This window comes from Micromonospora sp. NPDC049101 (genome assembly GCF_040648675.1).
Taxonomy (GTDB): Bacteria; Actinomycetota; Actinomycetes; order Mycobacteriales; family Micromonosporaceae; genus Micromonospora.
Genome location: NZ_JBEZED010000005.1, coordinates 314,534 through 370,423, shown reverse-complemented (window position 1 = coordinate 370,423; position 55,890 = coordinate 314,534). Strand labels below are relative to the sequence as shown.

General features: G+C 71.3%; 52 protein-coding genes, 1 tRNA gene and 2 pseudogenes (2 of these 55 only partly in view). 24 read left to right on the top strand and 31 right to left on the bottom strand.

Annotation, left to right across the window (positions count from 1 at the left end):
• A protein-coding gene (locus AB0B57_RS09615; protein WP_357067151.1) for a hypothetical protein crosses the window boundary here: on the bottom strand, positions 1–202 show its 5' portion. The gene continues 56 nt to the left of window position 1, outside the view; only the first 202 of its 258 coding nucleotides appear in the window; its start codon is at positions 200–202; its stop codon lies off the left edge, out of view.
• A complete protein-coding gene (locus AB0B57_RS09610) occupies positions 202–579 on the bottom strand; it encodes a DUF2089 domain-containing protein (RefSeq protein WP_357067149.1) in 378 nt (125 codons plus the stop codon). The genes AB0B57_RS09615 and AB0B57_RS09610 overlap by 1 nt, the downstream gene beginning before the upstream one ends.
• A gap of 479 nt (positions 580–1,058) precedes the next feature.
• Between AB0B57_RS09610 and AB0B57_RS09605 the strand changes: the two genes are divergently transcribed.
• From AB0B57_RS09605 to AB0B57_RS09595, 3 genes are all read left to right on the top strand, one after another.
• Positions 1,059–2,069 carry a mechanosensitive ion channel family protein gene (locus AB0B57_RS09605; RefSeq protein ID WP_357067244.1) on the top strand — a complete coding sequence of 337 codons (1,011 nt, stop codon included), beginning with the start codon at positions 1,059–1,061 and terminating at the stop codon, positions 2,067–2,069.
• Positions 2,070–2,303: 234 nt separating this feature from the next.
• On the top strand, positions 2,304–3,683 hold the full coding sequence (locus AB0B57_RS09600; protein WP_357067147.1) for an MFS transporter: 1,380 nt from the start codon (positions 2,304–2,306) through the stop codon (positions 3,681–3,683).
• Between the two features lie 164 nt (positions 3,684–3,847).
• A complete protein-coding gene (locus AB0B57_RS09595; protein WP_357067144.1) occupies positions 3,848–4,276 on the top strand; it encodes a globin in 429 nt (142 codons plus the stop codon).
• Between the two features lie 22 nt (positions 4,277–4,298).
• Here AB0B57_RS09595 and AB0B57_RS09590 read toward each other — a convergent pair whose 3' ends face one another.
• The 4 genes from AB0B57_RS09590 to ettA all read right to left on the bottom strand — a co-directional run bounded on the left by AB0B57_RS09590 (position 4,299) and on the right by ettA (position 7,879).
• Positions 4,299–4,883 carry a YbjN domain-containing protein gene (locus AB0B57_RS09590; RefSeq protein WP_357067143.1) on the bottom strand — a complete coding sequence of 195 codons (585 nt, stop codon included), beginning with the start codon at positions 4,881–4,883 and terminating at the stop codon, positions 4,299–4,301.
• 132 nt (positions 4,884–5,015) lie between these two features.
• On the bottom strand, positions 5,016–5,747 hold the full coding sequence (locus AB0B57_RS09585; protein WP_357067141.1) for a hypothetical protein: 732 nt from the start codon (positions 5,745–5,747) through the stop codon (positions 5,016–5,018).
• Complete coding sequence (locus AB0B57_RS09580) at positions 5,744–6,190, bottom strand: thioesterase family protein (protein WP_357067139.1); 447 nt, start codon at positions 6,188–6,190, stop codon at positions 5,744–5,746. Before AB0B57_RS09580 ends, AB0B57_RS09585 begins: the two co-directional genes overlap by 4 nt.
• A 12-nt stretch (positions 6,191–6,202) precedes the next feature.
• Positions 6,203–7,879 (bottom strand): energy-dependent translational throttle protein EttA, encoded by a 1,677-nt coding sequence (gene ettA / locus AB0B57_RS09575; RefSeq protein WP_357067136.1) that lies wholly within the window; start codon positions 7,877–7,879, stop codon positions 6,203–6,205.
• A gap of 431 nt (positions 7,880–8,310) precedes the next feature.
• Here ettA and AB0B57_RS09570 point away from each other — a divergent pair, with 431 nt between their 5' ends.
• Together AB0B57_RS09570 and otsB are read left to right on the top strand one after the other, a co-directional pair.
• On the top strand, positions 8,311–9,711 hold the full coding sequence (locus AB0B57_RS09570; protein WP_030488230.1) for a trehalose-6-phosphate synthase: 1,401 nt from the start codon (positions 8,311–8,313) through the stop codon (positions 9,709–9,711).
• Between the two features lie 41 nt (positions 9,712–9,752).
• Positions 9,753–12,317: a trehalose-phosphatase gene (otsB, locus tag AB0B57_RS09565; RefSeq protein WP_357067241.1), complete on the top strand. Its 2,565-nt coding sequence runs from the start codon at positions 9,753–9,755 to the stop codon at positions 12,315–12,317.
• Between the two features lie 51 nt (positions 12,318–12,368).
• Here otsB and AB0B57_RS09560 read toward each other — a convergent pair whose 3' ends face one another.
• The 4 genes from AB0B57_RS09560 to cobC all read right to left on the bottom strand — a co-directional run bounded on the left by AB0B57_RS09560 (position 12,369) and on the right by cobC (position 17,515).
• The gene (locus AB0B57_RS09560; protein WP_357067134.1) at positions 12,369–13,655 is read right to left on the bottom strand and encodes a hypothetical protein; all 1,287 of its coding nucleotides are present in this window, start codon (positions 13,653–13,655) and stop codon (positions 12,369–12,371) included.
• 260 nt (positions 13,656–13,915) lie between these two features.
• Positions 13,916–15,271: a uroporphyrinogen-III C-methyltransferase gene (cobA, locus tag AB0B57_RS09555; protein ID WP_357067132.1), complete on the bottom strand. Its 1,356-nt coding sequence runs from the start codon at positions 15,269–15,271 to the stop codon at positions 13,916–13,918.
• Between the two features lie 40 nt (positions 15,272–15,311).
• Positions 15,312–16,448, bottom strand: a complete 1,137-nt coding sequence (locus tag AB0B57_RS09550; protein ID WP_357067239.1) for a nicotinate-nucleotide--dimethylbenzimidazole phosphoribosyltransferase — start codon at positions 16,446–16,448, stop codon at positions 15,312–15,314.
• Positions 16,448–17,515, bottom strand: coding sequence for an Rv2231c family pyridoxal phosphate-dependent protein CobC (gene cobC / locus AB0B57_RS09545; protein ID WP_357067129.1), 1,068 nt, complete (start codon positions 17,513–17,515; stop codon positions 16,448–16,450). Before cobC ends, AB0B57_RS09550 begins: the two co-directional genes overlap by 1 nt.
• Positions 17,516–17,636: 121 nt before the next feature.
• On the opposite strand from cobC, the gene AB0B57_RS09540 reads away from it, so the two are divergent.
• On the top strand, positions 17,637–19,766 hold the full coding sequence (locus AB0B57_RS09540; protein WP_357067127.1) for a transglycosylase domain-containing protein: 2,130 nt from the start codon (positions 17,637–17,639) through the stop codon (positions 19,764–19,766).
• 33 nt (positions 19,767–19,799) lie between these two features.
• On the opposite strand, the gene AB0B57_RS09535 is transcribed toward AB0B57_RS09540, so the two are convergent.
• Entirely contained in the window at positions 19,800–21,203 is a 1,404-nt protein-coding gene (locus AB0B57_RS09535) for a cobyrinate a,c-diamide synthase (RefSeq protein ID WP_357067125.1), read from the bottom strand.
• A 182-nt stretch (positions 21,204–21,385) separates the two neighbouring features.
• Between AB0B57_RS09535 and AB0B57_RS09530 the strand changes: the two genes are divergently transcribed.
• Complete coding sequence (locus tag AB0B57_RS09530) at positions 21,386–22,207, top strand: SURF1 family protein (RefSeq protein WP_357067123.1); 822 nt, start codon at positions 21,386–21,388, stop codon at positions 22,205–22,207.
• A gap of 102 nt (positions 22,208–22,309) precedes the next feature.
• Positions 22,310–23,197, top strand: coding sequence for a hypothetical protein (locus AB0B57_RS09525; RefSeq protein ID WP_357067121.1), 888 nt, complete (start codon positions 22,310–22,312; stop codon positions 23,195–23,197).
• A gap of 74 nt (positions 23,198–23,271) precedes the next feature.
• Here the strand turns inward: AB0B57_RS09525 and AB0B57_RS09520 are convergent, their stop codons facing one another.
• The 5 genes from AB0B57_RS09520 to AB0B57_RS09500 all read right to left on the bottom strand — a co-directional run bounded on the left by AB0B57_RS09520 (position 23,272) and on the right by AB0B57_RS09500 (position 28,624).
• Positions 23,272–24,864: an ATP-dependent DNA ligase gene (locus tag AB0B57_RS09520; protein ID WP_357067119.1), complete on the bottom strand. Its 1,593-nt coding sequence runs from the start codon at positions 24,862–24,864 to the stop codon at positions 23,272–23,274.
• 92 nt (positions 24,865–24,956) lie between these two features.
• On the bottom strand, positions 24,957–25,163 hold the full coding sequence (locus tag AB0B57_RS09515; RefSeq protein WP_357067117.1) for a hypothetical protein: 207 nt from the start codon (positions 25,161–25,163) through the stop codon (positions 24,957–24,959).
• A gap of 78 nt (positions 25,164–25,241) precedes the next feature.
• The gene (locus tag AB0B57_RS09510; RefSeq protein WP_357067237.1) at positions 25,242–26,585 is read right to left on the bottom strand and encodes a dipeptidase; all 1,344 of its coding nucleotides are present in this window, start codon (positions 26,583–26,585) and stop codon (positions 25,242–25,244) included.
• A 36-nt stretch (positions 26,586–26,621) separates the two neighbouring features.
• Complete coding sequence (locus AB0B57_RS09505; protein WP_357067115.1) at positions 26,622–27,767, bottom strand: M48 family metallopeptidase; 1,146 nt, start codon at positions 27,765–27,767, stop codon at positions 26,622–26,624.
• 233 nt (positions 27,768–28,000) lie between these two features.
• On the bottom strand, positions 28,001–28,624 hold the full coding sequence (locus AB0B57_RS09500) for a hypothetical protein (protein WP_357067113.1): 624 nt from the start codon (positions 28,622–28,624) through the stop codon (positions 28,001–28,003).
• Positions 28,625–28,899: 275 nt separating this feature from the next.
• Between AB0B57_RS09500 and AB0B57_RS09495 the strand changes: the two genes are divergently transcribed.
• On the top strand, positions 28,900–29,301 hold the full coding sequence (locus AB0B57_RS09495) for a rhodanese-like domain-containing protein (RefSeq protein ID WP_357067235.1): 402 nt from the start codon (positions 28,900–28,902) through the stop codon (positions 29,299–29,301).
• Between the two features lie 597 nt (positions 29,302–29,898).
• On the opposite strand, the gene AB0B57_RS09490 is transcribed toward AB0B57_RS09495, so the two are convergent.
• From AB0B57_RS09490 to AB0B57_RS09480, 3 genes and pseudogenes are all read right to left on the bottom strand, one after another.
• Positions 29,899–31,440, bottom strand: a complete 1,542-nt coding sequence (locus tag AB0B57_RS09490; RefSeq protein ID WP_357067111.1) for a cobyric acid synthase — start codon at positions 31,438–31,440, stop codon at positions 29,899–29,901.
• Between the two features lie 161 nt (positions 31,441–31,601).
• Positions 31,602–32,567 (bottom strand): annotated as a pseudogene (locus AB0B57_RS09485) (cobalamin biosynthesis protein); the annotation flags it as partial.
• A gap of 289 nt (positions 32,568–32,856) precedes the next feature.
• The gene (locus AB0B57_RS09480; protein WP_357067233.1) at positions 32,857–33,690 is read right to left on the bottom strand and encodes a single-stranded DNA-binding protein; all 834 of its coding nucleotides are present in this window, start codon (positions 33,688–33,690) and stop codon (positions 32,857–32,859) included.
• A gap of 523 nt (positions 33,691–34,213) precedes the next feature.
• Here AB0B57_RS09480 and AB0B57_RS09475 point away from each other — a divergent pair.
• Together AB0B57_RS09475 and AB0B57_RS09470 are read left to right on the top strand one after the other, a co-directional pair.
• Positions 34,214–34,636, top strand: coding sequence for an HPF/RaiA family ribosome-associated protein (locus AB0B57_RS09475; protein ID WP_357067109.1), 423 nt, complete (start codon positions 34,214–34,216; stop codon positions 34,634–34,636).
• A gap of 383 nt (positions 34,637–35,019) precedes the next feature.
• Positions 35,020–35,958: pseudogene (locus AB0B57_RS09470) on the top strand (alpha/beta hydrolase); the annotation flags it as partial.
• A 286-nt stretch (positions 35,959–36,244) separates the two neighbouring features.
• On the opposite strand, the gene AB0B57_RS09465 reads toward AB0B57_RS09470, so the two are convergent.
• Positions 36,245–36,940: a hypothetical protein gene (locus AB0B57_RS09465; RefSeq protein WP_357067107.1), complete on the bottom strand. Its 696-nt coding sequence runs from the start codon at positions 36,938–36,940 to the stop codon at positions 36,245–36,247.
• A gap of 160 nt (positions 36,941–37,100) precedes the next feature.
• On the opposite strand from AB0B57_RS09465, the gene AB0B57_RS09460 reads away from it, so the two are divergent.
• The 4 genes from AB0B57_RS09460 (at position 37,101) to AB0B57_RS09445 (ending at position 39,086) form a co-directional block, all read left to right on the top strand.
• Positions 37,101–37,173 (top strand) — tRNA-Arg (locus tag AB0B57_RS09460).
• Positions 37,174–37,217: 44 nt separating this feature from the next.
• Positions 37,218–37,424 carry a hypothetical protein gene (locus AB0B57_RS09455; protein WP_357067105.1) on the top strand — a complete coding sequence of 69 codons (207 nt, stop codon included), beginning with the start codon at positions 37,218–37,220 and terminating at the stop codon, positions 37,422–37,424.
• 578 nt (positions 37,425–38,002) lie between these two features.
• The gene (locus tag AB0B57_RS09450; protein ID WP_357067103.1) at positions 38,003–38,269 is read left to right on the top strand and encodes a hypothetical protein; all 267 of its coding nucleotides are present in this window, start codon (positions 38,003–38,005) and stop codon (positions 38,267–38,269) included.
• 46 nt (positions 38,270–38,315) lie between these two features.
• On the top strand, positions 38,316–39,086 hold the full coding sequence (locus AB0B57_RS09445) for a hypothetical protein (protein WP_357067101.1): 771 nt from the start codon (positions 38,316–38,318) through the stop codon (positions 39,084–39,086).
• Between the two features lie 274 nt (positions 39,087–39,360).
• On the opposite strand, the gene AB0B57_RS09440 is transcribed toward AB0B57_RS09445, so the two are convergent.
• Positions 39,361–39,723: a hypothetical protein gene (locus tag AB0B57_RS09440; RefSeq protein ID WP_357067099.1), complete on the bottom strand. Its 363-nt coding sequence runs from the start codon at positions 39,721–39,723 to the stop codon at positions 39,361–39,363.
• Positions 39,724–40,124: 401 nt separating this feature from the next.
• Here AB0B57_RS09440 and AB0B57_RS09435 point away from each other — a divergent pair, with 401 nt between their 5' ends.
• Positions 40,125–40,349: a winged helix-turn-helix domain-containing protein gene (locus AB0B57_RS09435; RefSeq protein ID WP_053653030.1), complete on the top strand. Its 225-nt coding sequence runs from the start codon at positions 40,125–40,127 to the stop codon at positions 40,347–40,349.
• Positions 40,350–40,359: 10 nt separating this feature from the next.
• Here the strand turns inward: AB0B57_RS09435 and AB0B57_RS09430 are convergent, their stop codons facing one another.
• Together AB0B57_RS09430 and AB0B57_RS09425 are read right to left on the bottom strand one after the other, a co-directional pair.
• Positions 40,360–40,938 carry a hypothetical protein gene (locus tag AB0B57_RS09430; protein WP_357067097.1) on the bottom strand — a complete coding sequence of 193 codons (579 nt, stop codon included), beginning with the start codon at positions 40,936–40,938 and terminating at the stop codon, positions 40,360–40,362.
• Positions 40,939–40,942: 4 nt separating this feature from the next.
• A complete protein-coding gene (locus AB0B57_RS09425; RefSeq protein WP_357067231.1) occupies positions 40,943–41,401 on the bottom strand; it encodes a DUF4304 domain-containing protein in 459 nt (152 codons plus the stop codon).
• A 204-nt stretch (positions 41,402–41,605) separates the two neighbouring features.
• Between AB0B57_RS09425 and AB0B57_RS09420 the strand changes: the two genes are divergently transcribed.
• The 3 genes from AB0B57_RS09420 to AB0B57_RS09410 all read left to right on the top strand — a co-directional run bounded on the left by AB0B57_RS09420 (position 41,606) and on the right by AB0B57_RS09410 (position 43,560).
• Positions 41,606–42,691: a GTPase gene (locus tag AB0B57_RS09420; protein WP_357067095.1), complete on the top strand. Its 1,086-nt coding sequence runs from the start codon at positions 41,606–41,608 to the stop codon at positions 42,689–42,691.
• Positions 42,692–42,780: 89 nt separating this feature from the next.
• On the top strand, positions 42,781–43,161 hold the full coding sequence (locus AB0B57_RS09415) for a VOC family protein (RefSeq protein ID WP_357067228.1): 381 nt from the start codon (positions 42,781–42,783) through the stop codon (positions 43,159–43,161).
• A gap of 57 nt (positions 43,162–43,218) precedes the next feature.
• Positions 43,219–43,560 carry a hypothetical protein gene (locus AB0B57_RS09410; protein ID WP_357067093.1) on the top strand — a complete coding sequence of 114 codons (342 nt, stop codon included), beginning with the start codon at positions 43,219–43,221 and terminating at the stop codon, positions 43,558–43,560.
• A 132-nt stretch (positions 43,561–43,692) separates the two neighbouring features.
• On the opposite strand, the gene AB0B57_RS09405 is transcribed toward AB0B57_RS09410, so the two are convergent.
• Complete coding sequence (locus AB0B57_RS09405; protein ID WP_357067091.1) at positions 43,693–43,995, bottom strand: MerR family transcriptional regulator; 303 nt, start codon at positions 43,993–43,995, stop codon at positions 43,693–43,695.
• Between the two features lie 684 nt (positions 43,996–44,679).
• Complete coding sequence (locus AB0B57_RS09400; protein WP_357067089.1) at positions 44,680–45,249, bottom strand: helix-turn-helix domain-containing protein; 570 nt, start codon at positions 45,247–45,249, stop codon at positions 44,680–44,682.
• A gap of 96 nt (positions 45,250–45,345) precedes the next feature.
• On the opposite strand from AB0B57_RS09400, the gene AB0B57_RS09395 reads away from it, so the two are divergent.
• A complete protein-coding gene (locus tag AB0B57_RS09395) occupies positions 45,346–46,284 on the top strand; it encodes an oxidoreductase (RefSeq protein ID WP_357067087.1) in 939 nt (312 codons plus the stop codon).
• Between the two features lie 61 nt (positions 46,285–46,345).
• Here the strand turns inward: AB0B57_RS09395 and AB0B57_RS09390 are convergent, their stop codons facing one another.
• Positions 46,346–46,753 (bottom strand): four-helix bundle copper-binding protein, encoded by a 408-nt coding sequence (locus AB0B57_RS09390; protein WP_357067085.1) that lies wholly within the window; start codon positions 46,751–46,753, stop codon positions 46,346–46,348.
• 89 nt (positions 46,754–46,842) lie between these two features.
• The gene (locus AB0B57_RS09385) at positions 46,843–47,844 is read right to left on the bottom strand and encodes a hypothetical protein (protein ID WP_357067083.1); all 1,002 of its coding nucleotides are present in this window, start codon (positions 47,842–47,844) and stop codon (positions 46,843–46,845) included.
• Positions 47,845–48,168: 324 nt separating this feature from the next.
• Between AB0B57_RS09385 and AB0B57_RS09380 the strand changes: the two genes are divergently transcribed.
• The 4 genes from AB0B57_RS09380 to AB0B57_RS09365 all read left to right on the top strand — a co-directional run bounded on the left by AB0B57_RS09380 (position 48,169) and on the right by AB0B57_RS09365 (position 52,026).
• Positions 48,169–49,347: an ATP-binding protein gene (locus tag AB0B57_RS09380; protein WP_357067081.1), complete on the top strand. Its 1,179-nt coding sequence runs from the start codon at positions 48,169–48,171 to the stop codon at positions 49,345–49,347.
• Positions 49,348–49,402: 55 nt separating this feature from the next.
• Positions 49,403–50,545, top strand: coding sequence for a hypothetical protein (locus tag AB0B57_RS09375; RefSeq protein ID WP_357067079.1), 1,143 nt, complete (start codon positions 49,403–49,405; stop codon positions 50,543–50,545).
• Positions 50,518–51,231, top strand: coding sequence for a response regulator transcription factor (locus AB0B57_RS09370; protein ID WP_357067077.1), 714 nt, complete (start codon positions 50,518–50,520; stop codon positions 51,229–51,231). Before AB0B57_RS09375 ends, AB0B57_RS09370 begins: the two co-directional genes overlap by 28 nt.
• A 72-nt stretch (positions 51,232–51,303) precedes the next feature.
• Positions 51,304–52,026, top strand: coding sequence for a hypothetical protein (locus AB0B57_RS09365; RefSeq protein ID WP_357067075.1), 723 nt, complete (start codon positions 51,304–51,306; stop codon positions 52,024–52,026).
• 63 nt (positions 52,027–52,089) lie between these two features.
• Here AB0B57_RS09365 and AB0B57_RS09360 read toward each other — a convergent pair whose 3' ends face one another.
• The 4 genes from AB0B57_RS09360 to AB0B57_RS09345 form a co-directional block, all read right to left on the bottom strand.
• Positions 52,090–52,842, bottom strand: a complete 753-nt coding sequence (locus AB0B57_RS09360; protein ID WP_357067073.1) for a lysophospholipid acyltransferase family protein — start codon at positions 52,840–52,842, stop codon at positions 52,090–52,092.
• A 78-nt stretch (positions 52,843–52,920) separates the two neighbouring features.
• On the bottom strand, positions 52,921–54,981 hold the full coding sequence (locus AB0B57_RS09355; RefSeq protein WP_357067071.1) for a glycogen debranching N-terminal domain-containing protein: 2,061 nt from the start codon (positions 54,979–54,981) through the stop codon (positions 52,921–52,923).
• On the bottom strand, positions 54,981–55,352 hold the full coding sequence (locus AB0B57_RS09350; protein ID WP_357067069.1) for an SCP2 sterol-binding domain-containing protein: 372 nt from the start codon (positions 55,350–55,352) through the stop codon (positions 54,981–54,983). The genes AB0B57_RS09355 and AB0B57_RS09350 overlap by 1 nt, the downstream gene beginning before the upstream one ends.
• Before the next feature lie 204 nt (positions 55,353–55,556).
• Positions 55,557–55,890 carry the 3' portion of a CBS domain-containing protein gene (locus AB0B57_RS09345; RefSeq protein WP_357067067.1) on the bottom strand. The gene runs 83 nt beyond the window's last position, so 334 of the gene's 417 nt are visible here — the last part of the coding sequence; the start codon falls outside the window, past its right edge; the stop codon is at positions 55,557–55,559.

Below are 55,890 nucleotides of genomic sequence, written 5' to 3'. Positions count from 1 at the left end.
CGGGCAACGCGGAGACGACACGCCAGGCGGCGCCGAGTGCCCGCAGCACGCCGATGCGGAACACGACGCAGGCCACGATCGCCGCCAGCACGACCAGGACCACGACCGGGAAGAGCACGAGCACCACGGGGAGCACCGGAACCCAGAAGCGGATGGGCCGGCGGTCCGGGCGGTCGACCCGGACGGTCACCAACTGCGGCATCACGGCCGGCCGTCCAGCTCGGCCAGTGCCTGCTGGGCGGTGATCTCACCGCGGCGCAACCGGTCGATGATGTCGGCTCGCGAGGGCGCCGGATCGGTCTCGACGAAGTCGAGCATCTGCGTGATCCGGTTGAGTCGTGACTTGATCGTCGGGTAGCTCACCCCGAAGATGCGTTCCATCTCCTTGATCGAACCGTGGCAGCGCACGAACGCCGTGACGAAGACCTGATCCTCGACGTTGAGCTGAGCCAGTTGCGGTGGCTCGAACTCGCCCTCGATCGCGACGCCGTTGCTCGCCAGGCGCACCCGCTCGACGACGAACGGCTGCCCTCGCGTCAGGCTGGTGAGGTCCTGCCAGTCCATCGCCTGATCTGTCATACCTGAATTTGTAGCTCAGAAATCCTTAAGTTCCAAGAGGTTGATCTTAACTTTCTTAAGATTCTGCCCGTGGTCGGTGGCGGAGTGGGGCGGAGCACGCGGGCGGTCCCATCCGGAGATGGGCAGGTTTGGGCCTGTTTCACAAGGACTGGCCGGCCTGCGGCGGGCCCGGACGACTACCGGCGGCGTTGCGGTTTCGTCCGGATACGACACCGGTATCCGGACGAAACCGCGCCTTGCCGGATCGCCGCCCGGACTCCGCCTCGGCTCGACCGCCCTGGTGAAACAGGCCCTAGCCGCCGGTCAGGGGCATCGTCGTGCCCGGAGGCGGAGACACCCCCCGGGTTTACAAGGAAGCGATCGTCACTGCTCGCCAGCGTCCGGTCGGGCGGTCACCCGGCCGGTGGGTCGGCGGCGGGCGCGCGGGGTCCTTGCGGTACGAAGACAGGGTGAGTGCCGCCAGCGTGACGCCCCTTGCCCTGTCCACCGTCGGGTCGGTGAACTGCCAGGGCAGTTCCTCCTGCGAATTCCTGTACCGAATGACCAGGTCGGCCTGGTTCGCCGAGGGCAGTTACTGGATCCTGCTCAAGCCGCTGCGGGTGCTGCTGATCGTGGCGCTGGCGATGGTGGCCCGCTGGGCGGTGCACCGCACCCTCAACCGGTTGGTCCGTACGACGACCGACGGTGCGGTGCCGACCATGCTGCGGCCGCTGCGTGAGCGGGTGCCCAGCGCCGCGGTCGACCCGACCGAGTTCGTGCCCGAGCGACGACGGCAGCGGGCCGAGGCGATCGGCTCGGTGTTGCGCAGCCTGACCACCGCGTTCGTCTTCGGCATCGCCCTGCTGATGATCCTGCGCGAGTTCAGTTTCGACCTGGCGCCGCTGCTGGCCAGCGCGGGGATCGCCGGTGTCGCGCTGGGCTTCGGCGCGCAGAGCCTGGTCAAGGACCTGATCGCCGGCCTGTTCATGCTGATCGAGGATCAGTACGGCGTGGGCGACAACGTCGACCTGGGCGAGGCGATGGGCGTGGTCGAGTCGGTCGGGCTCCGGGTCACCACCGTGCGCGACGGTCGCGGGGTGCTCTGGTACATCCGCAACGGCGAGATCATCCGGGTGGGCAACAAGAGCCAGGGCTGGGCCCTCGTGGTGGTGGACCTGCCGATCGGGTTCAACAGCACCGAGGAGGCGACCGCCGTCCTGCGCACCGCCGCCGCCTCGATCGCGGTGGACCCGGAGCTGTCGCCGGAGATCGTGGAGGCGCCGGAGGTGCTGGGTGTCGAGCAGGTGACGGTGGACGGTGCGGTCATCCGGACGGTGGTGAAGACGACCGCGGACGGGCAGTTCGCGGTGGGCCGGGAGTTGCGCAGGCGGCTGGCGGAGGCACTGGAAAACTCGGGGATCACCGCGCAGATCGCGGCAGCCCGCATCTATCCCGGGCTGCCGCCCCGGCCGCTGCCCGACGGTGAGACGGGTCAGGGCGGTGCCACCTGACCCACCCGGCACTGTCCTCGGATTCGGGGGTCGCGAGCCCGCCGGCCCCTCAGGTATCGTCCGTTCGTTCAGTCGGGGAAGCGACGAATGACCCGTTCGGCCTAGATAGTTGTCAGACGATCGGGCAGAATCCGGAGCACGCGTTCCCGCCAAAGCGTGATCACAACCTCGCTGATCCGTAGATCTGACGAGCGCCTCCGGCCGGGCTGCCACGAGCGGCCGATTCGGAGGCCGATGGAGGCGACGGTGCCCGACGAGCGACCTTCCGCGGAAGACCCCGCCACTTTTCGCGAAGTGTTCGCCCAGCAGGAGTTCCGCGCCGTTTTCACGGCGGGCGCTCTCTCCTGGGTCGGTGATTACGTCGCGAAGGCCGCCGTCACCCTGCTCGTCTACCAGAAGACCCACTCGGTAGGGCTCTCCGCGGTTGCCTTCGCGGTCAGTTTCCTGCCCTGGTTGCTCGGTGGTCCGGTGCTCGCCGCACTCGCGGAGCGGTACCCGTACCGGCGGGTGATGGTGGCGTGTGACCTCATCCGGATGGCGCTGATGCTGCTCATCGCCATCCCGCTGTTGTCGTACCAGGCGGTACTGGTGCTCATCTTCGCCGCCACGCTGGCCAACCCGCCGAGCCAGGCGGCCAAGTCGGCGTTGATGCCGCAGATGCTCGCCGGAGACCGGCTGGTGCTCGGGCTGTCGCTGAACGCCAGCGTGGGGCAGGCGGCCCAGATCGTCGGGTACGTGCTCGGTGCCGCCGTCGCCTCGATCGACCCGCGGGTCGCGCTCCTGTTCAACGCGGCCACGTTCGGCGTCTCGGCGCTGCTGGTCCGCTTCGGCGTGCGCGACCGCTCGGCGGTGCCGAACCCGGCACACCGCAGCCACCTGCTGCAGGAGACCCGCCAGGGTTTCACCATCGTGTTCGGCACACCGGTGCTGCGGGCGATCGCGGTGCTGGTGTTCAGCGCGATGCTCTTCTCGATCCTCCCCGAGGGGCTGGCCGTCGGCTGGGCCAACGAGGAGGGCAGCGGCGGCATGAGCGCGAGCACGGCCCAGGCGGTGATCATGGTGGCCGGCCCGGTCGGCTTCATCCTTGGCGGATTGCTGGTGAGCCGTCTGTTCGGCCCGGCCCGCCGGCTGAAGCTGATGCGGCCGCTCGCGGTGCTCGCCCCACTGATGCTGGTGCCGACGTTGTTCGATCCGCCACCGCTGGCGGTGGCACTGCTTGCCGCTCTCTGTGGTTTCGCGGTCGCCGGCATGCTGCCGATGGCCAACGGGCTCTTCGTCCAGGCGCTGCCCAACGGCTTCCGGGCCCGCGCCTTCGGGGTGATGGCGACCGGTGTCCAGGTCATCCAGGGTTTCGCGGTGCTGGCCACCGGGCTGATCGCCGATCGCTTCAACAACATCCCCTTCGTGGTGGGGGTGTGGAGCGCGGTCGGCGTGGTGCTGATGGCGGTGGCCGCGCTGTGGTGGCCGGATCGGCAGACGATCGACGACGCGATCGCGGCGGCCACGGCGGCCAATGCCGCGCCGCCCGACGATCCGGACGACACCGGCGGCGCGGCCGCGGGCCCTCCCGAGCCGCGTAGTGGCGAGGGCCACCGCCGGCACGCGGTCACCTGACCCGGGGCACGCCCGTCCGCCTCGCGCGGGCTGAGCGCCCGGGGCACGCCCGTCCACCCCGCGCGCGGGCTGAGCGCCCGCCAGCGGGACGCATCGGTCCGGCGTGATCCGACGCACGCCGAGCGGGTCGGGCTGGCGTACGGCGCACCTGGCAGGATGGAACGGTGAACCCCGCAGGCGAATCCGAGCGTCCCGGTGCTTCGACGACCCTCTTCGAAGCGGTCGGCGGCGAGCCCACCTTCCGCAGGCTGGTCGACGAGTTCTACGCCGGCATCGCCACCGATCCCCTGCTGCGACCGATGTACCCGGAGGACGACCTGGGGCCGGCCGCGGAGCGGATGACCCTGTTCCTGATGCAGTACTGGGGTGGCCCGAACACGTACTCCGCCCAGCGTGGCCACCCGAGGCTGCGGATGCGGCACGCGCCGTTCCGGATCGGCGCCGCCGAACGGGACGCCTGGCTCCGCAACATGCGCCGCGCCGTGGACCAGCTCGACCTCGAGCCGGAGATCGCCGCGACACTCTGGGACTACCTGGAACGGGCCGCGTACTTCATGGTCAACGTCATGGACGACCCGGCCGACGGCGTCTGACCCGGCCGCACCACCCGTGGCGTCAGAGCAGCGCGCCCTCGTCGTGCAGCCAGTCCACGAAGCTGGTGGCGACCGCCGCGCCGCAGTCGAGCATCTCGACCAACAGCGCGTCGTGGGTGCCGGCACCGAGCGGCACCTGGAGCTCGGCGTAGATCGGTAGTTGCCCGCGCTCGGTCGGGTCGCCGATGTACGCCTTGCAGAACCGGCGGGTGTGGTTCCACTCGTTGACCACCCGATAGGCCCGGTCGGCCCAGTCCGGCGGGACCGTGGCGTGCGGGCGTGCCCGCATGACCAGGATCTCGTCCTCCGGCCCTTCGAGGGTGACCAGCACGGCGTGCCGCTCCCACATGGCCAGCAGGTTGCCGTCGCCATCGGCCAGATAGCGCACGTCGAGCAGGTCGAGTGCGTCGCAGACGCGGCGCAGACTCACCGGCTCGACGGTGGCCAACATCTCGCTCAGCACTGGTCGCTCGCTGGCCGGGCAGTCGTCCCCCGGCTGGCGAGGGCTGGGCGGCCCGACCCGGACCGCGCTCTCCACTGTGATCCCGCTTCGGGTTCCCGGATCGCCGCCGTCGGCGGGACCGGGGCGCCATGACCACCACGGCATCGCTCGTCGCACCTCACTCCCCAGCGGATCCAGTCGCCTACGGTGCGTTGGATCCGAGGATGGACGGTACCCGGACAGCCGAGTTGTAGCACCCCCCCAACGACCGCCCCTGCCCAGAAGAATGAGCAGGGGTCACCCGTTCGGACGAGGAGTGAGGGGCGTCACCGCAAGATCCGTAGCCGTCTGCAACCATGCCGCTCCGTATGGTCCCGCCAGGCCGACCCAACGTCCGGCCACCCGGACCTCGACGGCGGCTTCGTCGTGGCCGACGGCCGGGCGGTCGGCGGCACCGAGGAAGCCCATCCGGACCACCCCCTGCACCAGCCGCTGCGACACCTCGACCGGCCGGGCGGGCGGCCCGTCCGGCGTGACGAGCACCGCCACGTGGTCGAGCAGCGCGTCCCGCAGCGCCCGCTGGCCCACCGCACGGCCGGCCACGCCCTGTTCGGTGGCCGTGCGCAGGGTGCCCGCCGCCGCGTCCGCGATCCGCCGCACCTCGACGACGGGCAGCGCCTCCACCGCCCGGCTGCCCGCCGGGGGCAGCGGCCACCGCCACTGCGCGTCCCGGCGTACCGGCAGGGCGGTGCCACCGCGTTCCAGCTCGGCGAGCAGCTCCGCGGCGGCCACCGTCACGTCCCCGGCGGTGCCGTCGGCCGGCCCGGCGGCCACCGTCCGGACCACCAGGACCTGCCACGGCAGACGGGCCCAGAGGGCGATCCGACCGGGCACACCGGCCGGCCGCAGCCGGACCGGTGCGGTCGGTTCCAACCGGACCAGCCGGGCCAGGAAGGCACCGGCGTCCGCCACCCCGGCCACACCGTGCGTCGCCGTCCGTCCCGGCTCGGCCGTGCCCGGCCGGGTCATGCCAGACCGCCCTGCGGTGCGTACGTGCTCAGGAAGGCCCGTTCCTCCGCGGTGATCCGCCGGGGCACCTGGCGGGTGAGGTCGAACGGCACCAGCACCGAGCGGGCCCGACTGGCCAGCACCTCGCCGTCGTACAGCTCGTAGGCGACGGTGAACCAGGCGTGCCGGATCTCCTCCACCCACAGCTCGATCCGCACCGTGGGCGCGGCCTCCGCGGTGGCCCGACCCAGCGCGTAGTCGACCGGGCGCAGGTAGTCGACCTCGTGGCGGCGGATCACCACCCCGTTGGCGAACGAGCCGACCCCCCACGCCCGACCACCGGCGAACATCAACGCCACCCGCGCCTCCTCGTACAGGGTGAGGAAGCGCGAGTTGTTGATGTGGCCGTACGCGTCCAGGTCGGACCAGCGCAGTGTGCAGTGGTAGACGAACCGGTCAGACACCTTCTCGGCCGGTCAGTCGCGGGTCAGCTTGCGGTAGGTCACCCGGTGCGGCCGGGCAGCCTCCGCGCCGAGGCGATCGATCTTGTTCTTCTCGTACGCCTCGAAGTTGCCCTCGAACCAGAACCACCGGGACGGGTCCTGGTCGTCGCCCTCCCAGGCCAGGATGTGCGTGGCGACCCGGTCCAGGAACATCCGGTCGTGCGAGATGACCACGGCGCAGCCGGGGAACTCCAGCAGCGCGTTCTCCAGGCTGGACAGCGTCTCCACGTCCAGGTCGTTCGTCGGCTCGTCGAGCAGGATGACGTTGCCGCCGATCTTCAGGGTCAGCGCCAGGTTGAGCCGGTTGCGCTCACCGCCGGAGAGGACCTTCGTCGGCTTCTGCTGGTCCGGTCCCTTGAAGCCGAACGCGGCGATGTACGCCCGCGACGGCATCTCGACCTTGCCCACCATCAGGTAGTCCAGCCCGTCGGAGACGACCTCCCAGACGGTCTTGTCGCCGTTGAGGCCCTCGCGGTTCTGGTCGACGTACGACAGCGAGACCGTCTCGCCGACCCGGACCTGGCCGCCGGTCGGCTGCTCCAGCCCGACGATGGTCTTGAACAGGGTGGTCTTGCCGACGCCGTTGGGGCCGATGATGCCGACGATGCCGTTACGCGGCAGCGAGAACGACAGGTTGTCGATCAACAGCCGGTCGCCGAAGCCCTTGCTGAGGTCGACCGCCTCGATCACCGTGCTGCCCAGCCGCGGGCCCGGCGGGATCTGGATCTCCTCGAAGTCGAGCTTGCGGGTCTTCTCCGCTTCGTTGGCCATCTCGTCGTACCGGTCCAGGCGGGCCTTGGACTTGGTCTGCCGGGCCTTGGCGTTGGAGCGGACCCACTCCAGCTCCTCGGTGAGGCGCTTCTTCATCTTGGCGTCGCGGCGACCCTCGACGGCCAGCCGGGCGGCCTTCTTCTCCAGGTAGGTGGAGTAGTTGCCCTCGTAGCCGATGGCCCGGCCACGGTCCAGCTCCAGGATCCAGCCGGCCACGTTGTCGAGGAAGTACCGGTCGTGGGTGATCGCCATGACGGTGCCGGCGTACTTGGCCAGGTGCTGCTCCAGCCAGGAGACGCTCTCCGCGTCCAGGTGGTTGGTCGGCTCGTCGAGCAGCAGCAGGTCGGGTGCCTCCAGCAGCAGCTTGCACAGCGCGACCCGGCGGCGCTCACCACCGGAGAGCTGGGTCACGTCGGCGTCCGGCGGCGGGCAGCGCAGCGCGTCCATGGCCAGCTCGAGCTTGGAGTCGACGTCCCAGGCGTCGAGGTGGTCCAGCTCCTCCTGGAGCTTGCCCATCTCCTCCATCAGCTCGTCGGAGTAGTCGGTCGCCATCTGCTCGGCGATCTTGTTGAATCGCTCCAGCTTGGCCTTGGTCTCGGCGACCGCCTCCTCGACGTTGCCGAGCACGGTCTTGGCGTCGTTGAGCGGGGGCTCCTGGGCGAGCATGCCGACGGTGTAGCCGGGCATGAGTCGGGCCTCGCCGTTGCTCGGCTTGTCCAGCCCTGCCATGATCTTGAGGAGGCTGGACTTACCGGCGCCGTTCGGACCGAGCACACCGATCTTGGCCCCCGGCAGGAAGCTCAACGTCACGTTGTCGAGCACGACCTTGTCGCCGTGCGCCTTGCGTGCCTTTTCCAGGACGTAGATGTACTGGGCCACGGTGCGGGCTACCTCCGTCGATTTGCTGTCGCCTGATCGGCGGCGCGGCGCGGGCTGTGAGATCCGCCCGCCGCCGCCGGCCGGGAGCCGGCCACGCGCACGCCATCGTCAATCCTGACAGGTACGCCGCGCTTCGCCCACATCACCCCGCCCCAGGAGTACGCGGGCGCGCCTCCGCCGGCCCATGATCCACTCGACTTTATGGAAATCGGGCCGTCCCCCGCGTCTGGATAACCCGTTTTCATGCAACCGGAGTCGATCATCCCCTGCCGATCATCGACCTCTGATCGACGGGCTGTCGACAAGATCACCCTGGGGATTTCAGCGCGTACGAGGCGGGTAGGAGACTCCGGCACGAGGCACAAGACGCCGCAGCTACGCTCAGTACGCTCATTCGCGGTGGACCCGTCAGTACCCGGAGGTGGCCGATCGTGACCGTCCGTAGCTCCTTTGTCGTAGTGGCGAACCGTCTGCCGGTCGACGAGGTGAGCACACCCGAGGGCCGGCAGTGGCGACGCAGCCCTGGCGGGCTGGTCACCGCGCTGCACCCCGTGCTCGCCGAACACCAGGGCACCTGGGTCGGCTGGGCCGGTGGCACCGGGGCCGCCCCCGAGCCGTTCGACCTGGAGGGGATCCGGCTGCACCCGGTCCCGCTCAGCGCCGAGGAGCTGGAGCGCTACTACGAGGGCCAGTCCAACGCGACGATCTGGCCGCTCTACCACGACGCGGTCGAGACGCCGGCCTACAAGCGCCGCTGGCGGGAGGCGTACCGGCTGGTCAACGCCCGCTTCGCGGAGGCCGCTGCGGACGTCGCGGCCGAGGGTGCGACGGTCTGGGTGCAGGACTACCAGCTCCAGCTGGTCCCGGCGATGCTCCGTGAGCTGCGCCCGGACCTGCGGATCGGGTTCTTCCTGCACATCCCGTTCCCGCCGATCGAGCTGTTCATGCAGATGCCGTTCCGCACCGAGATCCTGCGCGGCCTGCTCGGTGCCGACCTGGTCGGCTTCCAGCAGCGGCTGGCCGCGCAGAACTTCGTCCGGCTGGCCCGGCACCTGCTCGGGCTGCGCTACGAGGGGCAGATGATCCAGGTCGACGGTCGGCAGGTGAAGGCGGGCGCCTTCCCCATCTCGATCGACACCCAGGAGATGGAGCGGATGGCCGCCGACCCGGCGATCCAGGCCCGGGCCAAGCAGATCCGCGCCGAGTTGGGCGACCCGAAGACGATCATCCTGGGCGTGGACCGGCTGGATTACACCAAGGGCATCGAGTTGCGCCTCAAGGCCTTCCGCGAGTTGCTTGCTGACGGAAAGTTGACAGTTCCCGACGCGGTTATGGTGCAGGTGGCCACGCCCAGCCGCGAGCGCGTCGAGCACTACCAGGCACTTCGGGTCAAGGTCGAGCGCGAGGTTGGCCGGATTAATGGCGAATTCGGCAGGGTCGGCGTGCCGGCAGTGCATTACCTGCATCAGTCGTACAGTCGCAGTGAACTCGCCGCAATGTACGTTGCTGCCGACGTGATGATGGTGACACCGCTACGAGACGGCATGAACCTGGTCGCGAAGGAGTACGTGGCGTCGCGCGCCGACCAGGGCGGCGCGCTCGTGCTCAGTGAGTTCGCCGGCGCCGCAACGGAGCTGCGCCAGGCTTTCCTGTGTAACCCGCACGACCCGGACGCGGTCAAGGACGCCCTGCTCCGGGCAGTGCACGTGGAGAAAACCGAGGCACGCCGCCGGATGCGGACAATGCAACGTCACCTGCGTACCCATGACGTGGGCCACTGGGCCAAGTCTTTCCTCTCCGAGCTCGGAGTTCCCGAGGCGGAGGCCGAGTGAACACGACCGTCAACGATGGAGCCGCCACGGCCACCGGGGTGATGGACCCCGAGCTGCGCTCCGCCATCGGCCGGATCGCCCGGGTCCCCCAACTCCTGGTCGCCTGCGACTACGACGGCACACTGGCGCCGATCGTGGAGGACCCGAGCACAGCCGTCCCGCTGCCCGAGTCGGTGGCCGCGGTCCGCGCGCTCGCCGCGCTGCCGCAGACAACCGTGGCGGTCGTCTCCGGCCGGGCGCTGCGCGACCTGGCCGCGCTGTCGCGACTGCCCAGCGAGGTGCACCTCGTCGGCAGCCACGGCTCCGAGTTCGACATCGGCTTCGTCGAGCGGCTCTCCCCCGAGTTGGTCGCGGTGCGGACCGAGGTTCGCAACGCGCTACGCGAGATCGCCGCCAAGCATCCGGGCATCCGGTTGGAACGCAAGCCGGCAAGCGTCGCGGTACACACCCGCGGGGTCGACCCCCAGGTGGCCGCCGCGGCCATCGAGGCGGTCCGCACCGGCCCGGCCACCTTCGACGGCGTCACGGTGACCCAGGGCAAGGAGGTCATCGAGCTCTCCGTCGTGGCCACCCACAAGGGCACCGCGCTCGACCAACTGCGGACCCAGCTCGCCTCCAGCGCGGTGCTGTTCATCGGCGACGACATCACCGACGAGAACGCGTTCGGCCACCTGCACGGTCCCGACCTCGGCATCAAGATCGGCCCCGGGGACACCAAGGCCAGCTACCGGGTGGGCGATCCGCTGGAGGCCGCCCGGGCGTTGGCGCTGCTGCTGGAGACCCGGCGGCACTGGCTGTTCGGCGAGCGGGCCGTGCCGATCGAGCGGCACTCCATGCTGGCCAACGGTCGTACCGTCGCGCTGCTCACCCCCGAGGCCAAGGTGAGCTGGCTCTGCCACCCCAAGCCCGACTCGGCGGCGATCTTCGCCGACCTGGTGGGTGGCAGCCCGGCCGGTCACTTCAGCGTCGCCCCGGAACGCGGCGGCATCCCGCTGGGCCAGCGCTACCGCTCCGGCACGATGACCGTGGAGACCCGGTGGTCCGGGCTCACCGTCACCGACTGGCTGGACAAGCCGGCCCGGGAGACCACACCGGACGACAGCCCCGCGGTCATCACCGGCGACTCGACACTGATCCGGGTGCTCACCGGCAGTGGCAAGGCCCGGGTGGAGTTCGCGCCGAGACCCGAGTTCGGTCAGGTAGCCGTGCAGTTGCAGCCACTCGGCGACGGCCTGCTGGTGCTCGGTTCCAACGAGCCGGTCGCGCTCTACGCCCCCGGCGTGGAGTGGGAGGTCGGCAACGACGGCGGGTACGAGACCGCCAAGGCGATCGTCGACCTCTCCGCCGCCGGTGGGCAGGTCGTGCTGGAGCTGCGCTTCGGCACGCACAGCCTGGAGCACCACCGGGTGCCGATCCACGAACGGCAGGCCGCGGCCGAGCAGCCGTGGAAGGACTGGGTGGCCTCGCTGCGGCTGCCGTCCACCGCCCGTGACCTGGTCGCGCGCAGCGCCCTCACCCTGCGCGGGCTCTGCCACGAGGCAACCGGCTCGATCCTGGCCGCGGCGACCACCTCGCTCCCCGAAGAGCTGGGCGGCGTCCGCAACTGGGACTACCGCTACTGCTGGCTGCGCGACGCCGCGCTGACCGCCCGCGCACTCGTCGACCTCGGCTCCGTCGAGGAGGCCGAGGCGCTGTTGCGCTGGGTGGACGGCTGCATCGAGCGCACCGGCGGCCACCCGGAGCGACTGCACCCGCTCTACACCATCGACGGGTACGAGCTGGGCGCCGAGGCGGTCATCGACACGCTGCCCGGGTACGCCGGCTCCCGGCCGGTCCGGGTCGGCAACCTCGCCAACCACCAACTCCAACTGGACGTCTTCGGCCCGATCGCCGACCTGATCGCGGCCGTCGCCGACGCGCGCGGCTCGGTCCGCGAGGACGAGTGGCGGGTCCTGGAGAACATGGTCGAGGCGGTCCGCCGCCGTTGGCACGAGCCCGACCACGGCATCTGGGAGGCGCGGCTGCCACCACGGCACCACGTCTTCTCCAAGGTGATGTGCTGGATGACCGTCGACCGGGCGCTGCACGTCATGCGCGAGCACGGCGGCCAGGACCGGCCGGAGTGGAAGGACCTGCGCGACCGGATCGGCGCCAACGTGCTGGAGCAGGGTTGGCACTCCGACGTCGAGGCGTACAGCGTCGCGTACGGGGACGAGGACATGGACGCCTCGTCACTCTGGATCGGGCTCTCCGGCCTGCTCCCGGGCGACGACCCGCGCTTCCTGTCCACCGTCCTGCGCATCGAGGCGGACCTGCGCAGCGGCCCGGTCGTCTACCGCTACCACTGGGACGACGGCCTGCCCGGCCGTGAGGGCGGCTTCCACATCTGCACGGCGTGGCTGATCGAGGCGTACCTGCGCACCGGCCGCCGCACCGACGCCGAGGAGCTGTTCGCGCAGATGGTGCTCACCGCCGGTCCGACCGGGCTGCTCCCCGAGCAGTACGACCCGCTGGCCGAGCGTGGGCTGGGCAACCACCCGCAGGCGTACAGCCACCTCGGTCTGATCCGCTGTGCCCTGCTGCTGGACAACATGCTCAAGCAGTAGTTCGACCGCACGTGTGACGGGGCCGGAGCGCTTACGCTCCGGCCCCGTCGGTCAGTGCGGGTACGGCAGGCTCGGTTGCCACCCGTACAGGCGGGCACCGAGGTCGGTGGGCACCGTCCAGTGCGCGTACGGCAGTACCGCGCTGCTGCCGGTGTGGATCAGGCACAGCAGTGGGGCGTCGCCGGTGTGGTCGAGCGCGAGCTTCGGTTTACGGACCGCGCCGACGCCGCCGAGGCCGAACAGGACAACCGGATCCCGGACCGGCAGCCCCAGTGCCTGCCGGCCGTCCCGCCACCCCCGGTACGCCGCGTCCAGCCGCCAGGGCGCGAGGTCGGCGAGACCCCGGTGCAGGGTCGCCACCCAGGTCGGGGTGAGCTCGGCGTCGGAGAGCCGGTACGGCACACCGGTCAGCAGCGCGTCGAGCTCCGGATCCGTTTGCACCCCGGCGTTGGCCAGCGCCTCGGGCAGCGCGCCACGGTGGACGGCCGCGACCGCGGGGGCGGCCTGCTCGACCCGGTCGACCTGCCAGCGAAGCCCGGCCGGAGTGGTCGCCGCTCGACGGTCCCACAGCCAGCGGGCGCTGTCCCAGCGGTGCCGCTGGTTGGCCGGGATCAGCTCGTCGATGCCGATGACCAACTGCTCGCCCTCGGCCCGTGCGGTGAGCCACCGGCCCCGCAGGTGTGGCCGCTGCTCGCCGTAGCCGGCCAGCGCGACCACTGCGGACCGCAGGTACGCGCCGGTGTTCCCGCGCGGGAAGTGCCAGCACAACGCGGACCTGTCGATGGCGTCGAGGTCCGCGGCGGCCTCGCCGGCCACCACGTCGATCCGGACCTGCGGCGATGCCGCACTGACCTGGCGATTGTCGAACTGTCGACGAGCCCGGCGTTGCCGTGTCTCGGCCCGCTCCACCGACGGGCGGACCGAGTACGCCGCCTTCTTCCCCGCCCACCGCAGCACCTCCGCCCCGGCGGCCTGCGGGTCGCCGAAGAGCCGGAACTCCAGCAGCTCATGCTCGTCGGACCCGTCGTCCTCGGTCACCTGCAGCTCGTACACCAGGTTTCCGGGCGAGTCCAGGTCGTAGGCGGTGTGCGGATCACGGCCGAACTCGTTGCCGACGAGCGAGTCACCCGGCTGTTGCGGATAACCACGGACCACTGTCACCAGGGCGGCCCAGGAGCCGTCCGCGTCCGTGCACCGCAGTGTCCGGACCGGGGCGGCGCGCCACTGCGAGGGGAGGTCCTCGAAGGTGGTGGTCAGGTCAGGGCCCGCACACCGCAGCGCGACGGGTCTGAGCAGGTCCGTTCGCCACGTCTCGTGCGGGTCCTTCACGGTGAACATGAGCGACATTGTGTCGACAACCACCGACACCCCCGGTTCCCCGGTCCGTATCCGCCCTCACCGGTCAAGCCGGCACCCGCGAAACTGCGGTGCCTCACCCGCCGCAGCTGGCAATCTTGGACAGTTTCCGTTACGCGAAAACGGAAACTGTCCAAGATCTACCCTGCCGGTGCCCTCCCGTGCCCGATCGGCGTCGCCAGCGACCTCGATGAGGCTCGGGTCCGGCGCCGGACGGTCGCGCCGCCGCGTTCGGTCGCCGGTCAGCCGTCGAGTGCCCCCACCACGTCTCCCAGCACGACGACGGCCGGCGGCCGCACATCGGCGGCGAGCGTGTCAGCGGCCACCGCGCCGAGGGTGGATCGCAGCACCCGCTGGGCACCCGTCGTGCCCTCCTGCACCACGGCGGCCGGCGTCTGCGGTGGCCGACCGTGGGCGATCAGGGTCTCGCTGATGGCGGCGAGGTTCTTCAGCCCCATCAGGATCACCAGGGTGCCGCGCAGGCCGGCGAGGGCGTCCCAGCGCACCAGCGAGGCCGGTGAGTCGGGTGCCACGTGCCCGGAGACCACCGTGAACTCGTGCGCCACGCCCCGATGGGTGACCGGAATCCCGGCCGCGGAGGCGGCGGCGATCGAGCTGGTCACCCCGGGCACCACGGTCACCGGCACACCGGCCGCCGCGCAGGCCAGCAGCTCCTCACCGCCCCGCCCGAAGACGTACGGGTCGCCGCCCTTGAGCCGCACCACGAACGCGCCGGCCAGGGCGCGGTCGACCAGGATCTGGTTGATCTCCTCCTGGGCCCGGGACGGTCCGTAGGGGATCTTCGAGGCGTCCACCAGCTCGACGTCCGGGCGCAGCTCGTCGAGGAGCAGCCCCGGCACCAACCGGTCGGCGACCACCACGTCCGCCTCGGTGAGCAGCCGCCACCCCTTCACGGTGATCAGCTCCGGGTCCCCCGGCCCCGCCCCCACCAGCGCCACCCGCCCAACCTGCCGCCCGGCCGCGCCGGCCGTCGCGGTCGCAGCGTCGGACCCGGTCGCAGCGGCGGACCCGGTCGCAGCGGCGGACCCGGTCGCAGCGGCCGCCCCGGCCGCCCCGGCCGCCCCGGCCATCGCGGCCGCAGCGTCGGACCCGCTCTGCGTCGGGGCGAGCCGCTCCGGTGCCAGGCGGACCGCGAGGAGGTCGCGGATCGCGTCGCGGACGGTCATCGCCCGGCGGGGGTCGCCGCCGCCGAGCACCGCGACGGTGACCGGGCCGTGCCGGGTCACCGCCGGCGTCCAGGCGGTGGCGGCCGTCCGGTCGTCGGCCCGGACGCAGAAGATCCGTCGCTCGGCGGCGAGGGCGCTCACCGAGGCCGCCGCCATCGGGTCGTCGATCGCCACCTGGACCAGCCAGGCACCGTCCAGGTCCTCGACCGCGAACCGGCGCGGCACCCAGTGCAGCCGACCCGCGTCGACCTGGGCGCGCAGCGCCGGGGTCAGCTCCGGTGCCACCAGCAGGACGTCCGCGCCGGCGTCCAGCAGCGCGGGCACCCGGCGGGTGGCGACCGCGCCGCCGCCCACCACAACCACCCGCCGCCCGGCGAGCCGCAAACCGAGGGGGTACGGATTGGAGGTCACGCCACACCTCCGAGGCGGAGGGTTCGCTCGCCGTACGTGCTCACTTCTCGGCCACCCCGGCGGCGTCGAACGTGGCCACCTCGTGCAGCACCCGCACCGCGCCGATGACCACGGGCAACGCCAACAGCGCGCCGGTGCCCTCACCGAGGCGCAGCCCCAGGTCGATGAGCGGGTCGAGGCCGAGGTGCCGCAGTGCCGCCGTCGCACCCGGTTCGGCCGAACGGTGCCCGGCGACCATGGCGCAGACCGCGTCCGGGGCGAACGCCGCGGCGGCGAGCGCGGCCGACACCGCGATCACGCCGTCCAGCAGCACCGGCGTGCGGCGGGCCGCGGCACCCAGGATCAGTCCGGCCAGCGCGGCGTGCTCCAGGCCACCGACGGCGGCCAGCACACCCAGCGGGTCGGCCGGGTCGGGTGTGTGCCGGGTCAGCGCGGCGCGCACCACGGCGACCTTGTGCGCGTAGGTCGGGTCGTCGATGCCGGTGCCCCGACCGGTGGCGTCGAGCGGGTCGGCACCGGTGAACGCGGCGATCAGCGTGGCGGCCGGGGTGGTGTTGCCGATGCCCATGTCACCGGTGAGCAGGATGCCGGCCCCGGCGTCGATCAGCTCGTCGGCCATCCGGATGCCGGTCTGCACCGCCGCCAGCGCCTCGTCCCGGGTCAGCGCGGCGGTCACCGTGAAGTCGCGGGTGCCCCGACGGACCGACGCGGCAACCAGCCGGGGCACGGCCGGATCGAGCACCCCCGGGCCGAGAGCAGCCGGGTCTAGGGCGGCCGGGGAGAGGACAGCCGGGTCGACAGCGGCGGCCGGGTCGGTGGACAGCGGTGTGGCCACCCCGACGTCGACCACGGTGACCGACGCGCCGGCCTGCCGGGCGAACGCGTTGACCACCGCGCCGCCGGCCAGGAAGTTGCCGATCATCTGCGCGGTGACCTCCTGCGGCCAAGGGCTCACCCCCTGGGCGTGCACCCCGTGGTCGCCCGCGAAGATCGCCACCGCGGCCGGCTCGGGCAGCGGTGGTGGGCAGGCCCCGGCGAGGCCGGCGAGGCGTACCGACAGCTCCTCCAACGCCCCCAGCGAGCCCGCCGGCTTGGTCAGCCGGCCGTGCAGCTCACGGGCGGCGGCCATGGCCGTCTCGTCGGCCGGGCGGATCGCCGCGATCGTGGTCTCCAGCATCATGCCTCCATGATCTCGCGCAGCACGTCGATGAACGCGTCTGTGGTGTTGCGGTCGCGTACCGCCACCCGCAGCCAGTCCGGGCCGAGGCCGGGGAAGGTGTCGCCCCGGCGCACCGCCCAGCCGCGCTCGCGCAGGGCGGCCCGGATCGCTGTCGCGCCCGGCAGGTGCAGCAGGACGAACGCGCTGGCGGGGCGGCCGACGACGCGTACACCGGGCAGGTCGGCGAGGCGGGCGACCAGGTGGTCGCGGTCGGCGGCGAGGTCGGCGGCGATGGCGCGCTCGGCCTGGACCGCGACGTCGGTGGCGCAGGCGGACGCGGCGGCCAACGCGGGTGTGGAGACGGCCCAGAGCGGCTGGACGGCGGCCAGCCGGGTCAGCAGGTCCGCGGCACCGAGCAGGTAGCCGATCCGGAGGCCGGCCAGGCCCCACGTCTTGGTGAGGCTGCGCAGCACGAGCAGACCGGGCAGGTCGCGTCGCTCGGCCAGGGACTCCGGTTCGCCGGGGTGGCCGGGGGCGCTCGTGGCGTCGGCGAACGCCTCGTCGACCACCAGCACCCGGCCGGGGCGGGCCAACGCGGCCACTGTCCGCGCGGGGTGCAGCACCGAGGTCGGGTTCGTGGGGTTGCCGATCATCACCAGGTCGGCGTCGGCGGGCACCCGGGACGGGTCGAGTCGGAAGTCGTCCGCGGCGTCCAGCAGCACCCGCTCGACCGGGTGCCCGGCGGCCCGTAGCGCCGCCTCCGGCTCGGTGAACTGGGGGTGCACCACCACGGGCCGGCGGACGCCGCGCAGCGCCTGGGCGATCAGCACGAAGCCCTCGGCGGCGCCGGCGGTGAGCAGCACCTCGTTCGGGTGACGGCGGTGTCGGGCGGCGACGGCCGCCCGGGCCGGCGTCGGGTCCGGATAGCGGGCCAGGTCGGTCAGGGTGGCGGCGATCGGGCCGGCCAACCAGGCGGGAGCCGGTGCCTGCCGGACGTTCACCGCGAGGTCGATCAGCCCGTCGCCGACCTCGACGTCACCGTGGTGCGCCAGGTCGGGCTCGGAAGCGACGATCGGCACGGGCATGTCCGCGATCCTGCCGGGAAGGTGGCCGGCGGGACAGTCGATCACGGCGTAAGCCGCGTCACCACTCGCCGGTTTAAGAGTTCTTCTCAGGTACGAATCGGAAATGTCATAACTTAGCCATGTGAGCAACCGACCCCTTGCTGCCGCTGGTCGACTCGTCCCTCTCCTTCGCGCCGGACTGATCGCCGGAATCGTGATCGCCGCCGCCGCGTACCCGTTGGTCGCCCTCACCGGGCTCGGCGCGAAGGCCACCGCGCACGCCGTGGAGCAGAAGACCAGGGTGCTGACCACCGCCCTGCCCGCCGAGACCTCCTACGTCTACGGCCCGGACGGCAAGACCGTGCTGACCATGTTCTACGAGGAGTACCGGCAGTACACCAAGCTGTCGGACATGTCGCCGAACATCCAGCAGGCGATCGTCGCCGCCGAGGACTCCCGCTTCTACCAGCACCACGGCGTCGACCCGAAGGGCGTGGCCCGCGCCTTCGTGTCCAACGCCCGCTCCGGCGGCTCCCAGGGTGCGTCGACCCTGACCATGCAGTACGTCCGGATGGCCCTGCGGGACAGCGCGACCACGCCCAAGGAGGTCCAGGAAGCCACCCAGCAGACCAGCCTGCGCAAGGTCAAGGAGATGCGGATGGCGCTGGACCTGGAGAAGGAGCTGAGCAAGGAGCAGATCCTGGAGCGCTACTTGAACTCGGCGTACTTCGGGCACCGGGCGTACGGCATCTACGCGGCCAGCGAGATCTTCTTCTCCAAGACCCCGAAGGACCTCACCCCGGTGGAGGCCGCCACCCTCGCCGGGCTGGTCAAGTCCCCCTCGGAGTACGACCCGGCCGACTCCGACCAGAAGGAGGCCACCGGCCGGCGGGACTACGTGCTGGACCGGATGAGCCAGCTCGGCTACCTCTCCCCCGACTCGGCCGCCGCCGCCAAGGCCGAGCCGATCCGGCTGAAGCTCACGAACCCGCCGCACGACTGTGTCGCGGTCGCGGAGACGTACAACGGCTGGGGCTTCGCCTGCGACTACCTGAAGAACTGGTGGAGTGCGCAGCCCGCCTTCGGCGCGGACCCGCTGGAACGAATGGACAAGCTGCGCCGGGGCGGCTACCGGATCGTGCTCAGCCTCGACCCGAAGATCCAGGCCGCGGCGGAGAAGAACGTCGGCAGCAAGGAGGCCACCGGCAGCCCGTTCGCCAACGGGATCGTGGTCTCCGAGCCGGGCACCGGCCGGGTGAAGGCGATGGCGGTGAACCGGACGTACTCGCTGGACCTGAGCGAGAACCCGCAGAGTTCCAACCCCGAGGCCGGGCCGAAGGTGAAGGCCAACTACCCGAACACGGTGGCGCCGCTGCTCGGCGGCGGCAGCCTGGCGGGTTACCAGGCCGGTTCGACGTTCAAGATGTTCCCGATGCTCGCCGCGTTGGACTCGGGGATGACGCTCTCCACCTCGTTCAACGCCCCGTACCGCTACAAGTCGGCCGTCTACGACGGCTGGGCGCCGTCCAACGCCAGCGGTGCCATGACCGGGCAACAGACCATGTGGTCCGGCTTCGGCAAATCCGTCAACACGTACTTCGTGTGGCTGGAGGAGAAGGTCGGCGCGGACCGGGCGGTCCGACTGGCCGAACAGCTCGGGCTGCGGTGGCGCACCGACGTCGACCGGGAACAGGCGTCCCCGACCAAGGCGAAGAAGTGGGGCGCGTTCACGCTCGGCGTCTCCGACGCCACCCCGCTGGAGATGGCGAACGCCTACGCCGCCATCGCGGCCGACGGGCGCTACTGCGAGGCGATCCCGGTGCAGGCGATCATGAACCGGGACGGCACACCCGCCACGTACGCCACCCCGGGCGGCCTGCACCGTGAGGTGGCCAAGCCCCGCTGCCGGCAGGTGGTCAGCGCGGACGCCGCTCGGGCGGCCACCGACGCCGCCCGCTGCCCGACCGGGGACACCCCGGCGCGCGGCAGCTGCGGCGGCTGGTCCACCGCCGACAGCGTGCGAGGCACGGTCGGACGGCCGGTGGCCGGCAAGACCGGTACCACCGACAGCACCCGGTCCGCCTGGTTCGTCGGCTACACCCCGGAACTGGCCGCGGCGAGCTTCATCTCCGACCCGGACAACCCGTTCAACGCCGTCGGTGACGGGCAGTCCCAGATCCCGATCAAGGCGGTCGCGGAGACCCTCCGCGACGGCCTGAAGGGCACACCGGCCCGCCAGTTCACCCCACCGTCGGACGCGATCGTCGGCTGACCCGGCGCCGGTGGCGCACCGCCAGCCGAGCGGTCACGCCGGCACGCCGCCGGACTGCGCGGGCACCACCTCGGCCGTCGGGTCGGCCGCCGCCGCGGCGACCAGCCGGGCGGCCGTGGCCGGATGACCGGCCCAGTGCAGGGTGAGCTGCGAGGCGTGCACGTTGCGCCAGACGAACCCCTCCGGCGTGCCGCCCTCCCAGCTCCACGCCGGGCGCTGACCGGCGCGGGGGGTGAGCACCGCGCGGTGCGCCTTGTGCCCGACCAACACCGTGCCGCTGGCGGCCACGACGCTGTCGGTCTGAGCGGTCGCCTCCCGGTAACCGGCCACCAGGCCGTCCCGGCTGACACCGACCGCGTCGAGGACCCCGCACATCGGCAGGCCGTCCAGCTCGCGGGCCAGCCAGAGCAACCCGGTGCCCTCGGCGATCACCGGACGCCCGGTCCGCGCCAACTCGGCCACCGCGATGCAGAGCCGCCGGTTGGTTGACAACTGCTCGGCGTACGCCTCGGGCAACGCACCGCCGACGACAAGCGCGCGGGTGCCGACCGGCAGCGCCTCGTCGCGCAGCGGATCGACGGTGACGACCTCGGCGCCGGCGGCCCGCAGCAGCTCGGCGGTCTCCGCATGGCTGAAACTGCCGCCCGGCCCACCGGCCAACGCCACCAGCGGGCGCTCCGCCGGGGCGGTGAACCCGCCGAGGGCCTCCTCGGCAGACCAGGCCGGTGCCGGCAGCGGCGGGGCCGAGCGGGCCAGCCCGAGGAGCCGTTCCAGATCCACCGTGGCGGCGACGGCCTCGCCCAGCCGACGAACCGCTCGGACGGCGTCGGCGGACCCGTCGACCACCGGCGCCACCCCGTGCCGCCGCGACGGCAGCACCGCCGGCAGGTCCTGCCGACGCAACGCGCCGTAGACCGGCACGCCCACGTCGTCCAACGCCTCGCGCAGCATGCCCTCGTGCCGCGAGGACGCCACCCGGTTGAGGATCACCCCGCCAAGCCACAACTGCTCGTCGTACGAGCGGAAACCGTGCACCAGGGCCGCCACCGACTGACCCATCGCGGCCACGTCGACGACGAGCACCACCGGGCTGCGCAGCGCGGCGGCCGCGGCTGCCGTGGACTCCTGCTCGGGGCGGCCACCGACCGAGTCGTACAGCCCCATGCTGCCCTGCACCACGGCGAGCCCGGCACCGGCCGCGCCGTGCGCCACCAGCGGGGCGAGCCGGTCGGTGCCGACCAGCCGGGGATCGATCACCCGGCCGGGCCGACCGGACGCGAGTCCGAGGTAGGCGGCGTCGACGTGGTCCGGCCCGAGCTTGAACCCGGCGACGTCGACCCCACGCTCGGCCAGGGCGGCGAGCAGCCCGATCGCCAGCGCGTTCTTCCCGTGCCCGGAGGACGGCGCGCTGAGCACCAGGCGCGGCACGACGGTCATCATCGACTCCTCGCGAGCGGCGGCGGGTACGCGACGGGGACGACCGGGGCCGATCCGTCGGCGTGACGATACCCGCCCGGCTGGCGGCGCGAGCACCGCCAACCGGGGCCGGCGGCACACTCCGGGCCTCCTCCCGCCCCGGTCCAGGTCAGTGGCGCCGGTCATACGAGTAGCCTCGTGCTGTGTACCGGTTCCTGCTGAGCCCACGCTGGCTGGGCGCCCTCGCGCTGACCCTGGTCGCCGCCGCCGTCATGGTGTTCCTCGGCAACTGGCAGCTGGACCGCTACCGGGGTCGTACCGAGGTCAACGAACGGATCGACGCGGGTCAGCGGATGGCCCCGACGCCGCTGGCCGACGCGCTGCGCGCCCCCACCGGCGGCGCGGGCACTGTCGGCCCCGCCCCCGCCGAGGACAAGGTCTGGACCCGGATCACCGTCACCGGCCGGTACGACCCGACGAACACGGTGCTGGTCCGCGGCCGGACGGTGGACAGCCGGGTCGGCTTCGAGGTGCTCACCCCGCTGGTGCTCGCGGACGGCACGGCGCTGCTCGTGGACCGGGGCTGGATCCCGCCGGCTCCGGGTGGGGCGACCGCCCAGCCGTCGGTGCCCGCCGTGCCGACCGGCGACGTGACGGTGGTCGGTCGGGTGCACGAGACCGAGAGTGGTGCCGGCGCGGTGGCCCGCCGCGACGGGCGGCTGGAGATCCGGCGGATCGGTGTGTCGCGGCTGGCCGGCGAGCTGCCCTACCCGGTCTACGGCGCCTACCTGCTGCTCGACGAGCAGACCCCGACGGCCGACCCGGTGTTCAAGGCGGTGCCCGTCGGGCACGCCAACAACTGGCAGAACTTCGGCTACGTCGTGCAGTGGTGGCTCTTCGCGGTGATGTCCCTGTTCGGCTACGGCTGGGTGGCGCGCCGGGAGGCCCGCCGCGCCGCCGGGATCGGCGTCACCCCGGCCCCGCTGGACCGCGCGGCCGAGCCGACGCCGAGCGCGTCCGCCTGACCGAGGGCCGGATCGGCGTCTCAAACAGACTCTCGGGGGCATGCGGGACGACAGGGCAGCCGGTAGCCTGCGCCACGTGTCGATCCCGCGTTGGAGGTCTCGGTGAGTTCGGATCCCACGGCCGCGGTGCCCGAGCCGCCGACCCAGCCGCAACCGCCGATCGATCCGTGGAGCGCCACCTCCGCCACCGGGGCGCTGCCGATCACCCCGCCGACGGCACCCTTCCCGAGCGCGCCGCCGCAGGACACACCGCCTCCGGCACCGCCGTTCCCAGCGTCACCGGCATCGTCGTCACCGCCATCGCCGTTCTCGGCGTCACCGGCACCGTTCCCGGCGCAATCGGCACCGCCGTTCCCCGCGCCACCCGCACCGCCGATCCCGGCGCAGACGGCGTCGTTCTCGGCGCCACCGGCACCCCCGTTCTCGACGCCACCGGCATCCTCGTTCTCGGCACCGCCGGCACCGCCGTTCTCGGCACCGCCGGCATCCTCGTTCTCGGCACCGCCGGCATCGTTCTCGGCGCCGCCGTTCTCCGGCCCGCCCGCGCCGCACTCGACGCCGCCCGGCGGGGCGTGGCCGGTGTCCGGGCCGTACCCACCGGTGTCGGCGCACCCGGCACCGGCCGGTCCCGCCGGGCCAGAGGCGGTCGCGGTGCAGATCGCCGAGATCGCGGTGTGCCCGCCGGTCATCCGCACGCCCGCCGGGGTGCTGCCGTTGGCCGGTGCCACCTGGCACGTGGCCGACTACTGGCAACGCGAGGAGAAGGTGGCGACCTGGGCGCTGGTCTGCGCGATCGTCGGCTTCTTCTGCCTGGCCTTCTTCAGCCTGCTCTTCCTGCTGGTCAAGGAGACCCGGCACCACGGCACCGTGCAGGTCACCGTCACCAACGGCCATCAGCAGTACGTGGCCCGGATCCCGGTCAGCGACCAGGGCCAGGTGCAGCACGTCAACAACCAGGTCAACTACGCCCGGTCGTTGTCCGGCAGGTGACCGGCGCTGGCCCCGCCCCAGCCGGTGAACCAGCCGTCAGCCGGTGAACCAGCCGTCAGTCGGTGAACCAGTCGTCAGCCGGTGACCCGGCCGGCGTGGATGGCGCGGACCGCGTCGATGGTGTCCGCCTCGGCGGCGGACTTGTCGTCGCGATAGCGCACCACCCGGGCGAACCGCAGCGCCATCCCCCCGGGATAGCGCGAGCTGGTCTGCACCCCGTCGAAGGCGATCTCCACCACCTGCTCGGGGCGGACCCGCACCACCCAGTCGCCACGCTCCACGGCAAGGTCGAGGAACCGCTCGGTCTGCCAGCGCAGCAGCTCGTCGGTGAGCCCCTTGAACGTCTTGCCGAGCATGACGAAGCCACCCGTCCGCGGGTCGCGCGCACCCAGGTGCAGGTTGGACAACCAGCCCTTGCGCCGGCCACTGCCCCACTCGACGGCGAGCACCACCAGGTCGAGGGTGTGCCGGGGCTTGACCTTGACCCAGGCGGCACCGCGCCGGCCGGCGTCGTAGGGAGCGTCCGGCGCCTTGACCACCACGCCCTCCTGCCCCGCGTCGAGCGCGGCGGCGAACGCGGTGGCGGCCTGCTCCGGGCCGTCGACCTCCATGCGCCCGACCAGCAGCGACGCGTCCACCGCACCGGCCAGGGCGGCCCACCGCTCCCGACCGGGCAGATCGATCAGATCCTGACCGTCGAGGTGCAGCAGATCGAAGAAATACGGAGTGAGCACCGTCGCGCCCGCGCTGGCGGCCGCCGCGAGCACCGCCGGGGCGACAGGGGTGCGCCCGGTGCTGCTCGGGGTGGTGCGTCGGGCGGCCCGGCTCGACGTCTGCTGGAACGGCAGTGGACGCCCCGTCTCGTCGAGGCCGATCGCCTCGCCGTCGAGCACCAGCTCGCGGCCCGGCAGGGCACGGACCGCGGCGACCACCTCGGGCACCCGGCCGGTGATCTCGTCGAGGCTGCGGGTGAAGACGGCGATGTCGGCGCCGGAGCGGTGCACCTGGATGCGGATGCCGTCGAGTTTCACGTCGACCACCGCCGGTGTGCCCGTCGCGGCGAGTGCCTCGTCGACCGAGGGCGCGCTCTGCGCGAGCATCGGCGCCAGCGGCCGGCCAACCTGCAGGCCGAACCCGGCCAACTCGGCCGCTCCTCCGGCCAGCGCGGCGACCGCCACGGCGCGCAGGTCACCGGCGAGCAACAGCGCCCGGCGGACCGTCGCCACCGGCACGTCGGCGGCCCGCGCCACCGCGTCGGCGAGCAGCCCGGCCTGGGCGCCCTGCCGTAGCTCGCCGCTGAACAGACCGGTGAGCAGACGCTGCTCGTCGGTGGTCGCCGCCGCGTAGAGGGCACCGAGCAACGCCCGACGCCGAGTCTGCGAGCCCGTGCCGTGCACCGCGGCGATCTGCTCGATGGCCGCGTCGACGGCGGCCACGGTCAGCGTCGGCTCGGCGGCCGGTGGCGGCAGGTTCCGAAGGCTGGCATAGCCCACTCCGGTCTGCCGTTGGCGCAGCTCACCGGCGAGGTAGCCGGCGCCGGGCTCGACCTCGGTCGGATCGAGCCGGCGCAGCGCATCAGCGAGCAGCTCCACCTTGGCCCGCCGGCCGCTGGTGGCGCCGACGGCCGCGGACGTGGCTGCCAGGTCGAGGAACCGCACGCCGCCCATCCTGCCAGTCCCCTCCGACACCGCCCGGGCATTGCCGTGCCCGGGCGGTGTCGGCAGGGTGCCGCCCGCTTGAGCGGACGACGGATCAGGGCCTAGGCGCTGACGGGCTCCTCGATGCGCATCCCCCGGGCACGGACCTCGCCGGCGACCCGGGAGAGCACCGAGTCGAGGGCGACCAGAGCGGCGGAGAGCTCACCGAGCTGCTCGTTGAGCGTGTCGTCGGACCACGCGGAGACGTCGACATCTCCCAGTGCGCTGACAGCGGCCCCCAACCGGGCCATCACCTCGTTCGTACTCATGTTCGAAAGGCTATAACAATGAGCGATCCGACACGCCGTAAACTCGCAGATCAGGCCCGAAATCGCCGTCGAGATTCCTCAGCGCGCCGCCGTGGCCACCTTGCCCAGCAGCAGCGCCTCGGCGAGGCAGACCCTGGCGAACTCCCCCAGGTGCAGACTCTCGTTCGGGCCGTGCGCGCGGGCGTGCGGATCCTCCACGCCGGTCACCAGGATCGCCGCCTTCGGGAACATCTCCTGGAAGGTGGCGATGAACGGAATCGAGCCGCCGACGCCGATGTCCACCGGGTCGGTGCCATCCCAGGCGGCCCGGAAGGCCGAACGGGCAGCGTCGAACATCGGCCCGGACGCGTCGATCACGCACGGAAAGCCGTCGTGCTCGAAGCTGACCGCCACCTGGGCGCCCCACGGCGCGTGCTGCTCCAGGTGTGCGCGCACCGCCGCGTACGCCCGCTTGGGGTCGTCGCCCGGGGCGAGCCGGACGCTGAGCTTCGCCTTCGCGGCCGGGACCAGCGCGTTCGGCGCCTCACCGGTGGCCGGGGCGTCGATGCCGAGGACCGCCAGCGCCGGCTTGGTCCAGAGCCGGTCGGTGATCCGGCCGGTGCCGATGAACCGCACGCCGTCGGCCAGCCCGGCCTCGGCGCGGACCCGGTCCTCCGGGTAGTCGACGGTGGCGCCCTCCCGGCCGACCAGCCCGGCCACCGCCACGTCGCCGGCATCGTCGTGCAGCGTCGCCAGCAGTCGGACCAGCGCGGTGAGCGCGTCCGGCACGGCACCACCGAACATGCCGCTGTGCACCGCGTGGTCCAGCGTGCGCACCTCGACGAAGCAGTTGACGATGCCCCGCAGCGAGGTGGTCAACGCCGGTACGCCGATGTCCCAGTTGCCGGAGTCGGCGATCACGATGACGTCCGAGGTGATCTCGTCACGGTGCTCGATCAGCAGTTGCTCCAGCGAGTCGGAGCCGTACTCCTCCTCGCCCTCGATGAAGAGCACCACACCCACCGGCAGCGCGTCCCCGTACGCCCGCAGCGCCGCGACGTGCGCCATGATGCCGGCCTTGTCGTCGGCGGCACCCCGGGCGTAGAGCCGACCGTCGCGTTCCACAGGCTCGAACGGATCGGACTCCCAGAGCGACAGGTCGCCCACCGGCTGGACGTCGTGGTGGGCGTAGAGCAGCACGGTGGGCGCACCGGGCGGGGCTGCCCGACGGCCGATCACCGCCGGCTGGCCGCCGGAACGCACGATGTCGACGTCCAGGCCACACCCGCGCAGCAACTCGGCGACCGCCTCGGCGGAGCGTTCCACGTGCGAGTGGTCGAAGCCATCGAAGGCGATGCCGGGGATGCGGACGAGGCGTTCCAGGTCGGCCCGGACGCCGGGCATCTCCCGCTCGACTGCGGCCCGCACCTCGGACTCGGACATGATCGGTGAGGTCATGACCGGCATCGTATGCCGGCCTTACCGGGGCGTGCCGGCGGAGCCCGTACCGTCACCGTCGCCCGCCGGGCCGGCGCCCGCCCGCGCGCCGGGGGCGGACCGGCCGGCACGCTGTGCGCGGCCGGCGGCCTCGGTGGCGGCATCCATCCAGGAGCGGGCCCGACCGGCGGTGCCGCCGACCCACTCGCCGACGTCGTTCGCGCCGTCGCCGAGGCGGCGCAGCAACCCGACCAGCGGGTCCGTGGAGCGGCCGAACTCCTCCCGGTACGAGTCGGCAGCCGCCTTGATCTCCTCCGAGATGCTTGTCGAGCTGTCGTCGTCCCGGCGCGGATAGTCCCCGGCCAGCACCCGCCCGTACGCCCCGGAGTCGACCCACTGGCGCAGTTGCGCCGCCCGCGCCACCGGCGTGGGGTGGGTGCTCCACGCCGTCATCCGGATCTTGTGCAGGCTGTCGCGCAGGTCGCCGCCGCCGGCGTACTCGGCGGCCTGCTCCAGGAACGCGGTCGTGTCGACCTGCGACAGGTCACCCCCGCCGGCGAGCTTCATCAGCAGCCGCAACGCGGCGGCCGGGTCCTGCCCGGCGAGCAGACCGGCCCGGTCGGCGGACAGCTCCGCCTTGCGCCACCACTCCAGCATCGCCGCGATGATGGCCCGCAGCGCGATCGCGCCGACCGGCAACCAGCTCAAGTTGGCCGCCCACCGGGTCAGGATCATGAGCATGGTCTTGTAGACCGCGTGCCCGCTGCCCACGTGCCCCAACTCGTGGCCGAGCAGGCAGCGCAGCTCGTCCTCGTCGAGCTGCTGCACGCAGGCCGAGTTCAGCACGATGAACGGCCGCTCCAGCCCGACCGCCTCGGCGCCCAGCCACGGCGACTGGGTCACGTACAGCTCGGGCAGGTCGGCCACGTCGAGCGCCGCCCCGGCCTCGGTGTAGCGCTGCCACACCGCCGGATACTGCCGGTGGTCGACGCGGATGCCGGAGGCCAGCACGGACAGCCGGAACCCGCGCTCGTTCCACATCCCGAAGAACGACCGCACCACGTCGTCGAAACCGCGCAGCTCCCGCAGCGCGACCAGCGCACCCCGGTCGGCCGGATGCTCCCAGGCCCGCGAGCTGATGCCGGTGAGCGTGATCCGGCGCCGCGCGGGCGCGTCCGATGCCGACATGAAGAGTCCCCCGTTCGCCGCGCGCCCTGAGCGCTGTCGCGTCGTGCTTGCTCGCATCGTCGTGCTGCTGGCGTCGTCGTTCTCGCGTCGTGCTTGCTCGCGTCGTGCTTGCTCGCGTCGTGCTTGCTCGCGTCGTGCTTGCTCGCGTCGTGCTTGCTCGCGTCGTGCTTGCTCGCGTTGCTCCCTGCACGCATCGTGCCGGAGCCGGTGACGCTCGTCCACTGGCCGGGCGCTCAGCGAACGCGCACGTAGTACCGGTCCGCGTCGTTCGGCAGTGCGGGCGCGCCATCGACCAACAGATCCACGCGGGCGGCCGTGTCGTCGGCGGCGAAGTGCGCCCGCTCCCCGGCGTGCCAGCGACGCAGCTCGGGCAGGATCTCCGGCCCGTCCCGCGCGACCGCGCGGGCCAGCCGCAACGACGCGGGCGCGGTGACGAACACCGCCAGGGTCAACTCCGGCCGGACGACCGCGCGGGCGGCGCTGACTCCCTCCACCACCAGCACCGGCGTCACCGGCACCGGCACCGGCCGAGCCAGGAAGCGTCGCCGAACCCAGCTGTAACGCCGATAGGAGCCGGCCTTCCCCTCCCGCAGCGGGCTGAGCACCCACTCGTCGAGGCGGGTCCAGAAGCTGAGCTGGTCGTCCCAACCGTCGAGCAGGTCGTCGGTGTGCACCACCGGCGGCCGGTCACCGTCGAGCAGCGCCGCCAGGGCATCCGCGAAGTGCGCGGCGAACCAGCTCTTACCCGCGCCGCTCGGCCCGTCGACCGCGACCAGCCGGGTCCGCCCCAACCGCGCCGGGCCCGCGAGCACCCGACGAGCCAATTCGGCGTACGCCTCGACGACCGCCACGGGCATGACCAAAGTATGCCGCCGACCGCAGTCCAGGCGTGATCGACTCCAGATCATTGATGTCGCGCTATCCCTGCCAGCGGGACACGGCGACATCAGCAGAACCGAGTCGATCACCCGGCTACCGCGGTCAACGTGGGCAACGCTGACCCGTCCGGCTGACCGCCCCGGCCGGGCACCGTCACGTCCGAGGGAATTGGGGCGGTGACGGGTGACGGGCAGCCCGTTCGCCGCCCGCCGTGCTGCCAAGTCGGCATGATCGGGTGGTGCTCCGAGACGTGATGAGCCCCGGCATCGACGCCCTCCTCGAACAGGCCCGCGCCGGGCTGCACCGACTGACTCCGCAGCAGACCGTCGAGGCGGTCCGCGGCGGCGCGCTGCTTGTCGATACCCGTACCGACCTGCAGCGCCGTGAACAGGGCGACCTGCCAGGCGCGGTCGTCATCGACCGGACCGTGCTGGAATGGCGGCTCGATCCGGCCAGCGCCTGGCGGATCCCGGAAGCCACCGGGTACGACCGGGAGATCGTGCTGGTGTGCCGGCAGGGCTACAGCTCCAGCCTCGCCGCCGCCAGCCTGCAAACCCTCGGTCTGCGCCGGGCCACCGACATGATCGGCGGCGTCGACGCCTGGCTGGCCGCCGGCCTCCCCACAAGCGACCGCCCCGCCGACATCCGCCCCTGATCCCGCACCACCCCGCCCCGCCGCCACCCCGCCCGGCCGGCCGGCCGGCCGCCTCAAGATCGCGCTCGATCCAGGAGATAGGCCCCTCCTCGCGCGGACGAGGCCACCACTACAAGGACAACACCGTTGCGTTAGGGCTGTAGCCGGCGGGTCAACCCGGGACAGGAAGTGCCCGATCGGGAGCGGATTGGACCCGGCTTGGCGATCATGGAGTTGTGGTGCCGACTTTGGGGGTTTTACGGGCGTTCTGTGACCCACCACAACTCCATGATCGGCGAGGCAGTGCTGGTCGACGAACTGCCGTTCCACCTAACGCAACGGCGTTGACAACAAGGATCGAGCACGATCATGCGGGAGGTAGTGACCCCCGGCGGGTCCCCGGCACGCGGCCGGATCAAGAAGACGCCTCGCTGCCCCGCCCGCAAGCTCCGCATGGGACGGTGCCCGGCTAGGAAGGTGGGCCGGCCACGACGCAGCGCCGCCCAAGTGGGCCGGCCACGACGGTGAACAGGCCACGACGCAGCGCCGCCCAAGTGGGCCGGCCACGACGGTGAACAGGCCACGACGCAGCGCCGCCCAGCGGGCCGGCCACGAGGGTCAGGACGGTGGGGGGCCGGGTGGGATGAACGGCAGACCGGCGGGCGGGCCGGCTTCGATGAGACGCCAGAGGGCGTCGGTGTCCAGGTGTTCCTCGACCAGGTCGCCGAGCAGGTCGAGTGAACGTTCCCGAGCGGCGGCGAAGCTGGTCGTCGGCGCGACCCGGAACCCGGTGCGGCCGGCCAGACGAGCCGCCTCGGTCAGAAACCACCGGCGGAACCCGTCGGACTCGAACGCCCCGTGCCAGTGCGTGCCGTGTACCGCGCCGAGCACGGCCCCCTCGCCGGCACCGTCGTCGCCGGTCAACAGTGGGCTCAGACCGGGGTCGGTCTGCGAGACGTACCCGTGGTGGATCTCGTAGCCGCGCACCGCGACGCCGCCGTGGGCGGTGCCCACCGACTGCCGGACGGTCTTGCGGGGATCGAAGGTGATCTCGATGGGCAGCAGGCCGAGCCCCGGTACGCTGCCCCGTCGGCTCTCCACCGTGTCGTGGATGGCGCGGCCGAGCATCTGGAAACCGCCGCAGAGGCCGAGCAGTGGCTTACCGGTCGCCACATGGGTGGCCACCGCGTCGGCGAGGCCCGTCTCGCGCAGCCAGGCGAGGTCGGCGACTGTGGACTTGGAGCCGGGCAGGACGACCAGGTCGGCGGCGGCCAACTCGGCCGGTTCGATGGTGAGGCGTACGCGAACGCCCGGCTCGGTGGCCAGCGCCTCCACATCTGTGGCGTTGCTGATCCGGGGTAGGCGGACGACGGCCACGTCCAACCACTCGGTGCCGTGCGGGGCGGCGGGGCGGCCGAGCACCCGGCCGTAGGCGAGGGAGTCCTCCGCGTCGAGCCACAGGTCCAGTGCCCAGGGCAGCACCCCGTACGTGGGACGACCCGTGACGTGACGCAGCATGTCCAGCCCCGGCTGGAGCAGCCCGAGGTCACCCCGGAACTTGTTGATCACGAAGCCGGCGATCAGCGCCTGGTCGGCCGGGTCGAGCAGGGCCACGGTGCCGAACATCGAGGCGAAGACGCCACCCCGGTCGATGTCGCCGACCACGATGGTGGGCAGGTTGGCGTGCCGGGCCAGCCCCATGTTGACGTAGTCGCCGGCCCGCAGGTTGATCTCCGCGGGGCTGCCGGCACCCTCGCAGATCACCACGTCGTACGTGTCGCGCAGCTCGGCGAGCGCCGCGTACGCGGTCTCGGCGAGCCGGGGTCGCAGGTGCCGGAACGTGCCCGCGGTGATCGTGTCGACTGCTTCGCCGAGCAGGACCACCTGACTGGCCAGGTCACTGCCCGGCTTGAGGAGCACCGGGTTGAACCGTAGGTCGGGTGCGAGCCCGCAGGCAGCGGCCTGCATGGCCTGGGCCCGCCCGATCTCGCCGCCACGCCCGTCCGGCCCGACGACCACCGCCGAGTTGTTCGACATGTTCTGCGCCTTGTACGGCGCCACCTTCACGCCCTGCCGGTGCAGCCAGCGGCAGATGCCAGCGGTGAGCACGCTCTTGCCGGCGTCGGAGGTCGTGCCGGCGACCAGCAGCCCGCCGCTCACCGCCCGTTCCCCCGCCGCACCCGTTCAGCAACGCCGAGCCCACGGTGGTCCGCGCCAGCGGACCCACGGCGCCCAACAACGTCGAGCCCACGATCCACGGCTGCGGACCCACCGCGACCAACCACACCGAGCCCGAGGCGACCCACGGCACCGAGCCCATGGCGACCAAGGGCACCGACCAGGCGGCCCAGGGTCACCGGGTAGGCGGCGGCCAACCCGACCGCGGCCAACCCGACCGCGCCGGAGATCCGGGCGGCCCGCTTGAGGTGCCGTGCCTCCGGGCGGGGGCCGTCGCCGAGGAACGGCCGTACCTCGGAGCGCCCGTAGTAGACGTTACGGCCGCCGAGGCGAACGCCGAGCGCGCCGGCCATCGCCGCCTCGCACTGGCCAGCGTTGGGGCTCGGATGGTCGTTGCGGTCACGCCGCCACACCCGCCAGGCCCGGTGCCGATCCCCGTTGGCGATCGGCGCGAGGGCGATGGTGAGCAGCCCGGTCACCCTCGACGGCACGAGGTTGAGCAGGTCGTCCAACCGCGCGGCCGGCGTGCCGAACCGGGCGTACCGCGCCGACCGGTGCCCGACCATCGCGTCCAGGGTGTTCGCCGCCCGGTAGCCCAGCAGGCCGGGCAGGCCGGCTATCGCGCCCCAGACCAGCGGGGCGACGACCGCGTCGGAGGTGTTCTCGGCGACCGACTCGACGGTGGCGCGGGCCAACTCCAGCTCGCCCAACGTCGACGGGTCCCGCCCGCAGAGGTGGCCGAGGCGTCGGCGGGCGGCGGGCAGGTCACCGGCACGCAGCGTACGGCCCATCACGGTGGCTTCGTGGCGCAGCGTGCGGCCGCCCAACACGGCCCACGTGCTGGCGGCCACCAGCACCGCCCGGGTCACCGGCCGATGCCGGGTAGCCGCTGCGGCGACCGCCCCGAGCAGCACCGGCCCACCCACGGCCAGCGCGGTGAACGTCGTTCCCGCCGTCCGGTCCGGCCGGTAGAGGCGGCGCTCCAACGCACCAGCGGCCTGCCCGAAGCCAGCCACCGGATGCCACCGGCGCGGATCACCGAGCAGCCGGTCCAGCGCGTACCCGGCCAGCAAGCCCACCGCATTCGCCACCGGCGCTGTCCGTCGCACCCGCACCACCTCCGGCCGGCCAGCCTAGACGAGCATCCCGGGAACCAGCCCGACCCACGGTGCTCTGGCAGTCAGGGCCTCGTGGAAGGCCGCAGCCACCACTGTCCCCCAATTCCGCCGCTGCTGGCACGCGGGGTGACGACGCTTGTCGCGACGCCACCCCACCCCCGTCGTGCCAGGCCACGTGTGCCGTGCCGCCGCAGCACTGGCGACCAGCACAGGACCTCGTACCGCTCGACCGCCGCCCGATCCGCGATCGCCGAACCGACACGATCGCCGAGCCGATCGGTCAGGCTGGCTGCGGGATCCGGCCCCGACCGCGCCGTCCCCGACCGGACTGCGTCGGCTCCGGCTGCCCCTCGTCCGGCACGGGCCCCAACTCGTCGTCCGGGTCGCGGTCGGTGCTGTCGTCGGTCGCCTCGGGCGAGAGCGCCAGCTCGTCGTCGAGACCCGGCGGAACGGTGGCCTGCCCGATCTGCCCACTCGCCGGGGAAACCCCGCTGGCCACGGCGGCTCCGCCGGCCGGGAAGACTCCGCCGGGAAGGGGAACCCCGCCGACCGGGGAGACAGCGTCGCCAATCGGATCCTCGATGAACGGGCTGGTGCGCAGTGCGCCGTAGTCGGGCAGCTCGAAGTCGTCGTCCAGCGGCCGGTCGTCGGGCAGCACGGGCTCGTCCCCCGCCGGCACCGGCTCGGTGGGCTCGCCGTGCACCCGGCTCTCGGCCTCCGCGTCCTCCACGGTGCTGGTCGTCATGCTCGGCCGGTTACGCAGGAAGCGGGCCCGGCCCCGGGACAGGTCGTGGCCGACGGCGACCGCCTCCAGCTCGTAGAGGGTGCGGTGGTTGCCGGCGTCGTCGGTCCAGTCGCGGGTGTAGAGCCGACCGCAGACCACCACCGGATCGCCCACCATCACGGAGGCCGCCACGCCTTCGGCGAGCTTGCGCCAGCAGTTGACGCGAACGCGGAGCGAGTTGCCGTCGACCCACCGGCCGCTGTCCCGGTCGAGTCGGCGGGCGGTGGAGGCGACCTTGAAGTTGGCCACCAGCGTGTTGCTCTGGGTGGTGCGCCGCCACTCGGGTGAAGTCAGCACATTGCCGACAATTGTTACGTACGTGTCGAACATCATCCCTCCAGGGGATCGGGGCCTGCCAACGCGAGTCGACTCGACACCGAGCCTCGGCGCTGCGCCTGAGCACCGCCAGCGCCCACCCCCGAACCTGTGGACAACGAACCCACCTGTGGACAACGCCCTGATCAAGCCCCGATGTGGTACGCAACACCGTTGCGTTAGGGCTGTAGCCGGCGGGTCAACCCCGGGACAGGAAGTGCCCGATCGGGGAGCGGGTTGGGCTCGGCTTGGCGATCATGGAGTTGTGGTGCCGATTTTGGGGGTTTACGGGCGTTTTGTTACCCACCACAACTCCATGATCGGCGAGGCAGTGCTGGTTGACGAACAGCCGTTCCACCTAACGCAACGGCGTTGCTGTGGTACGGCCGACCCGCCCGGCTGGGCGTCGGCGGTTTCCGAGGCCGACCAGATTGGGTAAGCACTTGATCAACGCACCACCGACAGCTCCACGTCGACGAGAGGTCAGCGTCATGATGATCACCAGAATCGGCTCCGCGATCGCTTCCGAGGCGCGGCGATGAGCGCCGCGGCGAACCCGGCCACCGTCGCCGAATGCCTGCGGGTGGGCGCCGGGTTCTCGCAGGGCGACCGCAACTGGATCGCCGAGCAGTTCGCCACCCTCGACGCCCGGTTGGCCGGTTTCCACGCCGACGCCACCGAGCTGGAGGTGTCGGTGAAGGATCGCGAAGCGCGTGGCCAGAAGGTCACCCTCGAGTGCTGGATCGCTGGCCGGCAGAAGATCGTCACCACCTCCGCCGAGGAGGACCTGCACGCCGCGCTCAACGACGTCCGCGACGACCTGCGCCGCCGGCTCAACGACGCCAAGACCCGCCAGGAGCCCCGGCACAACAAGCACCTGCGCGACATCCCGCAGCCCCAGGCCGACCTGGACCCCACCGACGACCAGGACCCCACGCGAGCGGACGCGGAAACAGCCTGACCCACGCGCCGCCCGCCCCCGACCCGTCCCGACCCGATTTGGCCCCGCGATCCTGCACTTTCTGTCCCTGAAACACGGCTATTGCACGTTATTGCCGCGACAGAAGGTGCAAGATCGCGGGGCAAGGGCGACGCAGGCGCAGGGTAGGGGCGGGGCCAGGCCAGCACGTGGCAGGCCAGCACGTGGCAGGGCGGAACAGGACCACGGGCCAGGGCCAAGGACGAGGCCCACGGGCCAGGGACGAGGACGAGGACGAGGATCAGGGGCCCACGGACCAGCGACCAGGACGAGGACCAGGGACCAAGGACTAGGACGAGGACCACGGACCAGGGGACCAGGACCGGGGCTACCGTTGGGTAGGTTGCCGGCGTAGCGTCGCGTTCGTGGAACCGGACGTGTTGGGGCCGCCGTACGAGCGGCAGACGATCGACCTGGGCACCGACGACGAAGGTCCCGTCGTCGCGACCCTGGTCCGGCGGCGGGCCGCGCGTCCCACCGGGCGGGCCGTGCTCTACGTGCACGGGTTCGTCGACTACTTCTTCCAGACCCACCTGGCCGACTTCTTCGCCGAACGCGGTTGGGATTTCTACGCGCTCGACCTGCGCAAATATGGTCGCAGCCTGCTTCCGGGTCAGACCCCGAACTTCTGCCGCGACATCAGCGACTACTTCCCCGAGCTGGACGCCGCCGCCAAGATCATTCGTCAGGAAGACGGGCACGACACCCTCCTGACGATGGGCCACTCCACCGGCGGCCTGATCATCTCGCTCTGGGCGGACGCCCGCCGCGACACCGGCACCGTCGACGGTCTCGTGCTCAACAGCCCGTTCTTCGACCTGAACGCCCCCTGGGCGGTGCGCCGACCCCTCGCGGCCGCCGTCGCCCGGCTGGGCCGCAGGGCGCCGCACCGCGTCCTGCCGCTCGGGCTGGGCACGGTGTACGGCGAGAGCCTCCACGCCGACCACCGCGGCGAGTGGACGTATGACCTGGCGTGGAAGCCGCTGGCCGGGTTCCCGGTTCGGGCCGGCTGGCTGAACGCGATCCGCACCGGTCAACGCCGGCTGCGCGCTGGTCTGGACATCCAGGTGCCCGTGCTGTTGGCCTGCTCGACCCGCTCCTTCCGGGGCACCCGGTGGCACGACAACGCGACCCTGGCTGACGCCGTGCTGGACGTCGAGCACATGGTCCGTTACGCACCCCGCCTGGGCCGCCACGTCACCCTGGCTCGCTTCGACGGCGGGATGCACGACCTCACGCTCTCCGGCCCCGCCGTACGCAAGAAGGTCTTCGACGAGGTCGGCCGCTGGGCCGAGGCGTTCCTCGCCGCCGGCCCCACAGCCCCGGCCAGCGCCGACACCGCGCCGACCGACACAGCCCCCGCAGGCGCGGTCCCGGCCCCACGGGCTACCGCCGACGACGCACCGGCCGTCCTCACGCCAGCCGACGTGCCAACGGCCGTCGACGCCACGACCGGGGCCGACTCGACAGTTGTCGAGGCTGGCCTACCGGAGAGTCGACGTTCCGCAACCGACACGGCGGGTGCGACGACAGCCGGCCGCTGACCACGACAGAGGGTGACACCGGACGCGGCTCAGACATCATCGGCACTCAGACGTCGCCGGGCGTCGCCGGAAGCACGGCTCGGATCCGGTCGAAGGTCGCTACCGGGTGCTCGCCGACGCCGGGCAGCACCAGGCCCAGGCAGTACGGCGACAGCTCCCCGGTGGCGTCGGGCTGGACGACGAAGATCGGCGCGCCGACGTACCCCTGCGGCAGTTCGGTGGTGATCCGCACGGCGTCCCCGTCGCGGACCACCCGCTCGACCGCGACCTCCAGCGGACGCGACCCGTCTTCGCGTACCCCATGGGCCAGCACGAAAGCGGAACCGGCGTCGGCGGTGAGGCGGGCGACCACCTCGGGCCCGGCGGCGATCCCCGCCGGCACCGGCTGGACCCGCCACCGCCAGCCGCCGTCGCCGGCGTGGCGGTGCAGGCCGGCGGTCGGCAACACCGCGACCCCGTCGCCCGGAAACTGTGCCCAGCCGGGCACGATCTCGGCCACGGAGACGGCGGCCGGCGCGACCCCCGCCGGCTCGGTGACGCTCGTCCGCAGCCCCAGCTCACCGCCCGAGGCGCCGACCAGGTCGGCCGCCGTCAGCAGCGACTCCCCCACCGGGTCGTCGCCGCCCTGGAAGAAGAACGCGGTGCCGAAGTCGTCGTCCGACCGGTACGGCAGGATGGCGCGACCGACGACCTGGCACAGCTCGTAGGCGACGTCGTTCTCGGCGTCGGGATCCAGCAGCACCAGCCAAAGGTACGGTCCGAGGCCACGCCGGTCCGCGGGAACCCAGATGCCCGCCGCGGGGCCAACGTGAGACCCTGCTCGGCAACGTGGACGCGGGCACCCTTTTCGCCGCCGGGCAGTGGGGCGGCGGTACCCTCTGGGCGCGACATCCACGCCACACGCGCCCGTAGCTCAGCGGATAGAGCAGGGGACTTCTAATCCCAAGGCCGCAGGTTCGAATCCTGCCGGGCGCACAGGTACTTCCTCAATCTGACCGGCTCGCGTGGGGCTATTAGTGGTGCCAGCGCGCTACGGTGGCTCCGAACTTCGCGAGATGGCACGCGCCGTCCTCGACGGAGAGGTCCCGCTGCGGACGGCGGCGCTCAGCAGTGCCTACGCTACCGCCCTCAGCGACGCCTTCTGGACGCACTACAGCCAGATCAGCCCAGACGAACGTACCGAACTCGAAGCCAGCACCTACACGGACTTCCCATCCAGCGGGTAGCGCCCAGGTACCTAGCGTTGGCAGACTTCCACCTAACGGACGGTTCAGTGGTTCTCGTCGAGCGCCACCCTTGCCGCCCTCGAACATCAACAGGATGCAATAGTGACCCACATCACACAGCCGACACGGCGTGTCTTGTGATATCACGCGCGCGGCGCGCAGTTGCGCTCGCGCAGGTCATTACGTTGCGCGAGCGTAACTGCGCGCGCGTTGGCTGATGCTGCCCCAAAAGGCGCAAGCGGACGCCCCCACCGACGGCTGCCATGGCTAGTTTTAGCACGGTTTGTCCGGTACGCGAGCTTGCCATCCCCGATAGGCTGGCGGTCGCTACGCGATGCACCGCACCCAACGGGCCGCCAGCCTATCGGGGATGGCGTCGCGGTCTTGCAAGTGTCTTGATACAGACGCAGCATCCATGGCGGGAGCACTGAGGTCGCGACCTCAAGCGTGTCGCTTCGCCCCCTGTGACGGATCTTTGTAGCCGCACCCCTCCGCCCACAGTATCGTTGGGCGTTAGGAGCATAGTGTTGCCGGGTACTTCGGTACTACGGTACTCTAGTCACTGGAAGGGGGCCCCAATGGCCGCTACGTCCGCTCCCATCAAGGTCGACGTGGGAACTGACCAGCTCATTTCTCACGCCGCCCACTTCCTGGGCAAGGCTAAGAAGGACGTCGTAGACGCAGCAGTCCGCGAGTACATAGAAGTGCACCGCAATGAGATCAACGACGGCATCCGCGTAGCCCTAAGCCAGCTCGACGGATCAGCCAAGTCAGCTGTCTCACTGCTTGCAGGTCTCTCGCCCGACCAGCTTGACGAGTATGGCGGCATGCCTGCGGAAAGCTGACCCTTCGCGTCTAGTGTCGGGCGGATTCGGGCGTTAAGGTTGCCGAATGAGCAGCGAGGCCCAATCTGTCCGACCCACGAAGGTCTGCATTGAAGCGCTTGAGCTGTCTAAGCCACCCATTAGCCTACCCCTGTCAGATCTGGATCATTCTCTAATAAAAGAGGCACAGCGACTCCCCGAAGTGCATGCTGCTGGGGGCGTCGAAAGGATCTTGAGTCTAACGGATCGGATTTGGTTTAAGGTCAAGGTTAGTCGCTGGCGCGGTGCTGCGACCCGGCTGCCCGAGGCCGAATCGACCTCCTCTGAGCTGCAAGGCCGCACTGCCTCATGGTGGCTCGGTGCGGGCGGCTACAGGCGAGAAGGTGACCCCGGCGACTTCTATGAGTCGTTGGCAGCGACTGCCAACCGCGACGGTTCCTCAGATCGCTGGCTCCCTCAAGCCTGGGACTGGAAGCGGCTCGAACTTGAGCATATATATGCATGGGAACGTGAGATTCGAAGGATCGTTCGCGAGCTGATTGCCCGATCCTTGCAGAACGGGTATGCCTACCAAGCGGAGTTCCAGCGCTACAAGGTGACCGCCTTGGCTCGGGCAGAAGACGGCGAAACCTACCTAATGATCGGGACAGAAAATATCGCGGACCCCCGGGTATTCGCGGTCATCATAAATGCCATCCCGGGTATCGACCCTACTAGTTGGATGCCAGAGCCTGAAGGAATCAGAGGGCTCGAACCGGAACCTGGCGAGATCATCTGGTCAACCATCTTGCCACCCGAGGTGGCCGCGCAGTTGCTGGACACCCTCCCTGACGAGTGAAGGTCGCTGAACTACGCTGCCTGGATTGCCATCCCGGCCTCCGTCGACCCGCGCCTACGGAGAGCGGATCGCTGCAGAGAACGAGCCTTAGCGCGTTCGGGCGCTGGTGGGCCGGACGGCCTTGTGCTCGGCATGCTGGGGTGAACAAGAGCGGAGATGGCCTACCGCAAACACCACGGGCCCGGCGGCGGCCGGCGGGCTTCGCCCATCATCGGGCTGTTGCGCCTCCTCCGCGGGTGCTTAACCGCAACCTGTGCAGGCGCACCGGCTCGCGTCACCCGTGGCCAGCCGCACGCCGAGCCTGCGTGGCCTGGCGCTTCGGGGTGACCGGCACCCCAGCAGGGCGGCGATCTTGGCGCACGTTGGGGATGCCAGCCGACCGTGTTGGCTTGCGGGGCGCGGGGGCGGTGCCCTGCATCTGCAGTCCGGCCGGCTGCACGAAGATCGACCGGCGGGCCACCGCGTCACCCTTGGCGTCCAGTTCGTATCCGTCGAGCCAACACCACTCGTCATAGGTGGTCTTGGTCCAGTCATCGAGCACCCGGATGACTCGGAACATGATCGGCTTGATGAACTGCACGCTGGCCGAGCGGGTCACGTGCACCAGGTCGCCAGCCTTCGGTATTTGCGGACTCATCGGGGATCACCGGCCGGCCAGTGCCCACGATTGATTGGGATGCGATGGCGGGCTCGGCAGGGCAGCTCCCCGCCACAGCGGCACACCCTGCGCCAGCGCTTCCAACTCCAGACCGGGCGGTGCCGGCGGGCTAGCGTCAGCGCGGCGGCCATCAGGTATTCGTCATAGCAGATCCGGTTCATCAGCGCTCCAGGCGGTCAGGCCACTGTGGACCGTCAGGGCGACGGGATCCACGCCGCCCTGACGGGGCTGACCTTCGTTTGCCGAACCAAGGGCAGCCATGAGCAACCTACGTCACTATCTGACGTAGGTAAAGCCACGGCGCGTGATCCTCTTGCATCACTTGCTGACGATGGTTGGTGCGTGTTCAGATGGCAGGGCCGAACCAAGGGGAACGAACAATGCCCTCCGCACCTGCCGAATATCGACGCATTGCCGACGAACTGACCGCGAAGATCAAGAGCGGCGAGCTCACCCCGGGTACGAAGCTGCCCAGCACAAGCGAGCTCGCCGACCAGTTCGACGTCAGTGTGGCCACCGCGTACCGTGCCGTCTCGCTCCTCCACGACCGGGATCTTGTCGTGGGGCAGCCGGGGCGCGGGGTCTATGTCGCAGGGGAGAAATAGGCTCGCGGCGTCAGCGCTGGCCGTGGCGCCTCGCCAGTTCGGCGAGGACCGTGCAGGGGCGCTCGGCCCCCTGGTGCCAGGCGCTTCCCGCTACCGCCACGGGATAGCTGACCTCTCTGACCTGCCGGTCGGCGGTCTCGACGGAGAACCGTATCGACAGCGGCTCGCTCCCGAAGGCGAGTGCGCACTCGATGCGCAGCCTGACACTGATCCAGGTGGTGCCGCCGGGGCGTACCAGTCGAGACTGGCCGGTGTCCTGGACCTGGACACCAGGTCGTTGGCCGGTGGCCGACTTTACCGTGATGGGCGCTGGGCCGGCGTTGATGACCGCCAGTTGCCCGTCCATCTGGACGACGTCGGTGTCCGCGCCCAAACTGCCGCTGGATACCGGAAAGGCCACAAGGGAGACTGTCGCGTTGCGTTGCCGCTCCTCCCGCGACGAACGCAACACACCGATACCGGCACCGCCGAGCACGATGCCGACCGCGAAGGCGGCCACCAGCCGCATGTTCCACGTCCGGCTGGCCGCAGGGCGGGCAGGCTGGGGGTCGTTCTCGACGAGGTCAATCACGTGGTGCTCGGCCGACATCGCGTCAGCCTAGGGCTCTCCGGGGCCGGCCGGCCGCCCCTGTTCGAAGGTGCTCGCGGAGAGCGGGAAGGCCGTACGCGCCGATGGCGGTGACGACCTCGCTCGCGACGTCCGTGGCCTCGACGTCCTCGTTCAGGTCCCACCAGACGTCCTGGTCCACCGGCATCAGGTGGCCGAGCCGCCAGGACCACACGAAGTCACCGTAGTAGGTGCCCGGCGAGGGCTTCAGGGGTAGCTGGCTCTGCTCACGCCGGCGGGACTCCCAGACGATCCGTGGTACGGCGCAGAGGTTGACCGTGAACGTCAGGTGCTCTCTGGTGTTGAACCGCGAGGACTGGAAACCCAGCAGCGCCCAGGACTCCGGGTCGGGCAGGGTGTACCGCGAGCCCGACCCCGAGCAGCCGAGGGCGCGTAGGGCGGGAGCGACATCGTCGCGCAGCATCGCTCGATAGGTAGCCTGCACGACGCTCAAGTCCTCACCCGCTCGTGGTCGGAGAGCCGGAACCTGACGCCAAGCATGAACGACCTTGCAAGAGCAGGGCGGTACGACGTCTCGGACGGTGCGGCATTCGGCACATCGGATGGCGTCCAAGATCGGCCTGTCGCGCTTGACGGGGTGTGGGACCCTCACCATCAGTAGGGATCCCGTTGCACAGACAGGAGCCTGGTGAGCCCAAAACCCCCCAAGCAGCGCTCGACCCGGATCCTGGTGGTGGGCCGGACCGGCGTGGGTAAGTCGAGCATCATCAACTCGGTGGTCGGCACCACGGTCGCCGAGACGGGAAAATACCGACCGACGACCGCCACGATCGAGCGGTACAACGCCAAGTATCGCGAGTCGACAATGGTCCTCATCGACACTCCCGGGTTCGGTGACGCCGGGTGGGACCGGTCCAACGACGAGCGCTATCTGGCGCTGATCGAGCAGGAGGCCGGCGAAATCGATCTTGTCCTTTTCGTCACCAAGCTCGACGACACCCGGGTCGAGCGCAGCGAATACGACACGCTCGGGGCGCTCACGAAGCAATTCGGCCCCGAGCTGTGGGACCGTGCCGTCGTTGTGCTCACCCGTGCCGACAAGTTCACCCCCCGCGACTACCCCGAAGACCTGGCCCAGCGAAGCGCGGCGCTGCGCGAGGAAATGGTGAAGGTGATCGGCGACCGCGCCCACCGGATCCCCTTCGTCCCGGTCACGAACACCCGGGAACGCAACCCTGATCGGTCACGGTGGATGGCGAGGCTCTGGCTCGCCATGTTGGAGCGGGTGAGCGCGCCTGGGTTCGACGCGTTCGTGCTGTCGACCATCTCCCGGGTCACCAGCGAGACCGACTCCGAGGAGGGCGACCCTGACCCGCCGCGGCAGGCCACCCCGACACCCCCCAAACCCCGGCGCCGCAAGGGCACCGCCGTCGCCCCGGCACCGACGCCCGCTCCGGCTCCAACTTCCCGACGGGCGACCACGCCGAGTGCCGCGACGCCGGCTGCCGTTGTCCGGCCCGTCGATCGACGCCCGACGTCCACCCCACGCACGACGACCCACTCGTATGTCTCCGACGGGGTGCCTGTTCACCAGACGACCATCAACGTCGGGTCTGGCGTCGCCAACATCACCGTGACCACTCAGCAGAGCGCCAGGACTGAGGCCGTGATCGCCACGAGAGCGTCGACGGGCCTGTTGGACAAACTGAAGGCCGCCGGCTCCTGGATTGTTTCTGGAATCGTGGCCGGAGTCATCAAGATCCTGGGACAGTAGCGGTCCGCCCGAGCCCTGCGCCGCTGTGCCACTGTGCCACTGTGCCGCCCCGACTCAGGCTGCCGCGTTGATAAGGTCGCGCCGTGTCGATGTTCCGCAGCCCTCAGGTGATTCTGTTCAGCGAGGACGTGCCACGCGCCGCCGAGTTCTACACCGGCCTCGGCTTCACCGAGACCTTCCGGGTGCCGGTCGAGGGCGAGCCGATCCACATCGATCTCGTGCTCGATAGCTACAAGATCGGCATCGCCTCGGCGGCCTCCAGCCGCGCCGATCACGGGCTCGACCCCGTACCCCAGGGGCAGCGAGCCGCGATAATCCTCTGGACCGACGACACCGCCAGCGCGTACGCCGACCTCACGGCGAGCGGTGCCCCCGCCCTGGCCGCACCGCACCGGTGGCTCGACCACCTGCTGATCGCGTGGACCGCCGACCCGGACGGCAACCCGATCCAGATCGTCCAACGGCTCTGACAGCCGGCCCGCGACGGCACTCCGCCCGGGACACGAGCCGACTGCGTGGGAGGAAACATGGGGTACGAACTGCACGTCACCCGGGCTGCGGAGTTCTACGAGAGTGAAGAGCACCCGATCGCTCTGGACGAATGGCTCTCCTACGCCGAACGCAGTCCGACGCTCACCCAGGGTGGATGGATCTGGTGGGACGAGGACCGCCACCCCTTCTATGTGTTCACCTGCGCCGATGGAAGCGTTGTCTCCTTGACCTGGTTCGAGGGTGCCATCGACATCAAGGGCCACTTCGACGGCGACGCCTACCGGGAATTCGGGAGCCTCGCCGAGGACTTTCAGGCACACCTTCAGGGCGACGACGGCGAGCGGTACACCCCGAGGGGTGTCCTTCCCCCGCGGTGATTAGAGGCGGGTTGCACGCCTCCTGATGCCAACGAGGTTCTGTCAGCCAGATGACGAACGGTCCCTGCCCTGGCGGGAGGGACCGTGTGGCGCTCGGCGTCACAGGTGCGAGGGCCGACGCGTGGGGTGAGTTCAGCCCTGCTGGTAGCGCTCGTTGCGTCGAAGGGCCTCTTCGAGTTGGTCCTCGAGAATGATGATCCGGCAGGCCGAGGCGATGTCGGTGCCCTGGTCGCACATCTCCCGGGCTCGCGCGGCAAGGCGCAGCTGATAGCGGGAGTAGCGGCGGTGCCCGCCACTGGAGCGCTGCGGGTCGATCAGTTTGGCGTCGCCGAGCCGACGGAGGAAGTCCTGTGAGCAGCCGAGGATTTCGGCGGCACGGCCCATGGTGTACGCGGGGTAGTCCTCGTCGTCGAGCATGTCGTCGGATTGGGTCATGAAACCTCCATCACGAGGGCCCCGGTGCTCGAAAGCACCGGGGCCCAAGGGTTGTGGGTCAGGAACACCATCTGCCGACAGAGCGTCGGCTTGTCTTGTCCGCACCGGCCGTCAACGACGGCATCGGGTGCGAGGATCGCATATGCGTGACCGGAGACCACCTCTCGTTCGATGGATACTGCGGTGTCCGCGCCCAGCCCACGAATGCGGCCGGCAGCGGGCGATCCAACGGTGTATTGCCCTCCCTTGCCTCTGATTTCCTCTGCCATTCCTCGTGCTGTCCGTCGGTGCCCGAGCCCCACGCGACTTCCTGGCCCTGACACGTACGACGAACCTTGCTTACCTCGGGTGAAGCCCTGAACGAGCCTCGGCCTCACCCGCAACTTCTCGTGCGTAATACCAACTGCGACAGAACCGAGTGGGCCCTGAGTTTCCCGGCCCGACTCCTTCGCCCTCGGGTGGGGCGGTCACGTCAGCGTCTTTACTTGCTCCGTCTTTGACCTCAGGAACGTTAGCTCACGGCGGCAAGGATATCTAGCTTTTCGCACAGAGATTTTCTCTGCCAGTCGGAGCAGCCCCGCCGGCCGTGCGGCGGAGAGCGACGCCGGCGAGCCGGCCAGACGCTGCGCAGCCCACAGAAACACCCGGCGGGCGTGCCGGCCGTCAGGGCCGTGGCACCGCCGCCTAGCTGGCGCGAAGACCGTCGCGGACGACGGCGATGACCCGGTCGCGGGCGCCGGTGTCGGCCGGGTCGACCTCCCGGGCGAGGCAGCCGCTCATCAGGGCCTTGACGTCGGCGAAGGTGATGTCGCCCCGCACCGCGCCCGCTTGCTGGGCGGCCTTCAGCATGGTGTGCAGTCGACCTGACACGTCACTGCCGGCCTCGATGGCGGCCGACTCGATGTCGAATCCGCCACCGGCCAGCGACTCCGCCAGCCCCCGGTGGTCGGCGCCCTCGTGGATGAGCGCGGCGAAGAAGGTGAAGAAGGCCGTCCCCGGGTCCTCGGTGGCCGCCAGGGCGTCCGCCCGCGTGGTCAGCAACGCCATGCGATCGAGCAGAACCGCCGCGAACAGGGCCTCCTTCGTCGGAAAATGGCGACTGACGGTGCCGGTGCCCACCCCCGCACGTCGCGCGATCTCGTGTACGGGCACGGAGAGCCCTTCGGTGGCGAACGTCTCGGCAGCCGCCCGCAGCACCGCCGCCCGGTTGCGTCGGGCGTCGGCGCGTGGTGCCCGCACGGGCTTTCCCGTCATCGCGGGTCATCTCCTTCTATTCAAACGGGATGACCGTCCCGTATATTCGCTCCATCCGGGACACTGGTCCCGATTGTAGGGATCAGGGGGATCACCATGGCTACGTGGACCGCCGCCGACGTCGGTGACCAGCACGGCCGCACCGTCGTCATCACCGGCGGCAACAGTGGCATCGGCTTCGAGACGGCCAGGGTGCTCGCGGCCCGGGGAGCCTCGGTCGTCCTGGCCTGCCGCGACCGCGACAAGGCCACGGCAGCGGCCGCCGCCCTGCCCGGCGGGCGCGTCACCATCGTCGACCTCGACCTGGGCTCGCTCGCCTCGGTCCGCCGCGCGGCGCAGGAGCTGCGAGCGCGCCACGCTCGGCTGGACCTGCTCATCAACAACGCGGGCCTGATGATGCCCCCACTGGGTCGCACCGAGGACGGCTTCGAGCTGCAGATCGGCATCAACCACCTCGGCCACTTCGCCCTGACCGGGCTGATCCTCGACCGACTGCTGGCCACCCCCGGCTCCCGTATCGTGACCGTCAGCAGCTCGGCGCACCGCCAGGGCGCGATCGACGTCGACGACCTCCAGTTCCAGCGCCGCACCTACCGGCCGACAACCGCCTACGGTCAGTCGAAACTCGCCAACATCCTGTTCACGTACGAACTCCAGCGTCGCCTCAGCGCGGCGAATGCCGAGCCCATCGCTGTCGCACTCGAACCCGGCATCATCTCGACCGGCCTCCAACGCCACGTCACTGGCGCGCTGGCCGCCGGCATCGCGGTCGTCGGGAAGCTAATCGGCCAATCCACTCCCGCGGCCGGCGCGCTCGCGACCCTGCGCGCCGCCACCGATCCCACGGTCAGGGGCGCCGACTACTACGCCCCGGACGGTCGGCTGCTGAACGCCTCGGGTCACCCGGTCCCGGCTCGTTCGAGTTCCGCGTCACACGACGTCGACACCCAGCGCTGGCTGTGGACGGAGTCCGAGCGGCTGACCGGAGTCACGTACTCGTTCACCAGCCGGCCCGACACGGACACCGCCGCCTGATGACCCCCGCCGGCCGGCGAAGGCGGAGCTGGAGCGGGCCCTGTCGAAGTAGGGCGGCGGGTCAGCTCATCGTGGCCAGCAGGTCCCGGCAGGCCCGCTCGCAGGCCCGGCAGGCGTCCGCGCAGATCCGGCAGTGCTCGTGCTGGTCGGCGTGCCGGGCGCACTCGTCACCACACGACCTGCACGCCGTGGCGCACGTCTCCAGCAGGCTCCGGCTGAGGTTCGCGTCGTAACCGGTGTGTCGGGACAGCACCCGGGCCGTGATGGCGCAGATGTCCGCGCAGTCCAGATCTGTCCGGATGCACTTGGTCAGGTCGGCGACCATGTCCTCGCTGAGGCAGGCGTCCGCGCACGCGGTGCAGGCCTGGGCGCAGTCGTTGAGGGCGTCGATCGTCGCCGCCAGCTTCGCGCGGTCCAGGTTGATCGACTTCGGGTACGTCTCCAGCATCGACATCGTGGTGCTCGGCATCGGGGAGTCCTCTCGTCGGGTCCCCCCGGCCCTACCCGAAGTCTCGCCCCGCACACCTCGCCCCGCGCGGTGATCCCCCGGTCACCGGCTCAGACCGGCCCCAGCAGGGCGGCCAGCGCGTCGTCGCCCTGGCCGAGCTGCGCCCCGCCGCTCGGTGGCGCGACCAGGAAGCGTCGGCAGCCGTCGAGTTCCACGTACCGGTCGGGGCCGCCGGTGCCGTCCAGCGGCCGCAGCACCGCGAAGCGGGAGGCCGGCGTGGCACAGTCGGCCACCGCCCGACGGTTGGCGAACGCCCGGAGCACGCCCGCCTGGCGCTCGGCCGGGAGCGGTCCGCCGTACACGAAATCACCCGCCGGTTTGCCGCTGCCCCGCTCTGTCGCGGGCACCTGGTAGACGCACAGGCGCAGCGGCTCGGCGGTCGCCGGCGCGGGCGGCGCGGGCGGCCCGGCGCGGCCGATGGTGGTCTCCACCGCCACCATGTCCGTCCACCGTTGCGAGCATCCGGCGGCTTCGGCCGCCGGGGCTTCGACCTGCCCGATGGTACGGGTGTCCACGGTGGTCATCGGCAGCTCGGCGAGCGCCGTCAGCACCTCGGGGCGGGGTTTGCCGCAGGAGTCCGTCGGCACGTACGGCCGCAGCCAGCGCCCCCGGTCGTCGAGCAGGGCCAACCACGGCGGGACGACCAGGTCGAGTGTGCAGGCGATGCCCTCGTCCGATTTCTGGTCGGGCAGGCGTAGCGCGGTGAGCAGCGGCGCTATCTTCTCGGCGCGTTGCTCGGTGGCGACCTGCTCCTGCCCTCCGTTGGGGCCCGGAGTGATGGTCCGCCCGCAGAGCACGGCGGCGACCGGGGTGAAGGCGGGGTCGATGCGGCCGATCTTCGGTTCGACCACGGCCGGTGTCGGCGCCCCCGGGTTCGGCACCGACAGGATCGCGCCGGCCTGCGGCGCGGCCTTGGCGCAGGAGGTCCATGCGTCGACGATCTCGGCCGGGTCGGGATCCTTTGCCCCGCCCGGACCGCTGCCCGTGCCACCGCAGCCGCTCAGCGCCACGCCGAGCAGTGCCACCGCCAGTGCCGTTCGACCCGAGCGCATCCGGCTCACCACCTCTCCATCCGAGGATGTGACGAACGGCGGGCGCGCCCGGTTCCGGCCGGGCGGTCCCGGCACCCAAACGCGGTGATCGACTCGGCTTTCGTGATGTCGCGGTGTCAGACCACCCCGGACACCCCAACTTCCGTGAACCCGAGTGGATCATGTGCCGGCCGCCGGCCCGAACGTCGCGTCGCGCAGCACACCGTGACGCATTAGCGACACCGCGCGCACATTGGGTTACGCTCGGCATCACCCATGCTATTCTCCGATGTCGATCTCTGCCGCGCGGACCCCTTCCGGGTCGTTGTCGGAAGGACACCTCCGATGCCGGCCGTTGCCGCTCCCGCCGGGCCGCCGCCCACGCTGGACAATCCCGCCGGTGGTGCGCTCGTCCTCATCTTCACCACGATCCCGGCACTGCTGCGCCTCACCTGCGGTGTGATCGGTGGGGCGGTGGCCCTGTCGGTGCAGGCCCCGCCGGTCGACCCAGCCGTGCTGCTGCCCGGCGTGGCAGCGCTCACCGGCTGGTCGGTCTGGTATGCGTACCGCGCGATACGCCACGGGATCACCGCGATCCTGGTCGCCGCCGACGTCGCGGTCACCGCGTTGGCCTGTCTCCTCATCCCCGTGCTTGTCGCACCCGGGGTGCTGCCCGGCGAGGGCAGTTGGATCGCCGTGCTGGCCAGCACCACGGTGATCAACGCACAGGCCACCGCCCCGGCGCGCTGGTCGATCCCGGCCGGGCTGCTCGTCACCGTCACGTACGCGACGGGCGCGCAGACGGCCGGCAACCCCACCGAGGCGCGGGCACACGCGACCACCCTGCTGGTGCAGACCGCCTGCACGGCGATGATGGCGGCGGTGATGCGCCGACGCATCGGTCGCGCCGACCGGGCGTTCGTCGAGCATCAGCGGCTGACCCGGCAGGCACTTGTCGCGCGGGCCGCCCGCGACGCCGAACGCCAGCAGAACCGCGACCTGCACGACACGCTGCTCGGCACCCTCACGATGGTGGGGCTCGGTGCGGTGCAGGGGTCCTCGACCACTTTTCGCGACAGGTGCGGCGCCGACCTGCGTACCCTCGTCGCACTCACCGACGTCGGCCCGGTGGCCGGCGACGGCCCGGTGCCGCTCGACGGTCGGTTGCGGGCGGTGGCGGGCCGACTGCCCGAGCTGTCGGCGGAGCTGGCCCTGGCGCCGTGCGCGGTTCCCGCCGGGGTGGCCGACGCGATCGGCGAGAGCACCTACGCGGCGCTGTCCAACGTGGTCCGGCACGCGCCGGGCGCGCGGGTCACGCTGCGGCTGAGCCGGCACGCGGTCGGCGTCGTGGTCGAGGTCGCCGACGACGGCCCCGGCTTCGACCCGGCCACCGTCCCACCCCACCGGTACGGGTTGCGCGAGTCGATCCACGGCCGGATGGCAACTGTCGGCGGGCGGGCCGAGGTGCGGTCGGCGGTCGGGGCCGGCACCCGGATCCGACTGGAGTGGCCCGGTGTCGGCTGACCTCGGCGCTCCGGCGCCCCACACCGTCCTGACGGAGGCACCGGAGGGGGTCGGCGTGCCCGTCCCCCGGGAGCCGGCGTCCACGGCGGGGCTCGCCGCGCCGGCCGCGGTGGCGCACGCGTCCGACCGGGGTGCCCAGATCGTCGCCGTGGCCATCGCACTGGCCTGGCACGTCGCGATCGGGCTGCCGGCGGTGTTGGCGGCCCGGGCGCAGTTCACCGCGCCGACCGTGGTGCTCGGTGGCTGGGCGCTCGTCGCGGTGGCCGGCGCGGTCGCCGGGGTGCAACTGCTGCGCGGCTCGCCGCTGCCGCCGTGGCTGCTGGCCGGGCTGCTGCTGGCCGTCGATGTGGCGGTGTTCGCCGCGGTCGGCGAGGAGCAGTTGTTCACCGCGGCCAACTGGGTGTGGGGCACGCTCGGCTGGTTCTTCGTGCTGGCGCTGTGGGGTCGCCGGGTCGTGGGGCTGATCGTGCTGCTGAGCACGCACGCGGCAATCGCGCTGGTCGCGGTGCTCGGGCACGGCCCCGACCCGGCCGACGTGGCCCGCTACGTGATGTACGTCTACGGCACGTTCTCACTCCCGGTGGCGGTGTTCGTGGGCAGCGCGACGATTGTGAGCCTGGCTCGGAAGCGGGCCGCCGTCTCCGCTGCCGCCCACGCGATGGCGGCGGAGCGCGCTGCCGCCGAGCGTGGCCTTCGGGAACGCCGGGACCGGCTCGCCCTGGTCAGCTCGGCAGCCGGGCACGTGCTCGGGGAGCTGGCCGCCGGCCAGGTCGACCCGGACGACCCGGAGGTCCAGCGCCGCTGCGTGTTGGCCGCCGCCCGGCTGCGTCGACTGATCGCCGAGTCCGACGACGTGCCCGACCCGCTGCTGCACGAGTTGCGGGCGGCCGCCGACCTCGCCGAACGCAACGGCCTGCCGATCGACCTGGTCACCATCGGCACCCCGCCGCCGCTGCCGGTGGAGATCCGACGTCGGCTGGCCGAGCCGCTCACCGGCGTCCTCGCCGACGCCCGGGGCTGGGCCCGGCTGACCGTGGTCTCCGGCCCGGAGGAGGTGGTGGTCAGCCTGGTCACACCGGACCGGGAGGGGCCGGACGCCACCGGCCCGCCCTCCGGGGAGTACGACGACGGGCAGGTAGAGCACCTCTACGAACGGGACGGAAGCATCAGATGGGCGCAGACCCAGTGGCGGCGGTGACCGGTGACCGGCCGATCGGGGTGGCGATCGTCGATGATCACCCGGTGGTGGTCGAGGGTGTGCGCGCCTGGCTGGCCAGCGAGCCGCGGCTGACCGTACTGGCCACCGGGGACGACCCGGACGAGGTGCTGCGGGCGGCACCGGACGCCGACGTCGTCCTGCTCGACCTGCGGCTGCACGGTCGGATGGCACTGGACAAGCTGGCCGAGTTGAGCGCCACCGGGCGGCGGGTGGTGGTCTATTCGGAGCACACCGACCCGCAGACCATGCTCGCCGCGCTGGACGCCGGGGCGGTGGCCTTCCTGGCCAAGCACGAGGGTCGGGAGCACTGCGTGGCGACCGTGCTGGCCGCCGCGAGCGACCGCCCGTACGTCCCGCCCGCGCTGGCCGGGGCGATGGTCGGCGACCCACGACCGGACCGGCCCATGCTGTCCGACAAGGAGCGTGAGGCGCTGCTGCTCTGGTTCCAGTCGATGTCGAAGGCGTCGGTGGCCCGCCGGATGCAGATCAGCGAGCACACGGTGAAGCAGTACGTCGACCGTGCGCGGATCAAGTACACCCGGGCGGGGCGGCCAGCCGCCACAAAGGCGGCATTACTCGCCCGCGCGATTGAGGACGGACTCGTTCGCCCGGAGGAGATCGGCATCTACCGGTCACAGGCGACACACGACCGGACGACCCCCTAACAGGCGTCATGACAGCGGCCCTCCGATCCGACAGGCTTCATTCACAAGCCAGCTGACCGGAAGGTCGTGACGATGCACGCCGACACGTCCCCCTTCTTCATCGGTCCCCACCGGTTCGACGCTCCGGACGACGACGTGGGGCCGACCCTGGATCGCCGCTACAACCTGCGCCCCACGCCCGGTGAGCGGGTGCTCGGGCGGCACCAACTGTTCGTCGCGGGCTACCTGCTCGGGCCGAGCGAGGCGCGGCACCGCTGGCAGTTGCCCGGGCCGGTCTCGGTGACCGTCACCGACCAACGGATCTGCTGGGTGGGCAGCGGCGCGCAACTGTCGCTTGTGGTCGACGACGCGCCCCGGGCACGGCCACCCGCTCGACTGAACGGCCTGATGAGCGGGCAGATCCGCTGGCAGTGGCCGTCCCGCTTGGAGTTGCCCGCCGTCGAGCAGGGCGCGCCGGCGCAGTTGCTGATCGTCTGCGACGCGTTGCGCACCATCCAGCAGCCGGCGTTGGCCCTGGGCGGAGCCTCCGCCGCGGTGGTGGAGTTGGCCCGGCAGGTCCGCCGGGCGGTGGCCATGTTCCGGCTCACCCGCCCCCAGCTTGTCGACCTCTCGGCCCAGGAGCGCGACGTGCTGCTACTGCGGGCCGGCCCCGGCCTGCTCGCCGGGGACACCCGGGTCACGCTGCCCGGCTCGCTGCCGGTGGAGTTCCACTCCCGGGACGACTACTACCGGTCGGGGCCGGAACCGGCCCCCTGGGGTGGGCTCGCGGGCGGAGCAGCATCCGGGCATCGCTAAGCCCGACGACCCACGCCACGGCGTGCCCGGTCAGGTGGGCGACCCTCCCCGGTCGTGTCGACGTCAGACGCTGGGCGCGCGTTGCTCGTCGGAGGCGTCCAGGGCCGCGGCCTCCTCCGGCGTGGGGGCGCTGCCGCCCAGGTGCGCCGGCAGCCACCAGGTGTCGTCCGGGCCGGCCGGCGCGTCCGGATATTCCCGCTGGGCCCGCTCGACGAGCGCGCTGAGCCTGGTGGTCAGCTCGGTGGCCAGCATGTTCGGGTCCGAAAAGTCCGCCGGGTCGATCGGCTCACCGATCAGGATGGTGATCGGCGTGTGCCGGCGGGTGAGCGTGCGCGGACGGCCCTTGGTCCAGAGCCGCTGGGTCCCCCAGAGCGCCACCGGCAACACCGGGACCTTCGCCGAGCGGGCCATCCGGACGGTGCCGCTCTTCAGCTCCTTGACGGTGAACGACCGGCTGATCGTCGCCTCGGGAAAGACGCCGACGATCTCGCCGCGCTTGAGGGCGGTGACGGCGGCGCGGAACGAGGCCGCGCCGGCATCCCGGTCCACCGAGATGTGCCGCATCCCGCGCATCAGCGGGCCGGAGATCCGGTGCGTGAAGACCGACTCCTTGGCCATGAACCGCACCAGCCGGCCCGACGCGTTCGCGCCCAGGCCGGCGAAGATGAAATCGAGGTAGCTGACGTGGTTGCCGGCCAACACCGCCCCGCCGGTCCGAGGGACGTGATGGGCGCCCTCGATGGTGATCTTCAGATCGAGGACGCGAAACATCGTCTTGGCGGCGGCGATAACGGGCGGGTACACGAGCTCCGGCATCCGCAGAATCTACCCTGTCAGGCTGCGTGACGGGCCGGCGGCGGCGCGGCTCGCGCGCCGCCGCCGGAGTCGAGCGGGTCAGTCCGCGGACTTGTCCAGGTCCAGTCGGCCCCGGGCGAACGCGTCCACCCGGCCCCAGCGACCCGGGATGTCCAGCACCTCGATGCGGCCCATCCCCACCGGCAGCCGTGGCTCGACCGCCAGGTGGCCGTCGTGCGGCTCCAGGCCGAGCATGGTACGCAGCAGCAGCAGCGGCGTACCTGTCGACCAGGCCTGCGGGCTGCACGCCGTCGGGTACTCCACCGGGAACTTGGTCAACTCCCGCGGGTAGCCGCCGAACGCCTCCGGCAACCGGCCGTCGAAGTAGGTGGCCGCGTCCAGGATGCCGCTGGCGATGGTCGCGGCCTCCTCGGCGAAGCCGTACCGGCGCAGACCCCAGGCGATGAACGAGTTGTCGAACGGCCAGATCGTGCCGTTGTGGTAGCCGATCGGGTTGTACCGGGCCTCCCCCTCGGCGAGCGTCCGCACCCCCCAGCCGGAGAAGAGCCTCGGCCCCACCAGGTGCTGGGCGACCTTCTCCGCCCGCTCCGGTTCGACGATCCCACTCCACAGCAGGTGGCCGATGTTGGAGCTGAGGATGTCGCACTGCCGGCCGTCCGGGTCCAGGGCCAGGGCGTAGAACTCGCCGTCGGCCACCCACCAGTCCCGGTTGAACCGCTCCTTCAGCTCGGCGGCCTCCCGCTCCAACTGGTCGGCGAACTCCGGGTCACCCCAGAACAGGCGGGCCATCCGGGCGGCGCGGACCTTCGCGTCGTACGCGTACCCCTGCACCTCGCAGGTGGCTCGCGGGAACGGCGGCAGCGTGCCGTCGGAGTAGGAGATCGAGTCCCAGGAGTCCTTCCAGCACTGGTTCTCCAGGCCGGTGTCGGTGTTGCGCCGCTCGTACCAGATGTAGCCGTTGCCGACCAGGTCGGCGTAGTTGTCGATCCACCGCAGCGCCGCGCGGGCCTCCTGCTCCAACTCCTTGACCAGCGCGACGTCCCCGGTCCACCGCTCGTACTCGTCGAGCAGCACGACGAACAGCGGCGTCGCGTCCACCGAGCCGTAGTACGGCGAGTGCGGCTGTTCCTCGAAGGCCGCGGTCTCGCCGTACCGCATCTCGTGCAGGATGCGCCCCGGGTCCTCGTCCCGGAAGTCGTCGAACCGGCTGCCCTGGAGCGAGGCGAGGATGCGCAGCGTCGTCTTCGACAACTGCGGGGTGAACGGCAGAGTCTGCAGGCAGGTGAGGATGCTGTCGCGGCCGAACATGGTCATGAACCAGGGCAGGCCGGCGGCCGGCAGGGTGGCGCCGCCCAGCGACAGCGGCGAGAAGCGCAGCGCGGCCAGGTCGATCAGCGAGCGCCGGTAGGTGCTGGCCACCCGACCGTGCTGGCTGTTGACCTTCGGCGCGTCCGCGATCCACCGCTCCAGGTCATGTTGGAGGGCGAGCCGCTCGGTGCCGTGCATCCGCAGCCCGAACCGCAGGTCGCGACCGCCCGGCCCGACCGCGTGCGTCTCGACGTCGATCGCGGTTTCCCACTGCTCGTTGGGTTCCAGGTGGACGGTGTACGCGAAACCCCGGTTGTCGTACCGGGCCAGGATCGACGAGGAGATGCTCGTCTCGCGCTGGAAGTTGCCGCGCCGATAACCCAGTCGAAGTCGGTCCGACTCGACCTCGGTGTAGATCTCGCCCTTCTTGTTGAGCACCTCGTCCTTGACCTGGAACAGGTCGGCGAAGTCCGACGCCGCTTCCATCCGGATTTCCAGATCGACAGGCTTCTCGTCGTGGTTGAGAATGGTGAGCTGCTCCCGGAAGCTGCCACCCACCGTGCGCTCCCGAATGATCGACAACTTCGCGTCCACGTAGTGGGTGGCCACCCCCGGGACGAGGAAGAACCGCGACTCGAAGTACTGTAGGTCGTCGTAGGAGAGCGAGTTGAGCCGCTCGCCGTTGACGGTCAGCACCCAGGTGGACAGAAACCGGGTGTCCAGGGAGAACAGCCCGGTCGGTTCGCTCGGAGTCGCCTCGATGTCGCCGGTGTCCTCGCAGACGACGAACGTGTTGCCGTCCAGGATCCGGACCGTGTTGCTCTGCCCCATCAGTACCCCTCCCCCGCGAAGCGTCGACGGGGCCCGCGGGCGTCCGGCGAACTCGGAAAGATCCGCTCCACCTGCACCACGAGCCGGGCGTCACCGGTCACCGTCATGTCGCCACGCAACAGCGCGGCCAGGCCGTGCTCGCGGCCCGCGGCGATGTCGTCGAAGAGCATCGGGCTGGCATTGATGACCGTGTCGGCCTCCCGGTCCTCCTGGCTCACGTTCAGCCGACCGTGGTCGATCCTCAGCAGCCAGTGCCGGGTCTGCGCCCCCTCGTGCAGGTCTATCCGCAGTGTCCCGGAGGCCTTCGCCAGCAGGGGTTCGTACCCCCGCCGGTCCAGGTCCTCGAAGAACCTCGTGGTCGCGTCCACCATCGGGTCCACTCCTCCCAGTTGCCAGGCCCCGGGATTCCGCACCGCGCTCACGTCGCGCGGACGGCCGGCGTGGCACGTCCCCGCACGGGTCCCCGCCGGTCCCCCGGTCAACCTCGCCCGGATCGGGTGAGCGGCGGCGTCGTCCCGGCACGGCAGCGCCGGCCCTCCCCCGAGGGGAGAGCCGGCGCACCGGTGGCAGAGGCCTTAGTTGTTCGGGTCGTCGGCGCTGATGTCCGCGAGCACCGACTGCGGTTCACGCTCGACCGCGAGGTCACCCATCGAGATCAGACCGACAAGGCGCCCGTCGTCGATCACCGGAAGCCGGCGTACGGCGTACGTGCGCATCAGGTCCGCGGCGGCCACCACGTCGTCGTACTGACTCACGGTGATCACGTCGCGGGTGGTGATCTGGCCCAGCCGGGTCGAGCCCGGCTCCATGTTCTCCGCGACACCCCGGACCGTGATGTCCCGGTCCGTCACGATGCCGACCACGTTGTCGCCATCGGTCACCACCACGTCACCAATCGCACTGTCGCGC

Bases quoted from the DNA above. Each gene is read 5' to 3' on its own strand.
- AB0B57_RS09610 (WP_357067149.1), bottom strand. From the start codon at position 579: ATGACAGATCAGGCGATGGACTGGCAGGACCTCACCAGCCTGACGCGA.
- AB0B57_RS09600 (WP_357067147.1), top strand. From the start codon at position 2,304: ATGGAGGCGACGGTGCCCGACGAGCGACCTTCCGCGGAAGACCCCGCC.
- AB0B57_RS09590 (WP_357067143.1), bottom strand. From the start codon at position 4,883: ATGCCGTGGTGGTCATGGCGCCCCGGTCCCGCCGACGGCGGCGATCCG.
- AB0B57_RS09585 (WP_357067141.1), bottom strand. From the start codon at position 5,747: ATGACCCGGCCGGGCACGGCCGAGCCGGGACGGACGGCGACGCACGGT.
- otsB (WP_357067241.1), top strand. From the start codon at position 9,753: ATGGACCCCGAGCTGCGCTCCGCCATCGGCCGGATCGCCCGGGTCCCC.
- AB0B57_RS09560 (WP_357067134.1), bottom strand. From the start codon at position 13,655: ATGTTCACCGTGAAGGACCCGCACGAGACGTGGCGAACGGACCTGCTC.
- AB0B57_RS09550 (WP_357067239.1), bottom strand. From the start codon at position 16,448: ATGCTGGAGACCACGATCGCGGCGATCCGCCCGGCCGACGAGACGGCC.
- cobC (WP_357067129.1), bottom strand. From the start codon at position 17,515: ATGCCCGTGCCGATCGTCGCTTCCGAGCCCGACCTGGCGCACCACGGT.
- AB0B57_RS09535 (WP_357067125.1), bottom strand. From the start codon at position 21,203: ATGACCGTCGTGCCGCGCCTGGTGCTCAGCGCGCCGTCCTCCGGGCAC.
- AB0B57_RS09520 (WP_357067119.1), bottom strand. From the start codon at position 24,864: ATGGGCGGCGTGCGGTTCCTCGACCTGGCAGCCACGTCCGCGGCCGTC.
- AB0B57_RS09515 (WP_357067117.1), bottom strand. From the start codon at position 25,163: ATGAGTACGAACGAGGTGATGGCCCGGTTGGGGGCCGCTGTCAGCGCA.
- AB0B57_RS09510 (WP_357067237.1), bottom strand. From the start codon at position 26,585: ATGTCCGAGTCCGAGGTGCGGGCCGCAGTCGAGCGGGAGATGCCCGGC.
- AB0B57_RS09505 (WP_357067115.1), bottom strand. From the start codon at position 27,767: ATGTCGGCATCGGACGCGCCCGCGCGGCGCCGGATCACGCTCACCGGC.
- AB0B57_RS09500 (WP_357067113.1), bottom strand. From the start codon at position 28,624: ATGCCCGTGGCGGTCGTCGAGGCGTACGCCGAATTGGCTCGTCGGGTG.
- AB0B57_RS09495 (WP_357067235.1), top strand. From the start codon at position 28,900: ATGAGCCCCGGCATCGACGCCCTCCTCGAACAGGCCCGCGCCGGGCTG.
- AB0B57_RS09480 (WP_357067233.1), bottom strand. From the start codon at position 33,690: ATGTTCGACACGTACGTAACAATTGTCGGCAATGTGCTGACTTCACCC.
- AB0B57_RS09475 (WP_357067109.1), top strand. From the start codon at position 34,214: ATGAGCGCCGCGGCGAACCCGGCCACCGTCGCCGAATGCCTGCGGGTG.
- AB0B57_RS09450 (WP_357067103.1), top strand. From the start codon at position 38,003: ATGGCCGCTACGTCCGCTCCCATCAAGGTCGACGTGGGAACTGACCAG.
- AB0B57_RS09445 (WP_357067101.1), top strand. From the start codon at position 38,316: ATGAGCAGCGAGGCCCAATCTGTCCGACCCACGAAGGTCTGCATTGAA.
- AB0B57_RS09440 (WP_357067099.1), bottom strand. From the start codon at position 39,723: ATGAGTCCGCAAATACCGAAGGCTGGCGACCTGGTGCACGTGACCCGC.
- AB0B57_RS09435 (WP_053653030.1), top strand. From the start codon at position 40,125: ATGCCCTCCGCACCTGCCGAATATCGACGCATTGCCGACGAACTGACC.
- AB0B57_RS09430 (WP_357067097.1), bottom strand. From the start codon at position 40,938: ATGTCGGCCGAGCACCACGTGATTGACCTCGTCGAGAACGACCCCCAG.
- AB0B57_RS09415 (WP_357067228.1), top strand. From the start codon at position 42,781: ATGTTCCGCAGCCCTCAGGTGATTCTGTTCAGCGAGGACGTGCCACGC.
- AB0B57_RS09410 (WP_357067093.1), top strand. From the start codon at position 43,219: ATGGGGTACGAACTGCACGTCACCCGGGCTGCGGAGTTCTACGAGAGT.
- AB0B57_RS09405 (WP_357067091.1), bottom strand. From the start codon at position 43,995: ATGACCCAATCCGACGACATGCTCGACGACGAGGACTACCCCGCGTAC.
- AB0B57_RS09400 (WP_357067089.1), bottom strand. From the start codon at position 45,249: ATGACGGGAAAGCCCGTGCGGGCACCACGCGCCGACGCCCGACGCAAC.
- AB0B57_RS09395 (WP_357067087.1), top strand. From the start codon at position 45,346: ATGGCTACGTGGACCGCCGCCGACGTCGGTGACCAGCACGGCCGCACC.
- AB0B57_RS09390 (WP_357067085.1), bottom strand. From the start codon at position 46,753: ATGCCGAGCACCACGATGTCGATGCTGGAGACGTACCCGAAGTCGATC.
- AB0B57_RS09385 (WP_357067083.1), bottom strand. From the start codon at position 47,844: ATGCGCTCGGGTCGAACGGCACTGGCGGTGGCACTGCTCGGCGTGGCG.
- AB0B57_RS09380 (WP_357067081.1), top strand. From the start codon at position 48,169: ATGCCGGCCGTTGCCGCTCCCGCCGGGCCGCCGCCCACGCTGGACAAT.
- AB0B57_RS09370 (WP_357067077.1), top strand. From the start codon at position 50,518: ATGGGCGCAGACCCAGTGGCGGCGGTGACCGGTGACCGGCCGATCGGG.
- AB0B57_RS09365 (WP_357067075.1), top strand. From the start codon at position 51,304: ATGCACGCCGACACGTCCCCCTTCTTCATCGGTCCCCACCGGTTCGAC.
- AB0B57_RS09360 (WP_357067073.1), bottom strand. From the start codon at position 52,842: ATGCCGGAGCTCGTGTACCCGCCCGTTATCGCCGCCGCCAAGACGATG.
- AB0B57_RS09355 (WP_357067071.1), bottom strand. From the start codon at position 54,981: ATGGGGCAGAGCAACACGGTCCGGATCCTGGACGGCAACACGTTCGTC.
- AB0B57_RS09350 (WP_357067069.1), bottom strand. From the start codon at position 55,352: ATGGTGGACGCGACCACGAGGTTCTTCGAGGACCTGGACCGGCGGGGG.